Source organism: Pseudomonas sp. B10(2017) (assembly GCF_002113295.1).
Classification (GTDB): Bacteria; Pseudomonadota; Gammaproteobacteria; order Pseudomonadales; family Pseudomonadaceae; genus Aquipseudomonas; species Aquipseudomonas pudica.
Genome location: NZ_NEJU01000001.1, coordinates 449649 through 506258, shown reverse-complemented (window position 1 = coordinate 506258; position 56610 = coordinate 449649). Strand labels below are relative to the sequence as shown.

Annotated in this window: 52 protein-coding genes, 1 pseudogene and 1 riboswitch (1 of these 54 cut by a window edge); of the genes and pseudogenes, 23 read left to right on the top strand and 30 right to left on the bottom strand. The window is 64.1% G+C overall.

Features of this window, described 5'->3' with window-relative positions:
* The first annotated feature begins 28 nt into the window (after nt 1-28).
* Nucleotides 29-3811 (top strand): CheR family methyltransferase, encoded by a 3783-nt coding sequence (locus tag CAF92_RS02470; RefSeq protein ID WP_085598972.1) that lies wholly within the window; start codon nt 29-31, stop codon nt 3809-3811.
* Between the two features lie 81 nt (nt 3812-3892).
* A complete protein-coding gene (locus CAF92_RS02465; RefSeq protein WP_085598970.1) occupies nt 3893-4291 on the top strand; it encodes an NUDIX hydrolase in 399 nt (132 codons plus the stop codon).
* 227 nt (nt 4292-4518) lie between these two features.
* On the opposite strand, the gene CAF92_RS02460 is transcribed toward CAF92_RS02465, so the two are convergent.
* Nucleotides 4519-5070 carry an ATP-dependent Clp protease proteolytic subunit gene (locus tag CAF92_RS02460; RefSeq protein WP_046614163.1) on the bottom strand — a complete coding sequence of 184 codons (552 nt, stop codon included), beginning with the start codon at nt 5068-5070 and terminating at the stop codon, nt 4519-4521.
* A gap of 22 nt (nt 5071-5092) precedes the next feature.
* Complete coding sequence (locus tag CAF92_RS02455; protein WP_085598968.1) at nt 5093-5467, bottom strand: low affinity iron permease family protein; 375 nt, start codon at nt 5465-5467, stop codon at nt 5093-5095.
* A 166-nt stretch (nt 5468-5633) separates the two neighbouring features.
* On the opposite strand from CAF92_RS02455, the gene CAF92_RS02450 reads away from it, so the two are divergent.
* From CAF92_RS02450 to CAF92_RS02430, 5 genes are read left to right on the top strand one after another with little or no spacing between them, the layout of a single operon-like run.
* Nucleotides 5634-6551: a DUF72 domain-containing protein gene (locus CAF92_RS02450; protein ID WP_046614384.1), complete on the top strand. Its 918-nt coding sequence runs from the start codon at nt 5634-5636 to the stop codon at nt 6549-6551.
* Nucleotides 6548-7333 carry an endonuclease/exonuclease/phosphatase family protein gene (locus tag CAF92_RS02445; RefSeq protein ID WP_085598967.1) on the top strand — a complete coding sequence of 262 codons (786 nt, stop codon included), beginning with the start codon at nt 6548-6550 and terminating at the stop codon, nt 7331-7333. The genes CAF92_RS02450 and CAF92_RS02445 overlap by 4 nt, the downstream gene beginning before the upstream one ends.
* Nucleotides 7330-8532, top strand: coding sequence for a cardiolipin synthase ClsB (clsB, locus tag CAF92_RS02440; RefSeq protein WP_085598965.1), 1203 nt, complete (start codon nt 7330-7332; stop codon nt 8530-8532). The genes CAF92_RS02445 and clsB overlap by 4 nt, the downstream gene beginning before the upstream one ends.
* Nucleotides 8532-9479: a lysylphosphatidylglycerol synthase domain-containing protein gene (locus tag CAF92_RS02435; RefSeq protein ID WP_085598963.1), complete on the top strand. Its 948-nt coding sequence runs from the start codon at nt 8532-8534 to the stop codon at nt 9477-9479. Before clsB ends, CAF92_RS02435 begins: the two co-directional genes overlap by 1 nt.
* Nucleotides 9480-9513: 34 nt before the next feature.
* Nucleotides 9514-9942, top strand: a complete 429-nt coding sequence (locus tag CAF92_RS02430) for a hypothetical protein (protein ID WP_085598961.1) — start codon at nt 9514-9516, stop codon at nt 9940-9942.
* A 193-nt stretch (nt 9943-10135) separates the two neighbouring features.
* Here CAF92_RS02430 and CAF92_RS02425 read toward each other — a convergent pair whose 3' ends face one another.
* Together CAF92_RS02425 and CAF92_RS02420 are read right to left on the bottom strand one after the other, a co-directional pair.
* A complete protein-coding gene (locus CAF92_RS02425) occupies nt 10136-10360 on the bottom strand; it encodes a metallothionein (protein ID WP_025339091.1) in 225 nt (74 codons plus the stop codon).
* The gene (locus tag CAF92_RS02420; RefSeq protein ID WP_085598959.1) at nt 10357-10821 is read right to left on the bottom strand and encodes a phosphotransferase system, HPr-related protein; all 465 of its coding nucleotides are present in this window, start codon (nt 10819-10821) and stop codon (nt 10357-10359) included. The genes CAF92_RS02425 and CAF92_RS02420 overlap by 4 nt, the downstream gene beginning before the upstream one ends.
* A gap of 128 nt (nt 10822-10949) precedes the next feature.
* Here CAF92_RS02420 and ligD point away from each other — a divergent pair, with 128 nt between their 5' ends.
* From ligD to CAF92_RS02395, 5 genes are read left to right on the top strand one after another with little or no spacing between them, the layout of a single operon-like run.
* Entirely contained in the window at nt 10950-13442 is a 2493-nt protein-coding gene (gene ligD, locus CAF92_RS02415) for a DNA ligase D (protein ID WP_085598957.1), read from the top strand.
* 54 nt (nt 13443-13496) lie between these two features.
* Complete coding sequence (locus CAF92_RS02410) at nt 13497-14540, top strand: acyl-CoA dehydrogenase family protein (RefSeq protein ID WP_046614171.1); 1044 nt, start codon at nt 13497-13499, stop codon at nt 14538-14540.
* The gene (locus CAF92_RS02405; protein WP_046614172.1) at nt 14537-15292 is read left to right on the top strand and encodes a PIG-L deacetylase family protein; all 756 of its coding nucleotides are present in this window, start codon (nt 14537-14539) and stop codon (nt 15290-15292) included. The genes CAF92_RS02410 and CAF92_RS02405 overlap by 4 nt, the downstream gene beginning before the upstream one ends.
* An 11-nt stretch (nt 15293-15303) precedes the next feature.
* Nucleotides 15304-15903: a bifunctional 2-polyprenyl-6-hydroxyphenol methylase/3-demethylubiquinol 3-O-methyltransferase UbiG gene (locus tag CAF92_RS02400; RefSeq protein WP_085598955.1), complete on the top strand. Its 600-nt coding sequence runs from the start codon at nt 15304-15306 to the stop codon at nt 15901-15903.
* Nucleotides 15900-16559 (top strand): glycosyltransferase family 2 protein, encoded by a 660-nt coding sequence (locus CAF92_RS02395; RefSeq protein WP_085598953.1) that lies wholly within the window; start codon nt 15900-15902, stop codon nt 16557-16559. Before CAF92_RS02400 ends, CAF92_RS02395 begins: the two co-directional genes overlap by 4 nt.
* Nucleotides 16560-16692: 133 nt before the next feature.
* On the opposite strand, the gene CAF92_RS02390 is transcribed toward CAF92_RS02395, so the two are convergent.
* From CAF92_RS02390 to CAF92_RS02335, 11 genes and pseudogenes are all read right to left on the bottom strand, one after another.
* Nucleotides 16693-17514: a Ku protein gene (locus tag CAF92_RS02390; protein WP_085598951.1), complete on the bottom strand. Its 822-nt coding sequence runs from the start codon at nt 17512-17514 to the stop codon at nt 16693-16695.
* Between the two features lie 73 nt (nt 17515-17587).
* Complete coding sequence (locus CAF92_RS02385; protein ID WP_085598949.1) at nt 17588-18493, bottom strand: SDR family oxidoreductase; 906 nt, start codon at nt 18491-18493, stop codon at nt 17588-17590.
* A 412-nt stretch (nt 18494-18905) separates the two neighbouring features.
* Nucleotides 18906-19493 carry a nucleosidase gene (locus tag CAF92_RS02375; protein WP_085598945.1) on the bottom strand — a complete coding sequence of 196 codons (588 nt, stop codon included), beginning with the start codon at nt 19491-19493 and terminating at the stop codon, nt 18906-18908.
* Between the two features lie 56 nt (nt 19494-19549).
* Nucleotides 19550-20656, bottom strand: a complete 1107-nt coding sequence (locus CAF92_RS02370) for a carboxylate-amine ligase (protein WP_085598943.1) — start codon at nt 20654-20656, stop codon at nt 19550-19552.
* Nucleotides 20657-20662: 6 nt separating this feature from the next.
* Nucleotides 20663-21616: a class I SAM-dependent methyltransferase gene (locus CAF92_RS02365; protein ID WP_085598941.1), complete on the bottom strand. Its 954-nt coding sequence runs from the start codon at nt 21614-21616 to the stop codon at nt 20663-20665.
* Complete coding sequence (locus CAF92_RS02360; RefSeq protein ID WP_085598939.1) at nt 21616-22950, bottom strand: iron-containing redox enzyme family protein; 1335 nt, start codon at nt 22948-22950, stop codon at nt 21616-21618. The genes CAF92_RS02365 and CAF92_RS02360 overlap by 1 nt, the downstream gene beginning before the upstream one ends.
* A gap of 21 nt (nt 22951-22971) precedes the next feature.
* A complete protein-coding gene (locus CAF92_RS02355) occupies nt 22972-23169 on the bottom strand; it encodes a hypothetical protein (RefSeq protein WP_085598937.1) in 198 nt (65 codons plus the stop codon).
* 60 nt (nt 23170-23229) lie between these two features.
* Nucleotides 23230-23349: pseudogene (locus CAF92_RS02350) on the bottom strand (general stress protein); the annotation flags it as partial.
* 205 nt (nt 23350-23554) lie between these two features.
* Complete coding sequence (locus CAF92_RS02345) at nt 23555-24838, bottom strand: NTP/NDP exchange transporter (protein ID WP_085598935.1); 1284 nt, start codon at nt 24836-24838, stop codon at nt 23555-23557.
* 4 nt (nt 24839-24842) lie between these two features.
* Complete coding sequence (locus tag CAF92_RS02340) at nt 24843-25751, bottom strand: aldo/keto reductase (RefSeq protein ID WP_085598933.1); 909 nt, start codon at nt 25749-25751, stop codon at nt 24843-24845.
* An 89-nt stretch (nt 25752-25840) separates the two neighbouring features.
* Nucleotides 25841-26704: a Dyp-type peroxidase gene (locus CAF92_RS02335; protein WP_085598931.1), complete on the bottom strand. Its 864-nt coding sequence runs from the start codon at nt 26702-26704 to the stop codon at nt 25841-25843.
* 185 nt (nt 26705-26889) lie between these two features.
* On the opposite strand from CAF92_RS02335, the gene CAF92_RS02330 reads away from it, so the two are divergent.
* Nucleotides 26890-27783 (top strand): bile acid:sodium symporter family protein, encoded by an 894-nt coding sequence (locus tag CAF92_RS02330; protein WP_085598929.1) that lies wholly within the window; start codon nt 26890-26892, stop codon nt 27781-27783.
* Nucleotides 27784-27901: 118 nt separating this feature from the next.
* On the opposite strand, the gene CAF92_RS02325 is transcribed toward CAF92_RS02330, so the two are convergent.
* Nucleotides 27902-28369: a sterol desaturase family protein gene (locus CAF92_RS02325; RefSeq protein WP_046614187.1), complete on the bottom strand. Its 468-nt coding sequence runs from the start codon at nt 28367-28369 to the stop codon at nt 27902-27904.
* 166 nt (nt 28370-28535) lie between these two features.
* Between CAF92_RS02325 and CAF92_RS02320 the strand changes: the two genes are divergently transcribed.
* On the top strand, nt 28536-29045 hold the full coding sequence (locus CAF92_RS02320) for a GNAT family N-acetyltransferase (protein ID WP_085598927.1): 510 nt from the start codon (nt 28536-28538) through the stop codon (nt 29043-29045).
* Nucleotides 29046-29173: 128 nt separating this feature from the next.
* On the opposite strand, the gene CAF92_RS02315 is transcribed toward CAF92_RS02320, so the two are convergent.
* The gene (locus CAF92_RS02315; RefSeq protein ID WP_085598926.1) at nt 29174-30742 is read right to left on the bottom strand and encodes a sensor domain-containing diguanylate cyclase; all 1569 of its coding nucleotides are present in this window, start codon (nt 30740-30742) and stop codon (nt 29174-29176) included.
* A gap of 152 nt (nt 30743-30894) precedes the next feature.
* Here CAF92_RS02315 and CAF92_RS02310 point away from each other — a divergent pair, with 152 nt between their 5' ends.
* Together CAF92_RS02310 and CAF92_RS02305 are read left to right on the top strand one after the other, a co-directional pair.
* Nucleotides 30895-31395 carry a DUF4142 domain-containing protein gene (locus CAF92_RS02310; RefSeq protein WP_046614190.1) on the top strand — a complete coding sequence of 167 codons (501 nt, stop codon included), beginning with the start codon at nt 30895-30897 and terminating at the stop codon, nt 31393-31395.
* An 8-nt stretch (nt 31396-31403) separates the two neighbouring features.
* Nucleotides 31404-31655 (top strand): hypothetical protein, encoded by a 252-nt coding sequence (locus tag CAF92_RS02305; protein ID WP_013972652.1) that lies wholly within the window; start codon nt 31404-31406, stop codon nt 31653-31655.
* Nucleotides 31656-31763: 108 nt separating this feature from the next.
* Here the strand turns inward: CAF92_RS02305 and CAF92_RS27580 are convergent, their stop codons facing one another.
* From CAF92_RS27580 to CAF92_RS02285, 5 genes are all read right to left on the bottom strand, one after another.
* Nucleotides 31764-31934 (bottom strand): DUF6021 family protein, encoded by a 171-nt coding sequence (locus CAF92_RS27580; protein ID WP_219928554.1) that lies wholly within the window; start codon nt 31932-31934, stop codon nt 31764-31766.
* 55 nt (nt 31935-31989) lie between these two features.
* Nucleotides 31990-32976, bottom strand: a complete 987-nt coding sequence (locus CAF92_RS02300) for a DNA-binding protein (protein ID WP_085598924.1) — start codon at nt 32974-32976, stop codon at nt 31990-31992.
* Nucleotides 32977-33204: 228 nt separating this feature from the next.
* On the bottom strand, nt 33205-34446 hold the full coding sequence (gene codA / locus CAF92_RS02295; RefSeq protein ID WP_085598922.1) for a cytosine deaminase: 1242 nt from the start codon (nt 34444-34446) through the stop codon (nt 33205-33207).
* Between the two features lie 97 nt (nt 34447-34543).
* The gene (gene tenA, locus CAF92_RS02290) at nt 34544-35206 is read right to left on the bottom strand and encodes a thiaminase II (protein ID WP_084785179.1); all 663 of its coding nucleotides are present in this window, start codon (nt 35204-35206) and stop codon (nt 34544-34546) included.
* A complete protein-coding gene (locus CAF92_RS02285; protein WP_046614194.1) occupies nt 35203-35850 on the bottom strand; it encodes a TenA family protein in 648 nt (215 codons plus the stop codon). The genes tenA and CAF92_RS02285 overlap by 4 nt, the downstream gene beginning before the upstream one ends.
* A 79-nt stretch (nt 35851-35929) precedes the next feature.
* Nucleotides 35930-36044: riboswitch (TPP riboswitch) on the bottom strand.
* 242 nt (nt 36045-36286) lie between these two features.
* Here CAF92_RS02285 and CAF92_RS02280 point away from each other — a divergent pair.
* From CAF92_RS02280 to CAF92_RS02265, 4 genes are all read left to right on the top strand, one after another.
* Nucleotides 36287-39679, top strand: a complete 3393-nt coding sequence (locus CAF92_RS02280; RefSeq protein WP_085598920.1) for an Ig-like domain-containing protein — start codon at nt 36287-36289, stop codon at nt 39677-39679.
* 91 nt (nt 39680-39770) lie between these two features.
* Nucleotides 39771-40754: an SCO family protein gene (locus CAF92_RS02275; protein WP_085598918.1), complete on the top strand. Its 984-nt coding sequence runs from the start codon at nt 39771-39773 to the stop codon at nt 40752-40754.
* 80 nt (nt 40755-40834) lie between these two features.
* A complete protein-coding gene (locus CAF92_RS02270; RefSeq protein ID WP_085598916.1) occupies nt 40835-43159 on the top strand; it encodes a bifunctional diguanylate cyclase/phosphodiesterase in 2325 nt (774 codons plus the stop codon).
* Between the two features lie 119 nt (nt 43160-43278).
* Nucleotides 43279-44229, top strand: coding sequence for a site-specific integrase (locus CAF92_RS02265; RefSeq protein ID WP_085598914.1), 951 nt, complete (start codon nt 43279-43281; stop codon nt 44227-44229).
* Here CAF92_RS02265 and CAF92_RS02260 read toward each other — a convergent pair.
* From CAF92_RS02260 to CAF92_RS02250, 3 genes are all read right to left on the bottom strand, one after another.
* Complete coding sequence (locus tag CAF92_RS02260; RefSeq protein ID WP_085598912.1) at nt 44219-45214, bottom strand: SMP-30/gluconolactonase/LRE family protein; 996 nt, start codon at nt 45212-45214, stop codon at nt 44219-44221. The two genes, CAF92_RS02265 and CAF92_RS02260, sit on opposite strands and share 11 nt — an antisense overlap.
* 87 nt (nt 45215-45301) lie before the next feature.
* Nucleotides 45302-46441 (bottom strand): glycerate kinase, encoded by a 1140-nt coding sequence (locus CAF92_RS02255; protein ID WP_046614201.1) that lies wholly within the window; start codon nt 46439-46441, stop codon nt 45302-45304.
* A 222-nt stretch (nt 46442-46663) separates the two neighbouring features.
* Nucleotides 46664-47761, bottom strand: a complete 1098-nt coding sequence (locus tag CAF92_RS02250; RefSeq protein WP_025339054.1) for a sugar diacid recognition domain-containing protein — start codon at nt 47759-47761, stop codon at nt 46664-46666.
* A gap of 163 nt (nt 47762-47924) precedes the next feature.
* Between CAF92_RS02250 and CAF92_RS02245 the strand changes: the two genes are divergently transcribed.
* From CAF92_RS02245 to CAF92_RS02235, 3 genes are all read left to right on the top strand, one after another.
* On the top strand, nt 47925-49253 hold the full coding sequence (locus CAF92_RS02245; protein WP_046614202.1) for an MFS transporter: 1329 nt from the start codon (nt 47925-47927) through the stop codon (nt 49251-49253).
* Nucleotides 49254-49451: 198 nt separating this feature from the next.
* On the top strand, nt 49452-50972 hold the full coding sequence (locus CAF92_RS02240; protein ID WP_085598910.1) for an FAD-dependent oxidoreductase: 1521 nt from the start codon (nt 49452-49454) through the stop codon (nt 50970-50972).
* A gap of 71 nt (nt 50973-51043) precedes the next feature.
* Entirely contained in the window at nt 51044-52054 is a 1011-nt protein-coding gene (locus CAF92_RS02235) for an aldo/keto reductase (RefSeq protein WP_046614204.1), read from the top strand.
* Nucleotides 52055-52170: 116 nt separating this feature from the next.
* On the opposite strand, the gene CAF92_RS02230 is transcribed toward CAF92_RS02235, so the two are convergent.
* The 5 genes from CAF92_RS02230 to CAF92_RS02210 form a co-directional block, all read right to left on the bottom strand.
* Entirely contained in the window at nt 52171-53151 is a 981-nt protein-coding gene (locus CAF92_RS02230; protein WP_085598908.1) for an LLM class flavin-dependent oxidoreductase, read from the bottom strand.
* A 100-nt stretch (nt 53152-53251) separates the two neighbouring features.
* Complete coding sequence (locus CAF92_RS02225; RefSeq protein WP_085598907.1) at nt 53252-54163, bottom strand: LysR family transcriptional regulator; 912 nt, start codon at nt 54161-54163, stop codon at nt 53252-53254.
* A gap of 107 nt (nt 54164-54270) precedes the next feature.
* Nucleotides 54271-54963, bottom strand: coding sequence for a TraX family protein (locus CAF92_RS02220; RefSeq protein WP_085598905.1), 693 nt, complete (start codon nt 54961-54963; stop codon nt 54271-54273).
* A gap of 3 nt (nt 54964-54966) precedes the next feature.
* Nucleotides 54967-56043 (bottom strand): metal-dependent hydrolase, encoded by a 1077-nt coding sequence (locus CAF92_RS02215; protein WP_085598903.1) that lies wholly within the window; start codon nt 56041-56043, stop codon nt 54967-54969.
* Between the two features lie 270 nt (nt 56044-56313).
* A protein-coding gene (locus CAF92_RS02210) for an OprD family porin (RefSeq protein ID WP_085598901.1) crosses the window boundary here: on the bottom strand, nt 56314-56610 show its final stretch. The gene runs 954 nt beyond the window's last position; only the last 297 of its 1251 coding nucleotides appear in the window; the start codon falls outside the window, past its right edge; the stop codon is at nt 56314-56316.

Below are 56610 nucleotides of genomic sequence, written 5' to 3'. Positions count from 1 at the left end.
ACGTCCCGGTCTGTACAAGGCTCCGTCCATGAAGTCGTCCCTCAAGCAACCTGCCTCGCCCCAGAACCCGGCGCTCAGCCCCAGCCACCTGGATTTTCCGGTGGTGGGCATCGGTGCATCGGCAGGCGGCCTGGAAGCGATCTGTACGTTGTTCCGGCAAATGCCCAACGATTGCGGCATGGCCTTTGTCGTGGTCCTGCACCTGTCCCCCGACCACCAGAGCGTCGCCGACCGCATCATCCAGGAGACCACGCAGATGCCGGTGCGCCAGGTGACCGAGCCGGTGCCGATCGAGCGCAACCACATCTACGTGATTTCACCAGCCAATCGCTTGTCCACCAACGACGGCTACCTGCGCGTGACCCCCGCCAACCGCCGCCGTGGCGACCACGTGGCCATCGACCTGTTCTTCCGTGACCTGGCTGACGTGCACAAGGACCACGCCTTCTGCGTGGTGTTGTCCGGCACCGGTGCCGACGGCGCCGTGGGCCTTTCGCGGATCAAGGAGCAAGGCGGTGTGACCCTGGCGCAAACCCCGGACGACGCTCAATACGACAGCATGCCCCGCGCTGCCATCGAGACCGGCATGGTCGACCTGGTGCTGCCGGCGGCAGAAATGCCGCAGAAGCTGCTGGAGCTGTGGCGCAATGCCCGCCAGGTGCGGCTCCCGGAAATAGATGACGACACCCTGCCACCAGCCTTGGGCACCCGCGCAGGCGATGCCCAGGCCTGCGAGCCGATGCTCGAGGAGATCCTGCTGCAATTGCGCAGCAATACCGGCCACGACTTCCAGCACTACAAGCGCGCCACGGTGCTACGGCGCATCGAGCGCCGCCTGCATGTGACCGGCCAGGCAGACCTGGCGGCCTACCTGCATTACCTGGAACAGCACCCTGCAGAATCCAGGGCGCTGCTGGCTGACATGCTGATTGGCGTGACCAATTTCTTCCGCGATCGCGAAGCCTTCGAAGCCCTGGAGCGCCATGTGCTGCCGCAGCTGGCCTGCGAACGCGACCCGGCCGAGGGCGCGGACGAGATCCGCGTGTGGTCGGCCGGCTGCTCCACCGGCGAAGAGGCTTACAGCCTGGGCATTTTGGTTTGCGAGCAGCTGGCACTTGAGCAGCGCTCGTGCAAGGTTCAGGTGTTCGCCACCGACCTGGACGAACGCGCCATCGGCATCGCCCGCAGCGGCTCCTACCCCGAAGCGATCGTCACCGACGTGCCGCCCAGCCGGCTGCGCCAGTTCTTCATCAAGGAAGACCAGCATTACCGGGTGCGCAAGGAGGTTCGCGAAAAGGTGCTGTTCGCCCGGCATAACCTGCTGTCGGACCCACCGTTCTCGCAGATCGACCTGATTGTCTGCCGCAACCTGCTGATCTACCTGGACCGCGAGGTGCAGCGTGACATCCTGCAGATGTTCCACTTCGCCCTGCGCCCGGGTGGCTACCTGTTCCTCGGTTCGTCCGAGTCGGCCGACGTGGCCAATGAACTGTTCGCCCCGGTGGACAAGCGCAACCGCATTTTCCGCGCACTCGATGCCAGCAATACCGGCCACCGTTCCGGCCGCCAGCTGCCCGGTACTTCGGCCGCCAGCATGCCGCAGGATGTGCTGGCCAAGGCCAAGCCGGGGCGCAAGCCATCCTTCGCCGACCTGCACTACCGCGCCCTGGCGCGCCGCATGCCGCCGAGCCTGATCGTCGATATCGACGGCAATATCCTGCACATGAGCGAAGGCGTGGGGCGTTTTCTGCAACTGGCCGGTGGCGAACCGAGCCGCAGCCTGCTGAACCTGGTGCTGCCGCCCCTGCGCCTGGGCCTGCGCAGCACCTTGTTCCAGGCGCGTCAGGGGACCGAGGCGGTGACCTCGCGCCCTGTCGACCTGGCAGAAACCATGGGCAAACTGCAGGTGGAGATCACCGTGCAGCCGTACAAGGACGAACTCGGTGCCAGCGATTGCCTGCTGGTGGTGTTCGAGGAGCGCGCGCCCGACCCGTCCCTGCCGTTGCCCGGCGTCATCCGGCAGACTGACAGCATGGTCCTGCACAACCTCGAACGTGAACTGCAGCGCACTCGCCTGCAGCTGCAGGATACCATCGAGCAGTCCGAGGTCTCCAGCGAGGAGCTGACGGCTTCCAACGAAGAGATGCAGGCCATCAACGAAGAGTTGCGTTCGGCCAGCGAAGAACTGGAAACCAGCAAGGAAGAGCTGCAGTCGATCAACGAGGAACTGCTCACGGTCAACTACGAGCTGAAGAACAAGGTCGAGGAAACCGACAAGGTCAACGACTACCTCAGCAACCTGATCGCCTGCACCGAGATCGCCACGGTGTTCGTCGACCGCAACCTGCATATTCGCTGGTTCACGCCGCGCGCCGCCGACCTGTTCAATATCCTGCCAGTCGATACCGGCCGCTCCCTGCTCGACATCACCCACCGCCTGGATTACCCGGCACTGGCCGACGATGCCCGCGCGGTGGCCCAGGGCGAGGCCATCATCGAGCGTGAAATCGGTGGCCAGGGTGATCACTGGTACCTGGCGCGCCTGCTGCCCTACCGCTCCAGCGAGCAGAAAATCGACGGCACGGTGCTTACCTTCATCGACATCAGCAGCAGCCATGCCGCCGAAGAGCGCGTGCGCCTGGGCGAAGAGCGCCTGAGCAAGCAATTGGCCGAGACGCAGAGCACCAGCCACATGAAGGACGAGTTCTTCGCCGTCATGTCCCATGAACTCAAGCACCCGCTCAACCTGATCCAGCTCAATGCCGAGATCCTGCGCCGCCTGCCGTCGCTGAGGAACATCAGTGCAGCGAGCAAGGCCGTTGGTACCATCTGTGATGCGGTAACCAGCCAGGCGCGGATCATCGACGACCTGCTGGATGTGGCGCGCATTCGCACTGGCAAGCTCAAACTCAAGACCGAACCGGTGGACCTGCTCGCCCTCCTGCAGGGCATCCATGATGTGGTATCAAGCGAGCAACACCCCTGCCCGGTTCGCCTGGAGCTGCCCGCCGACAACCTGCCGATGATGATCGAGGGTGATGTTACCCGCCTGGAGCAGATCATCTGGAACCTGCTGAACAACGCGCTGAAGTTCAGCCCGGCGGGCAACGAGATACGCCTGGTGCTGAGCCACGACGAGGATAGCGCACGCCTGCAAGTGATCGACCATGGCGTGGGCCTGAGCCACGACAGCCTCGAGCATATCTTCGACCTGTTCAGACAGGCTGCGCCGCAGCAGGCCAGCCACAGCCGGGAAGGCCTGGGCATCGGCCTGTCGCTGGTACGGCAACTGGTCGAGGCCCATGGTGGTAAAGTCCGCGCGGCGTCACCGGGGCTTGGCCTGGGCTGCACCTTTACGGTCACCCTGCCCCTTTGCGATACGCAGTGCCCGCAGCGTGCACAGGGCTCGGAGCCGCTGAGCGTGGGCCGCCTGGATGGAATTCGCGTGTTGCTGGTGGATGACTCTGTAGAGGTGTTGGCGGTAATGCAGGAGCTGCTGGAAATGGAGAGTGCCAGCGTCAATGCCTTCAGCAAGCCACGTGAAGCCCTGGATGCCGCTGCGGGTGCGGAATACGACATCATCCTCTCGGATATCGGCATGCCGATAATGGACGGCCATGCGTTGATCAAGGCCCTGCGCGGCTACCCGCACCTGCGCCATACCCCGGCCATCGCCCTGACCGGCTATGGTGCCAGCGCCGACCAGCACAAGTCGCGCCAGTCAGGCTTCGACCGGCACCTGAACAAGCCGGTGGGCTATGACGAACTGGTGGAGGCCATCGAGGCCCTGAGCGGCTCGGTGCCTTACTGACCGTTGGTCGCTTTGAACGCAACGTTCATTGCGGCCGGGGGCCGAATCTACATGGAATCAAGGATTCGCCCAGGAGCCTGAATGAAACCAGTCAAGCATCGCGCAACCATCATCTGCCGGCATGGCAAACAACCCCATAAATGGTTGTGGGTGAGAAAGCCCAATGCCGCCTGGACCCTGCCCGGCGGCAAGATAGAGCCCGGCGAGACGCCGGTACAGGCAGCGGAGCGTGAATTGCTTGAAGAAACCGGGTTGCAGGCAGAATCGCTGACCCTGTTGATGCGCCATGAAGCGGCAGAGCGCATGCATTATGTGTTCGAGGCGGAATTCGCCGATGCTCCGCATCCCAAGGCGTTGCATGAAATTGCCGATTGGCGGTTCGCCCACCCGGATCAGGTGCCCATGCTCAAGTACGAGATGAAGCGGCTGATCCGTTCGTTGCTGGCCTGTGACCGGGCTACGGCAGCGTCAGTGAGGTAGACCTTCTCCACCTGTACCGGCCCTTTCGCGGGTGAACCCGCTCCCACAGGTTCGGTTGAGTGGCTGAGGAGATTGCCCAGCACTTTTGGTCTGGGCGGTCGTGCAGGCTTGTCAGTACCGGCCTCTTCGCAGCACAAGGCTGCTCCTACTGAACCTCACTAAACCGATGAGTCATGTGTCGTTCTGTGGGAGCGGGTTCACCCGCGAAGAGGCAGGCACAGGAATCGCTAGGCATGCACGCTCCACTGACATGCCTCCACCTCGATCGGCATTTCGTCTACGGCATGGATCATCCCGTTCGCCAATGCCTCCCGTGGCCCCAATATCCGCGGGTAGGCCATCAGATACCGCGGCACATCCAGCACCTCGTCCGCCCCTTCGGTCCGCTCGGCGACGATCTGTGCGTACAGCCGTAGGTCATAGTCCAGGCTCATCGCATATTCGGCCATGCGTGAGTGGTCGACCGAGCCATGCAAGGTCCAGTGGAACGGGTGGAACAGGAACTTGCTGTAACTGCATGCCGTACGCCGTTCCCCGGCCAGGAACAGGATGTTGCCCATGGATTCCACCGTGCCCAGGTTGTGGGTGTGAACCTCGACCGGTAACGCTCGCAGATAGTTGTACAAGGTAAACCCGTAGCTGCACTCGCCGCCCATGGTGGCGATGTTCAGTTGCAGTACATCGGCGCCTTGCTGCAAGGCTCGCGAACAGGTGTTGATCAGGTTGCCGCAGGTGGATGAATTGATGGGCCCGGTAAAGTGGACGATATGTCTGGCCATGCTTGCCTCCAGGGTTGGCAGGTCATTCCTTGGTTTTCTGCGCATCGTCACCCTGCCCGGCCATCTGCCGGTACTGCTTGCGCAGGGCATGAAGCTCGGCCGGATCCATGTCTTCAAGGTCCAGCAGCGCCTTGTGCGCCTGTTGGGTGGTGCGCAACAGCTCATCGATTTTGATGTGCAGTTCGTCGTTGTCGCGGTTCTGGGTGTTCTGGATCAGGAACACCATGAGGAAGGTGATGATGGTGGTCGATGTGTTGATCACCAGTTGCCAAGTGTCGTTGAAGCCGAACAACGGCCCGGTCACTGCCCAGATCAGGATAAGCAGGCAGGCGATGCCGAAGGTTTGCGGGCGGCCAGCCCAATTGGCCAGCCATTGGGCGAAACGGTCGAATTTCATCCTGGCTCCCTTCCTCGTAGCGGGTATTCGGTGGAAACGTCGCAGGCCGCAAAGTTCCGCGCGGCATCAGCCTTTTCCGTTGGTCAACCGTGCTGAACCCTGGCCGCTGTTGACCGGTCGCACTTTCAGAGTGACCGAACAAGGACCCGGCAATGAGGAAGGCAGCGTGAGCGATATCCGCATCGGCATCTCCGGCTGGCGCTACGGCCCGTGGCGCAAGGATTTCTACCCGAAGGGCCTGCCGCAGGACGAAGAACTGGCGTTCGCTTCGCGAGCGGTCAACAGCATTGAAATCAACGGCTCGTTCTATAGCCTGCAAACACCCGAACGTTACCAGGGCTGGCATGACGAAACGCCGCCCGGGTTCGTGTTCGCGGTGAAAGCCCCGCGCTACATCACCCATGTACGCCGACTGAAGGACATCGAAGAAGCCATGGCCAATTTTTTCGCATCCGGGCCGTTGCTGCTCGGCAAGAAGCTGGGGCCATTCCTGTGGCAGTTTCCACCGAACATGAAGTTCGACGAGGCCCGCTTCACAAGTTTTCTCGAATTGCTACCGCACAACCGCAAGGCAGCGCGCGAATGCGCACTAGGGTGTGCGCAGCGCCTGAGGGGCAACGGTGGTACTGACATCAAGGGCAATGCACGGCTGCGTCACGCCGTGGAAATCCGCAATGAAAGCTTTCTGTGCGAAGCCTTCATCAAGCTGCTGCGCAAGCACCGTGTGGCGCTGGTAGTGGCCGACAGCGCCGGGAAATGGCCCTATGTCGAGGACGTTACCGCCGACTTCGTGTACATGCGCCTGCATGGCGATGTCGAACTGTACAGCAGTGGCTATACCGCCCAGGCGCTGCGGCGCTGGAAGCAGCGCATCCAGCACTGGAGCCAGGGCCGCCAGGCCGACGATGCCCAGCTGGTAGTGCCAGGGCCGCCACCGCGGCGCGCCGCCCGTGACGTCTACTGCTACTTCGACAACGACCAGAAGGTCCACGCGCCTTATGATGCCCGACGCCTGTTGCAGAAGCTCTCGCTGGACCATGAGCTGATGACCGAGCCTGGCGTGGTGCCGGAGGTGACCCTGTGAACAGGACCTTGCCTGCCCCGCACTGCATCATCGACAAGATCACTGCCGTGCGTCGGCTGAATGTATTGACGCTGAACGTGCACAAGGGCTTCACCTTCTTCAACCGGCGCTTCATCCTGCCCGAGTTGCGCGAAGCCGTGCGGGCCACCGGCGCCGACCTGGTATTCCTGCAGGAAGTGCACGGCAGCCACCAGCAACATGCCCTGCGCCATCCGGCCTGGCCGGATACGCCACAGTACGAGTTCCTGGCCGACAGCATGTGGCCGCAGTTCGCCTACGGTCGCAATGCCGTATACCCCCATGGTGACCACGGTAACGCGCTGCTGTCGAAATTCCCCATCAGCCGCTTCGACAACCTGGACGTCTCGGTGCAGGGCAACGAGCAGCGCGGCCTGTTGCACTGCCAGCTGGAAGTGCCTGGCCATGACCAGGTGCATGCGGTGTGCGTGCACCTGGGTTTGCGCGAGGCCCACCGGCAACGCCAGGTGAAGCTGCTGCTGGACCTGCTCGACAGCCTGCCGCCCAAGGCACCGGTGATCGTTGCCGGCGATTTCAACGATTGGCGGCTGAAGGCCGATGCGGTGCTGTGCGAACACCTGGTGGAAGCGTTCGGCGAGCATTTCGGCACCCCGGCGCGTAGTTTCCCGGCGCGTCTGCCGCTGTTGCGCCTGGACCGCATCTACCTGCGCAACGCCATGCCCGGTACGGCTCAGGTGCTGTCGAAATACCCGTGGTCGCATCTTTCCGACCACGCCCCTCTGGCTTCGGAGATCAAACTGTGAACCGACCCTGGGTAGACGGCAACAGCGTGCAGTTGCTGATCAATGGCGAGCAATACTACCCCCGCGTGTTCGAGGCCATGGCCCAGGCGCGGGAAGAAATCCTGCTGGAGACCTTCATCATCTTCGACGACAAGGTTGGCCAGCAATTGCAGCAGGTACTGATTGATGCCGCCCGCCGCGGCGTACGCGTCGAAGTGGCCGTGGATGGCTACGGCACGGCCGACCTGCCTGAAGCATTCATTGCGGCCTTGACCGATGCCGGCGTCAGTTTCCATGCCTTCGACCCGCAGCCGCGGCTGGTGGGCATGCGCACCAACCTGTTCCGGCGCCTGCACCGCAAGATCGTGGTGATCGATGGCGAGCGGGCCTTCATTGGCGGCATCAACTACAGCGCCGACCATCTGGGCGACTTTGGCCCCATGGCCAAGCAGGACTATGCCGTGGAGGTCGTCGGCCCGGTGGTGGCACAGGTTCATGCCTCCAGCAAGCGCCTGATGTCACCGGTGCTGCAGCCGCCCAGCGCGGTAAGGCCATTGACCGAGCCTGCCGGTACCTGCACCGCCGTGCTGGTCGAGCGCGACAACAAGGTGCGCAGCACCGATATCGAGGCCCACTACCTGCAGGCGTTTCGCAGTGCCCGACGGCGCATCGTGGTGGCCAATGCTTATTTCTTCCCGGGCTACCGGCTGATGCGTGAATTGCGCAATGCGTCCCGGCGCGGCGTGGAGGTACGGCTGATCCTGCAGGGCCAGCCAGACATGCGCTGGGTACGGGCGTTGTCGCGGCTGCTGTACAACTACCTGCTGCGCGACGGTGTGGCCATTCACGAGTACTGCCAGCGGCCACTGCACGGCAAGGTGGCGCTGGTGGACGATGAGTGGGCCACGGTCGGCTCCAGCAACCTGGACCCGTTGAGCCTGTCGTTCAACCTGGAGGCCAACCTGTTCATCCGCGACCGCGACTTCAACCAGCAGCTCAACCAGCACCTGCAGATGCTGGCCAGCGAACAATGCAAGCCGGTCACCCTGGAACGCATGGTGCGCGGTTACTGGTGGCGGGCGCCGCTGATTTTCCTGTGCTTCCACGTTATTCGCCATTTCCCGCGGATTGCCGGTTGGTTTCCGGCGCACCGCCAGCACTTGCGCTCGGTGCAGCCGGAGGCCGAGGCACAGGGTGACTATCACGAGGGCAAGACCTGATGGCGCGAAAACACTGGCAAACCTGGGGCAAACGGCTGTTCACCCTGGCATTCCTGATCCTGATCCCTGCGCTGCTGTACCTGCTGGCGCGCAACCTGGACTGGAACGAAGTGCGCCAGTCGTTGCTGGCCTACAAGCCCGGTACCCTGGCCATCGGCCTGGTGCTGGCAGCGTGCAGCTACCTGACATTTGCCAGTTACGACTTGCTGGCCCGGGCCTACACCGGCCACCAACTGCCGGCTCGCCAGGTGCTGCCAGTGGCCTTCGTGTGCTATGCGTTCAACCTCAATTTCACCACTTGGGTGGGCGGCGTCGCCTTGCGCTACCGGCTGTATAGCCGCCTGGGCCTGGACACTGCAACCATCACGCGCATCCTCACCCTGGGCCTGCTGACCAACTGGATGGGCTACATGCTGCTGGCTGGCACGGTGTTCGCCTTGCGCCTGGTCGAGCTGCCCGCCAACTGGGCGGTGGGCGCCACCGGCCTGCAACTGATCGGCCTGGTATTGCTGGCGATTGCCGCAGGCTACCTGTTGGCCTGTGGTTTTGCCAAAAAGCGAACCTGGCGCTGGCGCGAGCATGAGGTAACGCTGCCGTCGCTGCGCCTTGCGCTGTGCCAGGTGGTACTGGGTGCCAGCAACTGGGCGCTGATGGCACTGCTGATCTTCTGGCTGCTGCCTGGCGAAGCGTTCTACCCGTCGATACTTGGCATCCTGCTGATCAGTTGCGTTGCCGGTGTGGTCGCGCATATCCCGGCCGGGCTGGGTGTGCTGGAAACGGTATTCCTGGCCCTGCTGCACGGGCAGCTTGCGCAAGGCACGCTGGTGGCGGCCCTGCTGGGCTACCGCACGCTGTACTACCTGGTGCCGCTATTGCTGGCGGTGCTTACCTACCTGATCCTGGAGAAACGCGCCAAGGCCATGCGCCGGCGTGACAAGCCGGCCTAGAGCTGGCAAGGGCCACTGGCCCCGGAGGTGACAAATGCGTGGTGCTGTCTTGAAGCCGATGTTGATACTGATGATGACCAGCCTGGTCAGCAGCCAGGCCCTGGCCGAAGCCTGCAACGTGCTCACCCGCTCCTCCAGCGAGGCAGTCACGCCGGTGGAGCGGCACAGCTGCTACAGCTACAGCAACCTGCCCGCCGAAGCGATCAACTGGTCATGCAGCAACGAGAGCAAGGACATGCTCAACAGTGAAAAGCACAAGGTCGCGCGTTGTGCGGATGGCAGCGTTGGCAGCTGCATCGCACCGTTGACCCAGGAGGCATTGGCCAACCCCAAGGCGGCTGGCGGTGACAAACCGGCGTTGCCCAAGGATGCGCGAGTGATCACCTACTACTACGACACCCCCAGCCTGGGCCAGGCCCGCACCGATTGCGAGCGTAACAACGGCATCTGGCAGACTCACTGATTCTGCAGGCTCGCGCGCTGCTTTTTGTGGGAGCGGCCTTGCGTCGCGAAGGGGCCGCAGCGCGGCCCCAGGATTTCAGCTTCGCACGGAAAATTGCCGGGGCCGCTTTGCGGCCCTTTCGCGACACAAGGCCGCTCCCACAGGATCATCACAGCCCTATAGACCTATGCAGAACCTATGGGACGGCGATGTTTCAGGGCGAAATCGGGTCACTCGCCGGGAAGGTCTCGTCCAGCGCATTGTCCACCGCGCTTTCCCCAGTCTTTTCGCCACAGTGGCAATCAGGCATCCGGCACGGCTCGCCATTGCGATGCCCGCTGGCACAGGCCTCGCAGCAATATACCTTGCCTTCGAGTTGCAAGGCATTGGCATCCACGGTGCAGGAACAATGAGCACAGGCACAACGTACCTCGTTCATGGCTTGCTCTCCTCGTCATCGATCACGTCATCGGTCCACGGTTCGCCATCCAGCGGCGCGGAACGGGCCAGTTCGGCTTCGTCCAGGCCTATGCCGCCGCCAATCTCATTGGCTTCGACCCGCCTCAGGGTCTTGTCTGCAGGGCCGCCGCTGCCGCCCGGTTCGTGCGGGTCGCGGGCGCCGGTTTCGTCCAGCAGGGTGTCCGGGCTCAGGTCGTCGTAGGTGACGTTGTCCTCGTGCAGGCTATCGCTCAACGCCTCGCCGCCGGTCATGCCGCTTTCTGCCACGCGTCGCGGTGGGAACTCGCGTGCCACGTCCGCGACCGGTCGCTCGTCACCCACACGCCCCTCGCGTTCATCCAGGCGCTCGTCGAAGTCCAGTTCATGCACGCTACCCATGCGGTCTTCGGTGTCGTCGATTTCAGTGGGGGTATATGGCTTCGGTTCATCTGCTCGGGCCATGTGCGTTCTCCGTCAGGTGGCTTCATTCGGTCGACTGCACGTGCTGCTGGAAGATTCAGAGTTTTTTTGAACTACCGCTCGGGCTGTTGCCTCCCAGATTAGAGACTGCGAACCGCCCGGAGCCCGTCATGGCCAAGCCCCTGCAGGAATATGCGCGCAAGCGCGACTTCAATGCCACGCCCGAGCCCAGCGGCAAGCGCAGCCGTGGCAAACGTGCCCATGCGCTGCAGTTCTGCATCCAGAAGCACGACGCCAGCCACCTGCACTACGACTTCCGCCTGGAGCTCGATGGCACGCTGAAAAGCTGGGCCATCCCCAAAGGGCCGTCGCTGGACCCCAAGGTGCGCCGCCTGGCCGTGCACGTGGAGGACCACCCGCTGGACTACGCCGACTTCGAAGGCCATATCCCCGAAGGCCACTACGGCGCAGGCGACGTGATCGTGTGGGACCGGGGCATCTGGGAGCCCGAAGGGGATGCGCATGAGGCCTATGCCAAGGGCAAGCTGCGTTTCCGCCTGCAAGGCGAAAAGCTCAGCGGTGTGTGGAACCTGTTCCGCACTCACCTGGCCGGCAAGAAGGAGCAGTGGATGCTGGTCAAGTCGCATGACGGCCAGGCGCGTAGCGAAGCCGACTACAGCATCGTCGACGCCCTGCCCGACAGCGTGCTCAGCGACCGCACGCTGGTGCCACGCAAGCCGGCAGCCAAAAAGGCCGCCGCGCCGCGTCGCAAAACTGCCAGCAAAGGCCGGAAGCTGCCTTTGCCTGCGCAGCTGCAGCCACAACTGGCGACCTTGGTCGACTCCCCGCCCAGTGGCGACTGGCGCTACGAGGTCAAATTCGACGGTTACCGCATCCTTGCCCGCATCGACGGTGATGACGTGCGCCTGTTCACCCGCAACGGCCATGACTGGAGCGGCAAGATGCCCAGGCAGGTTGCCGCCTTGCGTGCGCTGGGCATCGATTCGGGCTGGCTCGATGGCGAGGTGGTGGTTGCTGGCGAAGATGGCGCGGCGGACTTCCAGGCGCTGCAGAACGCTTTCGACACCGAGCACGACGAACACATCACCTATTACCTGTTCGACCTGCCCTTCCTGGGCGGCCAGGACTTGCGGCAGTTACCGCTGCAGGACAGACGCACCACCTTGCAGCGTTTGCTGGAACACAACGAGTCGGATGTACTCAAGTACTCCGCCGACTTTGACCAGCCCGTCGAATCCCTGCTCGACAGCGCCTGCCGGCTGCAACTCGAAGGCCTGATCGGCAAGCGTGTCGACAGCCCCTACAGCGGCCGCCGCAGCCCCGACTGGATCAAGCTCAAGTGCAAGCAGCGCCAAGAGTTCGTGATCGTCGGCTACACCGACCCCAAAGGCAGCCGCAGCGGTTTCGGCGCCCTGCTGCTGGCCTTGCACGACCACGACAGCGGCGAGTTGCGCTATGCCGGCAAGGTCGGTACCGGCTTCAGTGCCACCACTCTGGCCAGCATCCATGCCCGGCTGAAACCGTTGGAAATCGCCAGGCCGGCCCTGCCTAACCCGCCCACCGGGGCCGAAGCCCGAGGCGTGCACTGGCTTGAACCGCAACTGCTGGCCGAAGTCGCCTACGCCCAGATGACCCGTGACGGCATCGTGCGCCATTCGGTGTTCCACGGCCTGCGCGATGACAAACCGGCTACTGCCATCGACCTGGAGCGCCGCATGCCCGCCAAGACCCTGCCCAAGCGCAACCAGGCCAAGGCCCCCGAGCCCTTGGGCGAACTTCGCCTGACTCACCCCGAGCGGGTGATTGACCCCACCAGTGGCGTAACCAAACGAGAGGTCGCCGAGTACTATGCCGCAGTCAGCCAGTGGATCCTGCCCCAGCTCAAGGATCGCCCGGTGGCGCTGGTGCGCGCGCCGGACGGCCTGGCCGGGGAGCTGTTCTTCCAGAAGAACGCCGGCCAGCTGCATCTGCCCAACGTGCTCAGCTACGACAAGGCCGAGGCCGGCCAGGCGGCGATGGTCATCAACCGCGCCGACACCCTGCTGGGTGCCGTGCAGATGAACATGCTCGAGCTGCACACCTGGAACGCTACCGACAAGGACTTCGACAAGCCCGACCGCTTCGTCCTCGACCTGGACCCGGACCCGGCACTGCCGTGGAAGGCCATGCTCGAAGCCACCCAACTGGCCCTGACCTTGCTGGATGAACTGGGGCTGAAGGTGTTTATCAAGACCAGTGGCGGCAAAGGCATGCACCTGGTCGTGCCCCTGACCCGGCGGGCCAGCTGGGATGAGGTCAAGGCGTTCAGCCACGGCATCGTCGATTACCTGGCCAGGCTGTTCCCAGACAGGCTCAGTGCCGTGTCCGGGCCCAAGAACCGAATCGGGCGCATCTTCATCGACTATCTGCGTAACGGCAAGGGTGCTACCACCGCCTGCGCGTATACCCTGCGCGCCCGAGAAGGCCTGCCGGTATCCGTGCCGATCTGGCGCGAGGAACTGCCGCAGCTCAAGGGCGCCAACCAGTGGAACATCGGCAACGTGCTTGAGCGCCTGGGCGATGTGGACGACCCGTGGGCGGAGTATGGCAAGACAAGGCAATCGATCACCGTGGCCATGCGCAAGCAGCTGGGGATGGCCTGATGACGGCTTGCCTGCAGCGCTGCGCCCGCAGTGCCTCACCAAGGAGCCGAGCCCATGAGCATCGTCCAGGATTTTGACCTGACCAACCTCGATCGCCTGCTGCGTGCCTTCGGCGAGCGGCAGCAGCCGCTCAACCTGGATACCCAGTTGCCGCAACTGATCCAGGCACTGCAAGCCGACCACCTCGACCTCCTGCCCCTGCCCGGTCAGGGCAACACGCTACGGCGTTGGCAAACACTGGCCCGGGTGGCAGGCTGTGACCTGGCCTTGGCCAAGTTGTACGAGGGCCACACGGACGCGTTGGCGATCCTTGCCGAATGCGCGGCTGCACACCACGCCGCCGAGGGTATATGGGGCGTGTGGGCCGCCGAACCGCCGGATGCCCGCGCCCGCATCGTGGCCCGTGATGGCGACCAGGTCCGCCTGGAGGGGCGCAAGGCCTGGTGCTCGGGCGCACTGCAGATCGACCGGGCGCTGGTCACGGCCTGGGACCAGCACGACCAGCCCCAGCTGGTGGCCATCGAACTGTCCCATCCCAGCCAGGGCCTTGCCATAGACCGCTGGCAGGCCATTGGCATGGCCACCACCGCCAGTGTCGAAGTCGAATTCAACCAAACCCCTGGCATCGCCATTGGCCGCCCCGGGCAATACCTGTCACGCCCTGGGTTCTGGCATGGCGGTGCCGGCATTGCGGCATGCTGGTACGGCGCCGCCGAAGCCTTGGCCGACTACCTGCGTGAACACTGCCGCAACCCCCGCCCCGACCCACACGCCGATGCTCACCTGGGTGCGGTCGATGCCGCCTTGTACGGCGCCAGGGCGGCACTGCGCGAATGCGCGGCGTGGATCGACCACCAACCAGGCGCAGACGCCAGCTTCGAAGTGCGGCGCACCCGCGCCCAGGTGGAACAGGCGGTGGAACAGGTGATCCACCACGTTGGCCGGGCGCTGGGCGCTACGCCTTTCTGCCGCGACAACCACTTTGCCCGGCTGAGCGCGGACTTGCCGGTGTTCCTGCGCCAGAGCCACGCCGAGCGCGACCTGGCGGCGCTCGGTGAGCAGTTGGCACAACAGCCGGCGGGAGTCTGGCAGCTATGAGCGAGAACCTGATCCAGGCGAACAGCGGTACGCCGTGGGCGGCCTGGCAGCAGGCTGCGCACCTGGCCAGGGCCACCTGGGTCACTCCGCAGCAGCTGTGCCCGCCGGGCCGTCGCCTGGTACTGCTGGCTCCGCACCCCGATGACGAGATCCTCATGGCCGGTGGGTTGTTGGCGGGCTTCCATGGCCGGGAAGACGACCTGGTGCTGATCTCCGCCACCGATGGTGAAGCCAGCCACCCAGGCTCGACCCACTGGAGCGAGCACCGCCTGCGCCGGCAAAGGCCGCTGGAGAGCCGCCATGCGCTGCAACAGCTTGACCTCGACCTCGGCCGCCTGGACTGGCGGCGGCTTCACCTCAAGGATGGCGCGTTGCCACGTGACGAGGCGTTTCTGCTCAACCACCTGAGCCAGTTGCTTCGGCCTGACGACCTGCTGATGGCAACCTGGAGCGGCGATGGCCACTGTGACCACGAGGCAGTGGGCCGGGCTGCGGCGCAGGCAGCACGGGTGCGCAAGGTGCAATGCCTGGAGGTACCCGTGTGGGCCTGGCACTGGGCGCGACCGGACGACCCGCGCCTGCCTTGGCCAAGGGCTCACCGCATCCAGCTGGACGAGGCCAGCCTGGCCCGCAAGCGCAAGGCCCTGGCCGCCCATGTCAGCCAGCTGGAGCCGGATGGCCAGCGCCCGCCCGTACTGCCGCCGAACTTGCTGGATTGCCTGCTGCAACCTTTCGAACTGGTGTTCCTGTAAATGGAGTTGTCATGAGCCTCGACCCACAGTATTTCGCCGACCTGTACGCCAGCAGTGAAGACCCTTGGGCCTTTCGCACGCGCTGGTACGAAAAGCGCAAGCGCGAGCTGGTCATGGCCAGCCTGCCGCGCCAGTGCTACCAGCGCGTGTTCGAACCGGCTTGCGCCAATGGCGAGCTCAGCGCCTTGCTGGCCGAGCGTTGTGCCAACCTGTTGTGCCAGGACCTGGACCCTACTGCGGTAGCGCTGGCCGGTGAACGCTTGGCTGAGCTGAGCAATGTCTCGGTGGAGCTGGCGCGGCTGCCGGCGGACTGGCCGCGTGGGCATTTCGACCTGATCGTGTTGAGCGAAGTGGGTTACTACCTGGACCCGACCGACTGGTTGCAGGTGATCGAACAGTCGGTGGCCAGCCTGACCTACGACGGCGGGCTGCTGGCCTGCCACTGGAAGCATCCCATCGCCGGCTGCCCGCAGGACGGGCGTGAAGTGCACCGCATGCTGGCGCGGCACCTTCCGCTGTATCTGCAGTTCCAGCATGACGAGGCGGACTTCGTACTGGAGTACTGGTCCGCTCAGCCCAGCGTGGTCGACCTGGACGAGACCTGCCCATGATTGGGGTGGTCATTCCGGCGCACAACGAGGCCCGACACCTGGGGCGGTGTCTGCGCGCAATGCAGGCTGCCGCCCTTCAGGCTCGGCAGTCGGGGCATCGGGTCGAGGTACTGGTGGTACTGGACCGCTGCAGTGATGGCAGTGCCGCCGTGGCAAGGCGCTTCGGTGTACAGATGCTGGCGGTGGATGCCGGCAATGTAGGCTTTGCCCGCCGGGTGGGCGCGGCATACATGGCCGAGCGCGGCGCGAAATGGCTGGCGTTCACCGATGCCGACAGCCGTGTGCCGGAACATTGGCTGCTTTCTCAACTGGCCTGTGATGCCGAGGTCGTATGCGGCACGGTGCATGTCGAGCACTGGCAACCCTGGCAGACAGCCGCCTTGCGCAAGCTGTACCACAGCCGTTACCAGGCGCGTGAGGGGCATCGTCACGTGCACGGGGCCAATCTGGGGGTATGTACCGATGCCTACCACCGCGTAGGCGGCTTCCAGCCACTGGCGGCGCATGAGGATGTGCAACTGGTCAGCGCCCTGGAGGCCAGTGGTGCGCAGATCGTATGGACCGCCAGGCACAGCGTGGCTACCAGCAGCCGACGCGACAGCCGCGCCCGTGAAGGGTTTGGCGATTATCTGGTGGGGTTGCAGACACAGGTTTGATGAGGCTTTTGTTTGACTGCTGGTTCAGCAAGGTTCTGTAGGAGCAGCACAAGGCTGCTCCTGCAAATGACGCTTCAAACGAGCGATGTTCGTTCTCTGCGCGACAGCGGGGCCCCAAAGGGCTGGGCAAGGATCACGACGCCTTGCGTGTCTTCTTCGCAGGCTTCTTGCCACCTAGGCTGCGCTTGAGCAGTTCGGTGAGGTCGAGGATGTCCGCGCTTTTCCCTGCTTCCGTCGCCTCGCCCTTCTCCACTGTCTCGATCTTGCCTTTGCTGGCCTTCTCTTCCACCAGGTCCATGATGGTCTGGCGGAAGGCATCGTTATAGTCCGCCGGCTTCCAAGGGCCGCTCATGTCTTCCACCAGGCGCTTGGCCATGTCCAGTTCGCGCTTGTCCACCTTGGCCTCGGTGACGCTGCTGTCCAGTTCCAATGTTTCCAGCCCGCGCACCTCCTCCGGCCAGCGCAGGGTGATCATCACCAACGCGTCGTCCAGTGGCCGCAACAACGCCAGGTGCTGACGGGTGTGCAGCACCACCGTGGCCAGCGCCACCTTGCCGGTTTTCGCCAGGGTTTCGCGCAGCAAGGCGTATACCTTGCCGCCACGTCGGTCGGGGGTTAGGTAGTACGGCGTGTCGAAGTGCTGCAGCGGGATCTCGCCAGCTTCGACGAAGGAAAAGATATCGATCGTCTGGGTCGCCTCGGGGCGGGCCTTGCGGATTTCCTCCTCGCTGATCACCACGTAGCGGCCCTTCTCGAACTCGACGCCCTTGACGATGTTGTCCTTGTCGATTTCCTTGCCGGTGACCTTGTTCACCCGCTTGTAGCCGACCGGCTCCATGCTGCGCTTGTCGAGCCAGTCGAAATCGACCCGCTCGGTGCGCACCGCGGTATTGAGGGCCACGGGGATGTGCACGAGGCCGAAACTGATGGCGCCTTTCCAGATTGCCCTAGCCATGAAGCTGCTCCCAGGGTTGCCTGCCAATACCTGAATCGACTGCAACGGGCGGCGAAGGTTTAGCCGCCCCGCCCTACGGCAGCGGGTTGCCACCCGTCACGCCAAACACCTCGCCGGTGATGTAGCTGGATTCCTGGCTGGCCAGCAACACATAAACCGGCGCACATTCGGCGGGCTGCCCCGGTCGCTTCATCGGTGTATGCGCGCCGAAGTCGGGGATTTTCTCTGGTGGTTGACCGCCACTGGGCTGCAGCACGGTCCAGATGGGGCCAGGGGCCACGGCATTGACCCGGATACCGCGCTCGATCACCTGCTTGGCCAGGGCCTTGGTGAAGGCGACGATCGCGGCCTTGGTGGTGGCATAGTCGAGCAAGGTGGCTGAAGGCTGATAGGACTGGATCGAGGCGGTGTTGATGATGGTCGCCCCCGCCGGCATCAGCGGCACGGCCGCCTGGCACAGCCAGAACAGCGCGTAGACGTTGGTTTTCAAGGTGTGATCGAACTGCTCGTGGCTGACCTGGCTGATGTCCTTGCGCGCTTCCTGCTTGCCGGCGACGTTGACCAGGATGTCCAGGCCACCGAGCTGCTCGTGGGCCTGATCGACCAGCTCCTTGCAGAACTGCTCATCCTTAAGGTCACCGGCAATAGCCACCACCTTGCGGCCTTCTGCTTCGATCAGCTTGATGACTTCGCGGGCGTCGGGTTGTTCGATAGGCAAGTAATTGAGGGCAATGTCGGCGCCCTCTCGGGCAAAGGCAATGGCCACGGCCCGGCCGATGCCCGAATCGGCACCGGTGATCAGCGCCTTGCGCCCTGCCAGCCGGCCAAAGCCCTTGTAGGTGGTTTCGCCATGGTCTGGCTCGGGGTACATGTTGGCGTCCAGCCCCGGTGCTGGCTGGCCTTGGGCCGGGAACGGCGGGTGCGGGTACTGGGTCAGCGGGTTCTGCATGCTGAACTGGTCGTGGGGTTTGCTGGGCATGGGGCCACTCCTCTGGTGAGACCGGTATTGGCCCAATCGCGGGCTTGCACGCCCCCACAGGTATTGAAGCTGGTGGTAGTCCTGTGGGAGCGGACCTGCCCGCGAAGGCCGCTCTACCGATTTCGAGGTAAACCGCCATCGATGGTTTTTTCCAAGTGGCCCATACACCGACCAGCGGTCAATACGTCACTCAAAGCGACTAGTTCCGTACGGCATCTGCCGCATCGTTCGTTGTCATGCGCATCGCCTGGGCCTCTGCCGGCCATGCCACCAGGGTCACCATCGCCGGCCCCCGGGCCACCATAGCCACCATGACCGCCACCGCCATCACCTCCGTGACCACTGCCTCCGCTTCCCCTGAGTTCAAAGGACCGAATATCAGGCCAAGGCAAATGTCAGCGCCTGCCAGCAATCACGCCTGGCTGAACAGCACCCGCCTGAAAGCCTCGGCCGCCATGTGCACCTGCACCGCCCAGTCCTGCGCCGCGTCACTGCCGGCGTCATCGGAAATGTACTTCAGGCACACGAACGGGATGCCTTCGCCGCGTGCGATCAGGGCCAGCACGTAGGCTTCCATGTCGACCACGTCATAAGGTGCATCGCCATGGTTGATCTCGAAGCTGTCGCCACTGCCGCAGGTCTCCAGGGCCAGGCCGGGGATCTGCGCCCCATGCTCCAACACCACCGGGATGTCCGACAGAGGCGTCTGGTAGCGAGCGAAGCCCAGCGGGGTCACGTCCATGTCGCGCTGTACGAAGCGGGTGCAGCACACCACTTCGCCCTTGCCATGGCGCTGGCTGCCGGCCGAGCCGAGGTTGACGATCAGCCTGGGCCGGCGCGCGGCAATGGCCTTGGTCAGGGCGATGGCGGCATTGACCTTGCCGATACCGGTGAACACGGTGTTGACGTCAGCGAATACATCGCCGGCCTCGGCTTCGAGGGCGAAGACAAACAACGTGTCGTCCAGGGAAATGTCGGGGAATTGCTTGATCAGCATCATGGCGCTGGTGGTTCCGGGTGGCTGCGAAAGGCGCGGCCATTTTCGGCCAACCCTGGCTAATTGCAAGCCCCGGCGGCCACCACGGCCCTTAACGCCTGCGCCTTGCCCAAGCCGGCAGCACTGGCCTCGGCCAGGCATCGCAGTTGCTGGTCGGCATGGGTGCCGTCGCGCAGCAGGCGTTGTGCATGCTGGAAGGCGCGTTCGGCATCTGCGGTGTCGATCGGTACCTGCTCCAGCAACTGGGCCAACCACCCTTCGGCCGTGACGGGCTGTTGCTCATGCAGGCCAATGAACTCGCCCCGGCGCCCATGGCGCATGGCGCGCCAGTAGTTTTCCTGGGTGATCCAGCGCAGCTCGCGGTTGCAGGCTGCCGGGTCATGCCGGTACACGATGCTGTGCTCGATCAAGTGGCGAAACAGCGCGGCGATGCACAGCGCATCCTCCAGCCGCGGGCAGCCATCGCAGATGCGCAGTTCGACCGTCGGGAAGCGCCGCGAAGGCCGAATCGCCCACCAGAAGTCGCCATCTGCGGCCAGTGACCCTGTGCGTTGCAGCAAGGCGCGGTAGCGCTCGTAGGCGGCCCAGTCCGGCAAAGGCTCGGGCAAGCCCATGTGCGGCCACTCCCCGCAAATAACCCGACGATAGCTCATGTAGCCGGTGCACTGGCCTTCCCACAGCGGGGATGACGTACTCAGCACCAGCAACAAGGGCAACCAGCCCAATACACGGTTGATCACTTGCATGCGGTCGCAACCTGGCGGTACGCCTACATGTACATGCAAGCCGTTGAGCAGGCTGCGCCGCGCCACCTGCCGGTAGTCAGCGAACAGTTGCTGGTAATGCGCCGGGGTGGCAGGTTTCTGCCGCAGCCAGGCGCCGTTGGGGTGGCTTGCCGCACCGTACAGGCCCATGCCCTCTTCGGCCAGCGCGGTGCTGAGCCGCTGGCGGCTGTGCTGGAAGAACTCGCGTGCCTCGAACAGGTTGGCGAACACCGGCGAGGCCACCTCGATCTGGCTGCGGAACATTTCCTGGGCAAAATGCTGGCCCAAGGCTTCCTGGCAACGCTCGAACACAGCTGGCGAAGGCGTGGCTGGCACCTGCCCTGTGTCCAGGTTCACCAGCAGGTATTCTTCCTCGATGCCGAACGTGCAGGGTCGGGCCATGCTGCCTCAGCTGTTGCGGGTAACTGTGAGCACCACCGCGGCGATGCGCTCGACCTGCTGGTAACCGGGTTCGCTCAGTTGCTCGCCGAACACGTCCGGGTCGATTTCCCGATACACCCAGGACCATTCCGGGCCTGCCAGGCGCAGGCGGATGGCTTCGAGCAAGGCATCTCGGCCTTCGACTATCGCCACTCCGGTATACAACAGTAGCGAGCCCCCTGGGCCGAGCCGCTCGCAGGCTTGTTCGACGATCCGCAGCGAAAGCTGCGCACCGAGCGAACCGCCGCCATGCCGATAGGTACGTTCGCTGGCATCGAGCATGTATGGCGGGTTGGCAACGATAAGGTCGAACAGGCCGGTGACGCCGCCGAGCAGGTCACTAGGTTCCACGGAGACATTGCTCAGGCCCGCCAATGCCGCGTTGATCGCAGTGTAACGCAGCGCGAGCGGGTTGATATCCACGGCGCTGACCTGGGCATGGGGAACCGCCCTGGCAATCAGCAAGGCGCCGACACCCGTGCCGCAACCGATGTCCACCGCATGCTCGACGCGCTTCGGGGTACGTTGCAGGTGATCCTGGATGACCTGGGCGAAACGGTAACTGTCGGGGCCGAAAAATACGGCGTCGGATTGTTGAGTGGGGTACGCAGAGTGCACCAGCAGCAGGTCGTCAAGCGTGGACCAGCGCACGCTGCTGATCAACAAATTACCGTGCTCCTCGAGAACCTGGGCCTGCCGCATCTGATCCAGCTCATCGGCAGAAACCAATGATGAACGGAACGGACGGTTCCAGCCGAACACATCGCGCACTGTCCGGGCCTGCCTGGCATCCGGGCGCGCATTCACGCGAGCATGGGTTGCCGGGGTGACGCAGGTGAAGTGGTAGCCGTCGGCGCGCAGGCGCCTGCCCAATCGCAGCATTGCCTGGTCAGCCTGGATCTGTTGCGGATCGAGCAGCATCAGCGGGTCATCTCCTGTACAAGGCCGGTAGCACGCAGGTAGCGCCGAGTGGCCAGCAAGCCTTCCGGTGTTGCATGGCTGTTACCGGACATCGTGTCGATCAAGCTCTCGATATCGGCGTCCGGGGCAGGAGCTGCGAGCGCATCATCCGCTTGCACTTGCACCTCCCAGCTGCCAGGCAGCACGCGGCGCCCCCGGGCTTGCCAGCCTGCCGCGATCCAGTCGTGCCATAGTTGTTTTTCATAGGCAGTGAACACCCCATACATCGGTGCCGAGGGACCGTCGATGAGCGCCCACCAGCGGCTGTTGGCAGGAGCTTCACCGCGGCGGATCCAGCCCTGTGCCTGCAGGGCCTGCACAAACGCGGGCATGGCGCCGGGCTCGGCCAGCCATTGGTTGATGGTGCGCTTTTGCAAGCGGCAACGGTCGGAATGCATGAACTGGCCAAAATTGCGCTTGTGCTCCAGTGCCGACAGCAACTCGGATTCAAGATCGAAGCTGCTGATCAGGCTGGGGGTATCAAGCCCCAGGTCGTTCAAGCGGTACCCGCTGCGCACACGCTGGTAGAACTGGCCAGCGTCGTTGGCCGGGCAGAGTTGGCGCAGCGCCTGGATGGACAGATGCGCATGCCCGCTGGCCGCGTTGTCGATGGTTACGTGAAGCTGGAAATAATGGCCATCGATGCCCATTTCCGCCAGTTCGTAGGTGGTAATCAGCAGATGCAACGGTGGTTGTTCATAGCCCAGGTTGTAGCCGATCACCTCGGGAAGAAAATCATCCCCGTGGCGCCCCAATGCCAACTGCAAGGCCCCTTGCAGGTAACGCTGGTCGTCCAGCTCAGGCAAACCCAGGCAACCCAGCCGGCTCAACAGCCGTTGGTAGATCAGCACATGGTTACAGCGCGGATCACCGCCGCCCAATTCTTCCAGATAGGTGCGAATCAGGCCGTGATAACGCGGATCGCCCCAATGTCGCAAGGTACTGTGCAGCCATGCCCCGTCCACTGCCTTGGTGGGCGCCACCTGTTGCAGGAACCACAAAGCCTGGGCGCGGTTGGCAAAATAGCGCCGCGGTGCGCCTTGGCGTCGTTGCTCGAGGTAACTGGCATAGGCTTCGGCCACCCGGCTTGCATGGCAAGCGCTCCACGCCTCCAGCTGAGCAGGATCGGCAGGCAGGTCATCCGGCAAACGCTGCGCGCGTGCCAGTTGTTCGCTCAGCCACGCTGCGCTCGTGGTGTCGTGGCCCATGAGCAATTTGTGGTAACGCTCCTTCAGGCTTGGCCCATTTGCCGAAGCCGGTATCACCGCGCCGGTCTTGCGGGTCATTACCGTCATGCCGTAGTCCTTGTCCGCGTTTTATTGGCTGGGTTTCTGGCCGGGCATCGGCTCAGGGTCCGGCGCAGGTTGGGGAGCAGGTTTGTCGCCGGGTTGCTGCATCTGCAGCGAAGGTTTGCTCTGGTCGGCATCCTTTGCCGGGTGGTCGTTGTCCCGGTCGAAACAGCCACCCAGCACGCCAAGCGTGCCCACCAGCGCCATCAGAGGGATCAATCGCATGGGGTTCTCCTCTTGTGCAGAATCGCAGTGCCCGATCACCCGGGCACTGCGTAGCCTCACTTACGAACGGCCACCCTTGCGGCCCGATTCGCTGGTACGGCCACCTCCGGATTGCTGGCCGCCCTTGCGCCCAGCTTCGGAGGCTTTTTCGCGGTCATTGGCAAAGTTGCCCGGGTTCTTGTTGCCACCCTGGCTGCCTTGCTGGTTGCCGGTGCGGCTGTTCTCTTTGTTGGCCATGGTCTTAAACCTCGTATGACTTCGGAATGCACGGCATTACCTGCCGTACACCTGTTGGGAGTTCGGTCATTTCGGCGGATTCGGTTTAATGCGAAGCGTTCGGACCAGCGGCATTAAATAAGCGGCATCAGCATATTTTGCGCGCCTGTCAGTCGTGCGATGTGCTATCCAGGCGTGCCTGTCGCCTTCCCAACCAGGCTCCGGTCATCGCCCAGCCCAAGGCAATCAGCGTACCGATCAGCATCGCCAGTTGCGGGTGCTCGCCCATTACGTCCAGCACCCGTTTGAGCCAGCCACTCAATGCATCACCGCCGCGATAGACGACCGTGTCGATGAAGTTCTTGGCCTTGTACTTGTCCTCGGCGGGCAGCACGGTGAACAGCATCTCCCGCCCCGGCCGCACCAGCGCGTATTCACCGGCCCGGCGCACCACCATCACCACCACGAACACGGCGAACACCGGGGCCAGTGCCAGCCACAGGAAACCTGCGGCCATCACAAGCGGCACCGCCACCAGCAGCACGCCCACCCCCATTCGGCGGGCCAGGCGACCGGTGAGAAACACCTGGGTAAGGATGGCCAAGGCCTGTACTACGGTGTCGATCAGGCCGAACACCTGGGTTTGCCGGGTACGGTCGGTGAAGGTTTCGCTGACGATGCGCGCCTGTTCGAAATACAGGAAGGTGCTGACACTGGCGAGCAGCACCACGAACAGGGCGATGCCCAGCAGGTAGGGCGAGCGCAGTACGGCAGTGGCACCGGCAAACGGGTTGCCGCCCAGTGGCCGGGAATCTGCCCGCTCGGCTTGCGCAGGCAGTGGGTGCCGCGTTCGCCAGCGTTGCAGGTACAACGTAGCGCCGATGCTGCCCAGCAGAAACGCGGCGGCCAGCACCAGCAACCCGGCATGGCCCAGCGGCGCCACCAGCAGCGTACCCATGATGGGGCCACTGAGCCCACCCAGGCTGGCCCCGGCCGCCAGCAGGCCGAACAGGCGCTTGCCTTGCGCGGTTGAGAAAAGGTCGGCGAGCACGCTCCAGGCCAACGAGATGCTCAGCAGGTTGAACACCGACAACCAGATATAGAATGCCCGAGCCGTCCACGAAGCATCGGGATTGCGGGCAAACAGCACGGCGAACAGCAGGAGGTTGCTGGCGAAAATGCCGTAGGTCCAGGGCAGGATGCGTCGGCGCGGCACCTTGGAGGCCAGCCAGCCAAACAACGGCAGGCACGCCAGGGTGGCAATGAAGGTGCCGGTGAACAGCCATTGCAGGTTGTCCACGCCACCGGCAACGCCCATGGTTTCGCGCACCGGGCGCAGCATGAAATAGCCAGTGAACAACAGGTAGAACAACAGCAAACCGGCGGTAACCGCCGGCCATTCGCCGGGCTGGATGTTCAACCCCTGATCCAGGCGCCGCCGCCAGGCTGCCATGGGGTCAGGCAAACTGCTTGATCAGCGCCTGTTGCTGCGCCTGGGTCAGCAACGGCCCGTGCCCGGCCCTGAGCTGGTCAAGTTGGCGCTCGGGCCGGCTGGTCGCTGGGATGACCGTGGTCACCGCCGGGTGGCTGATGGCGAACTTCAGAAACAGCTGCGCCCAGCTGCCGATACCCGCCTCTGCCGCCCAGCCGGGCAAGGCCTGGTCCTTCACCCGGGCGAACAGGCGGCCATCGTCGAATGCCCGGTTGATCAGCACGGCAACGCCCTTGTCCTGGCACAGCGGCAGCAGTTCGCGGGCCGCGTCGGGGGCATTGACCGAGTAATTGATCTGGATGAAGTCCAGCGGTTCGCTGCGCACGATCCGGGCGACCTCGTCCTGGCCACTGTTCAGGTAATGAGTGATACCGACATAGCGGGTCTTGCCTTGCTGCTTCAATTCGCGGGCATAGGCCAGCTGGGTCTGCCAGTCCCGCAGGTTGTGGATCTGCAGCAAGTCGACCTTGTCGGTGCGCAGGCTCTCGAGGCTGCCGGCCCATTGCGCTTCGGCGTCTGCCCGGCTGTCGGCGGCGATCTTGGTGGCGATGAAGCATTGCCGGTGCCAGCCGCCCTCTTCCAGCAACTGGCCGAGAATGCTGTCGGCGCCGCCGTAGTTGGGCGAGGTGTCGATGACCCGGCCACCGCCTTCGAAGAACGCCTTCAGTACAAGTTTCAGCTGCTGGTACTGAGCCGAGCCGGCTTGCACTTCGAAACTGCCGGAAGTTCCTGCACCGATCACCGGCAGCGCTTCACCGGTGGTCGGCACGTTGCGGGTCAGCAAACCCTCCGGGGCAGCGGCGTGCAACCAGGGGCTGGCGGCCAGCAAGCCAAGGGTGGCACCCGCGCGTAGGACATCACGACGTGCGTACATGGAAAAGCTCCCGTCATGAAGCGGAAACTTCCAAGGCTAGCCGCTGTACCCCGCTGCGTCCGGTGTTTCTGTATCTGGATGTTTAGCGATCAAACGTGCAGCAGCAGGCTCAGGTCGATACCCGTCTCGCTCATGGGCGGGCACCAGTAGTACCCACCGCTCAGTGGCCGGCTGAAGCGGTACAGGCCGTCGATGATGCCGTCCTCCAGGCCGCTCATGCGCCGCAGCTGCACCTCGAACGCATCGAAACTATGGCCCAGGGCCACGAAGGCCAGGCCAGCGCCACGTTGGTCGGCCCAGGCCACCGAACGACGAACCATGAACGCTTCTGGTTCGAAACTTTCCTGGGCAGTGCGCTTGACGTGGGCGGACTCGGGGGCGTCCTCGAGCTCTTCGTTGTCGCTGAGGCGACGGCCGATGATGTTGTCCTGGTCGGCCTGGGGCAGCGACTTGAAGTACTCCAGGTCGTGCTTCCACAACTGGAACGCGGCAAAGCTGGACCCATCGGCGCCAATGGCCGCCTGCACGGCCTCCCGGTCCACCGGGTTTTCGGTGCCGTCCTCATAACCGGTCAGGTCATGGCCGCCACGGTGCAGGAAGCCGTCGACGCTGTCGGCCAGGCGCAAGGCCGGTGCCAATGCCTGTTCCAGGGCCTGGGCCTGCAGCAGCAGGTCACCGCGCTGGTTGCCACGCAGCCACAGCCACAGGGCGTGTTGGGTGCTGGGGTTCTCGACCGCAGCATCCAGCTGAGGGAACGCTCGCAAGCCAGGTACTTCACGGCCCAAGGCCTTGGCCAGCGGGGCGCCGACACCCAGGATCAACTGTTCGCCATCGACCTGCGGCAGCAAGGCATCGAGCGCAGCAGGCAGGGCCTCGGGCGACTGCAGGGTGAAGAACAGGTGACGGGCGTGGGCCGGCACCGGGGTGGCAAGCAGACCTTGCTGGAACGGCATGACAGGCTAATCCTCGGTAAAAAGCAGGAATGCTACTGTGCCAGCAGGCCCACTGCAACGAGGCATACAGCCTCACCGGCCGCTGCGCTTGGAAACAAACGGTTACCAAGTGATGGCGCTTTGCAATTAGCTATCAATCAGGGCCGACCTACACTGCTCGGGATCCTTCGTCCGAGTGACTGCCCATGACCGCCTCACTTTTGCTCACCGCCTTTCTGCCGCTGGCCTTGGGCATCATCATGCTCGGCCTCGGGTTATCACTGACCCTGGCCGACTTCGCCCGCGTGGTGAAGTACCCCAAACCGGTGGTGGTAGGCCTGGTTTGTCAGATCCTGCTGCTGCCGCTGGTGTGCTTCCTGATTGCCAACGGCTTCGGCCTGGAGTCGGCCCTGGCGGTGGGGCTGATGCTGCTGGCCGCCTCGCCAGGCGGCACCACGGCCAACCTGTTCAGCCACCTGGCCCATGGCGATGTGGCGTTGAATATCACCCTGACGGCGGTCAACTCGCTGATCGCGATCCTGACCATGCCACTGCTGGTGAACCTGTCGTTGAGCTGGTTCATGGCATCGGACCAGGCGATACCGCTGCAGTTTGCCAAGGTGATGCAGGTGTTCGCCATCGTTCTGCTGCCGGTGGCGCTGGGCATGCTGGTTCGCCGCTTCGCACCCGCTTTTGCCGCGCGCATGGAGAAGCCGATGAAGCTGGTGGCCGCATTGTTCCTGGCGTTCACCATCGTCCTGGCGCTGGCCAAGGATTGGCAGACCGTGGTTGCGTATGCGCCGGTAGTGGGCCTGGCGGCGCTGCTGTTCAACCTGCTGAGCCTGGGCGTGGGCTACTGGGTGCCGCGCCTGTTGAACATCCCCAAGCGCCAGGCGATTGCCATCGGCATGGAGATCGGTATCCACAACGGCACCTTGGCGATTGCCTTGGCATTGAGCCCTTCGCTGCTGAATAACGCCACCATGGCGGTACCGGCGGCGCTGTACAGCCTGATCATGTTCTTTACCGCAGCGGCGTTCGGCTGGTGGGTAAGCCGCGGGCATGTGGCGACGCAGCCCAAGGGTGAAACCGTAAATTGAAGGTACCGCTTGTGGCCCTATCGCCGACAAGCCAGCCCCCAAAGATACAGTGCTAGGCTGAGGGCTGGCGCTGTCCTTGTAAGAGCCGGCTTGCCGGCGATAGGGCCGGTACAGGTTTTTACAAATGGCTGCGCTTACGCCGCATCTGCTGCTTCAGCACTTTCAGCGGCGGAGCATAGAAAAACCCGAACGACACACTCCCCGTACGCCCCTTCACCGCATGATGCAACCGGTGCGCGCGATGCAAACGCTTGAGGTAGCGGTTGACCGGCCTTGGCTTGCGTGGCCAGTGCCGGTGAAACAACCCGTCGTGGGCCACGACATACAGCACGCCGTACCCCGCCACCCCACCACCCACCCACTGCAAGGGTGCAAGGCCACTCTTGCCCATGGCCACCAGCAGCGTGGCGATCAGCCCCAGGGCCACAAGGTACAGGTCATTGGTTTCGAGCATGCCCAGTTGCGGCTCATGGTGCGAGCGGTGCAGCCACCAGCCCCAGCCATGCATGATGTACTTGTGAGCCAGCGTGCCAACGCCCTCCATGGCCACCAGGGTGCCGAACAGTACGGCGAGATTGAACAGCATGGAACGGTCCGGGGGATGGCAAGGGAAGGCGCAAGGGTACCGATTGCCCGCGTTTTTTTCCATGCAGGCGTGACCGGATGACGAAAGGTGTAAGCTCGGTGCGCTGGCAATTGCAGCCACAGGTGCTGACGGCAGGCCAGGACGTACAACTGGAAAGGACTTCTTCATGCGCATTCGCCCTACCCTCGAGCACGACATTCCATGGCTACCGGGCGTCGAACGCTCGGCTGCCCAGGCCTTTGCCGCCCGGCCGGCGCTGGCATGGCTGGCGCAAGGAGATGTGATGGACTGCGGCGCCCATCAGGCATTTGTCGAAGCTGGCGGTAGCTGGGTGGCCGAAGAGCCGGATGGGCGCATTATGGGATTTGCCTGTGCCCGGTTCGAGGATCGTGCGCTGCATCTTCATGAAATTTCGGTGCACCGGGAGGCCCAGGGGCAAGGTATCGGGCGCAAGCTGCTGCTGCAGGTGATCGATGCGGCGCGTCAGGCCGGGGTGCGGGAGCTGACCCTGACCACCTTTGCCGATGTGCCATGGAATGCGCCGTTCTACGCGCGCATGGGTTTCGAAGTTATCGATGAGGGGCTGCTGGATGCACGCTTGCAGCAGATTCTGGCCAGCGAGCGTGCCCATGGCCTTGAGGGCCGCTGTGCGATGCGCCTTGGCTTGGATTACTAGACCCGGGGCTGCTCTGCAGCCCCATCGCCGGCAAGCCAGCTCCCACGGGGACCGCGCAGTGCAAAAGAGCTGCACATTACCTGTGGGCTGGCTTGCCGGTGATGGGGCCGGTACAGGCACCAAGGCCTTCATTCATCGACACTGACCACTGAACCTTCTGCCACACAATACCTGTCCCGCCCTTGGCGCTTGGCCTGGTACAGCGCCGCATCCGCTGCCGCCATCAGGCGCTCGGCCGTCACTCCCTCCCGCGCCAGGTCACCCACGGCAATCCCCGCACTGAACGATACCCGCCCCAGTGGGCTGCCCGCATGCTCCAGCGGCTGCCGACGCAACAGCTGTTGTACTTCCTGCACCAGCAGTTCCGCCCCGCGAGCATCGGTATCAGGCAGCAGCAGTGTGAACTCCTCGCCCCCATAGCGCACAGCCAGGTCGGCCGGCCGCTTCAGTGCTTGCTGCAGCAACTCGGCAAAGCGCCGCAGGCACTGGTCGCCCGCTGGGTGCCCGTAACGGTCGTTGTAGGCCTTGAAGTAATCCAGGTCGAGCATCACCAGCGCCAGCGGATAGCCCTGGCGTCGTGCACGGCGCAGCTCCGGCTCGAACACGGCATCCAGCCGACGGCGGTTACCCAGGCCGGTGAGGCTGTCGGTCAGTGCCAGGGCCTTCAGGGTCTGATGTGCCTGGAGCAGCGCCCGCTCGATGACGATACGCTCGCGCAACTGGCGCAGCACCAAGCCACCAAAGGCCGCCAGCCCCACCAGCAACAGCAGCAACACCGCCACCGACTTGATAGCATCGTGCCGCCAGGGCGCGACGATCGATTCCCGCGACAACCCCGCCTCCACTACCAGTGGGTAGCTGCCCAGCGCGCGATAGCCATACAACCGTGGCGTACCGTCCACCACGGCGACCGCTTCGGCCACCCCTTCGCTTGCGTGCGGCAGGTGGTTGCGGAAGATCTCGCTGCTGCTCAGGCTGCGGCCCACCACCTGCTCGACGAACGGCCGCCGTACTAGGATGGTGCCGTCACGCTTGGCCAGCACCAGCGCGCCGCGTTCGTCGATCTTGAAGTCGCCGTAGTAACGCACGAACCACTCCACCTTGATGGTGCCCAGCAACACCCCGGCGAAGCTGCCATCGGCATATTGCAGGCGCCGTGAAATGGGGATGATCAGGTCGCCAGTGGAACGGCTGCGCACCACCGAGCCGATGTGTACGCCACGGTCTGTATGGTCGCGGTGGTAGATGAAATAGTCGCGGTCGCCATTGTTGGCATTGGGCGGGACTACCGCCTGGTCGGTCACGATCCAGCTGCCATCCGGGCCATACACGAACAACCCGTGCAATTGCGGCATGATGCTTTTCTGCTGCACCAGCAAGGCATGCAGACGCGGCCGGTCGATGTGCTCGAAGCCGTCGCCCTCCAGGCGCTCGGCCAGCGCCGCGGTAATTGCATCGACCTGGCGGATGGCGTCTTCGGCATGCTGTGCCGTGGCCCGGGCCAGGTTGGTGACCATGTTCTCGGCGTTGGTGAAGGCGTGCCGGTAATCGCGCCAGATACGCCAGCCTTCAACCACGACGAAGGCCAGCATCACCACCAGCATGAACGCCAGTACCAGGCGGAACAGCGACACGGCGCGGCCCTCGCCGGTTACCGCGAAGAACCCGTCCTCATCCTGTTTCCTGGCTGCACACATTGAAATCCCTAGCCATACCGCGTTCGCCGCCTTTCACTATAGTTCAGCGCCACCTGGGCGCAGCCGGCCAGGAAAAAGATTAAACCTTTGCCCTCGGTTCACCCTCAACCGTACGCGACACTGAGGTCGCGCCACGGTTTAAGGAGTGAAGCATGAGCAATCTCTTCATCAAGCGCGTCGGTTTCTCCATGGTGTTGGGCTTGGCATCGGTACAGGCTATGGCGGCGAGTTCCGATGACTTCGTCGAAGCGGCCACCGAGGCCGGTATTGCCGAAGTGGTCACTGGCAAGCTGGCTCTGGAAAAAACTCAGAATGCCGAAATCAAGACCTTCGCCCAGCAGATGGTCACCGACCACACCCAGGCCAATCAGAAACTTGGCGACATCGCTCGCAAGCTCGATATTTCCGTACCCGATGAGGCGGCAATAACCGACAAGGTCAAGAAAATGATCCTGGAATGGCGGGAGGAGTCGTTTGACAAGTCTTACGTCAACAACCAGGTCGACGCTCACGAAAAGGCGGTGGAGTTGTTCAAGAAGGAAGCGGCATCTTCTGACAAGGCTGAATTGAAGGCCTTTGCCAGCGAAACCCTGCCCAAGCTGGAACAGCATCTGGAGCACGCCAAGGCGCTTCAGGCCAAACACGCCAAGTGAGGGCCGCCATGAGTAACGATGCATTGAAAGCCGAAGTACTGACTCGCCTGCTGCATGCTCACCCCCAAGGGCTCGGCAAGGAAGTGCTGGACAACTACCGGGGCGAGAAAGCCGTGGCCGGTATGCTCAAGACGCTGCAGGAGGCCGGTTTGATCCAGGATGGCAGCGTTGCGGTGAGCAGCGACCACCAGATCAGCGTGAACTACCCCATCAAACTCTCGGCTGCGGGCGTGGAGGCAGCCAGGCAGGCAGAGTCCTGAGTCAAGCGAGCTTAGCTTGCCTGGCCAAGGCCTCGAGACAGCCTGCCCCAAGCAGTGCCGTGTTGATCGCGAGGGCCGCTGAGCGGCCCTTTGCGACAAATGCTACCTTCACGGTGCTTTTTCGACGTCCCGCGGTGGCTTGGCAGGCCCTTGAGGGTCGACTTGCGGATCCTCCACGTCTGGCGAATCGGGGTCGAAACCCAAGTCCTGGCGTTTGTTCGCCTGCTCGGACGAATGCGGCCCTTGGGGATGTTTTCCTGGCTGTTGTGGTTCAGGCATGAGGCTTTCTCCGGTGAGTGTCTAAGGAAGAAACCACCGGCCAGGAAAAGTTTGATTAATCTGTATCCGCAGCTAGCTGGGCACGGCATTGAACCAACGCTTCATCACGTTGCTTCAGCTGCTCCTCGAGCTGCTGCAGTTGGCGAGCCTGTTCCGTGCACAAGTCGCGCCTGGCCTCCAGGTTCTGGGCCTGCACATCCAGCTGCCGACGCATTTCCTCGCTGGCACCCTGTGCCTGGGCCAGGATCGTTCGCAAACCCTGGATCTGTGCGTCGCGCTGCTCCAGCAATTCGTCCTGCGCCCTGCAGGCGCTGGCGGCCTGGCGGTGCTCGCCCAACAAGCGCTCGTTGTCGCGGTGCAGTCGGGTCAGCTCGTCCTGCTTGACGATCATGCCTTGCTGCAGCTGACGCACCTCCACCTGCAACTGTTGCAGCTGTGCTTCGTGGCGACGTTGCTCCTGTTCACGCTGTTCGCGGCTGGCGTTGCGGTAGTGTTCCAGCGCATCGCGGGCATGACGGTGCTTGTCTTCCAGTGATCTTACCTGCTCGTCCTTGTCGGCCAGGCGTACCTGCAACTCGCCCAGCGACTGGTTGAGGCTGGCACTGCGCAGCTGTTCGGCCTGCAGGGTGCTTTGGGTGGAGAGCAGCTTTTCCGATTCGGCGGCCAGTGCGGCCACATCGATCTGATGCTGTTGGTGCGCCGCTGCCAGGGCCTGCTGGGCAATCGCCAGCTGTGCCTCCAGCTGTTCGCGCTGTCGAGTGAAGGTGCTTTCGGCCTGCTCGATCTTCAGGTCGGCCTCGTCCTGCAACTGGGTTGCCAGTTGCCCGACCATCCGGCTCAGCACATCACTCAGCGCAATGCCGCCCTCGGAAGCCACGGGCTGCTGGCCGTTCAATTCTTTCAGGTAGCGGTGAATCGTGGTCTTGGAGCCGGTGTTGCCCAGCTCGATACGTATGGCATCGATGCTGGGGTTCTCGCCCCGGGCAATCAGCGCCTGACGTGCCTGCTGCACTACAACCTTGTTTATACCGCCCCGGGCCATGCTTGCTCCTACGATTTTGTACCGTGTTATGTAGTATGTATTTACATACCAATTATGGAGACAGACCATTGCCCGCGCAAACATTTCCTATAGTGGAATAATCACGGCTTATCACATGTGATTGGTTTATGAAGGCCATACAAGGGAACAAACCAGTACGCCAGACAACAAAACGCCCCGCTCGGCTTGAAGCCGGCGGGGCGTTGCAGAGGGCTGAGGCAGGCAGCGTCAGGTGTAGTGCTCGACCCTGGCAGGTGTTCTACGCATCAACACCTTGCCGTTTCGTATCGACACAAGTGCATGTCCCTGGCTGCGCACCATTTCGTAATCGTCTGGCGCCGACAGCAGCAACAGGTTCGCGGGCCGCCCCACCTCGATGCCGTAGCGCTCGCCCAGGTGCAGGGTGCGGGCGCTGTTGTCGGTAATCAGGTCCAGGCAGCGTTGCAGGTCTTCGTAGCCAAGCATGTGGCAGATGTGCAGGCCGGCCTCGAGAATACGCAGGATGTTGCCATTGCCCAGCGGGTACCAGGGGTCGACGATGGAATCCTGGCCAAAGCACACGTTCATCCCGGCCCGGTCGAGCTCGGCCACGCGAGTGACGCCGCGGCGTTTCGGGTAGTTGTCGAAACGCCCTTGCAGGTGAATGCTCTCGGTCGGGCAAGACACGAAATTGATACCCGATTGCTTTAACAGGCGAAACAGCTTGTAGCAGTAGGCATTGTCGTACGAGCCCATGGCCACGGTATGGCTGGCTGTCACCCGGGCGCCCATGTCGCGAACCCGCGCCTCTTCGGCCAGCACTTCGAGAAAGCGCGACTGCGGGTCGTCGGTCTCGTCGCAATGCACATCCACCAGGCAGCCGGTGCGCTCGGCCAGGTCCATCAGGAACTTGACCGAAGACACGCCCTGATCGCGGGTGTTCTCGAAATGCGGGATGCCGCCAATCACGTCGGCACCGATCGCCACCGCTTCGGCCATCAGCGCCCGGCCGTTGGCGTACGACTCGATACCCTCCTGGGGAAAGGCGACGATCTGCAGGTCGAGCAGGTGACGCACTTCTTCACGCACTTCGACCATGGCCTTGAGCGCGGTCAGGGTGGGGTCAGTGACATCGACATGGGTACGTACATGCTGGATGCCATGGTCCACCAGCATGCCGATGGTCTTTTTCGCGCGGTTCTTGATGTCGTCGTGGGTTGTGATTGCCTTGCGCTCGGCCCAGCGCTCGATGCCTTCGAACAGGGTGCCGCTCATGTTCCAGCGCGGCTCGCCGGCTGTCAGCGTGGCGTCCAGGTGGATGTGCGGCTCGATGAAAGGCGCCACTACCAGGTTCTGCCCGGCATCCAGGTCATCGGCAGCGCGCACCGCCACCCCTTCGGCCTGGGGCACGATGGCGGCGATGCGTTCGCCGTCGAGTTCGATGCGAAACAGGCCGGACCTGCCGCGCAGGCGTGCGTTGATGATGTTCATGATGCTTCTCCCTGGGCTTTGCGGGTGGCCCCTACCAGCATAGTGGCCCAAGCCTTGTGGTATTTGCTACTGGCCCTATCGCCGGCGCAGGCAGCAATCAGGCTCCGTCCAACCCCATCTGCCAGAAGTCCGCCTCCAGGCTGGACGCCTGGCCGAAAATCCCCACCAGCTCGGCAAACCGTTGCTCGGTCATGCTCCGCGCTGCCAGCTCGTCCAGATGCTTGCGCGCTGCGGTGGCGACACCCTGGTAGCCTTCGCCGGCATACTCGGCGATCCACTCGCGGTACGGGTGATTGCTCAGATCGCCAATGCGCTCGGACAACGCACGGCCAATCTCGGCATAGCCGATCACACAAGGCGCCAAGGCCACATGCAACTCCAGCAGGTCACCCGCGGCACCACAGTCCAGCACATAGCGGGTATAGGCAACCGTGGCCTGGTGTTCAGGCGCGGCCTCGATATCGGCCTGGGTCAGCCCCCAGCGTGCGCACAGGCGCAAGTGCAGCTCGGTTTCATCCAGAATCGCCGCCAGCCCGGCCTGCGCGGCGCGGATGTCGGCCGGGCGCCGGCTCTTGTAGGCGGCCAGCGCCCAGGCGCGGGCGAACTGGATGAGGAACAGGTAATCCTGTACCAGATAGGTGCGAAAGGCGGCTTCGCTCAACGTACCCTCGCCCATCTGGCGCACGAATTCGTGGTCGACGTAGCTGTTCCACTGCGGCGTGGCGGCAGCCTTGAGGCGGTCGAAGATATCCATGCTCATTTTTCCTCCGGGTAGACGGCATCGAAGAAGGCCAGCTCCAGCGCCACGGTGCGCAGGTAGAAGTCAGCCGCCAGCGCGGCTTCCTGCGGGCCGACCCGGTCGAGTTCGGCCTGCAGGAAGGCAACGAAGTCCTGGAATGCCGGGTTGTCGTGCAGGGTGATCCATTCGGCGTGGACGAAGTTGTCCGGCATCGGTTTTGGCGCCTTCAGCGCCCAGTCCAGGTACAGGCCTTCGGCGACGTTGAGTACTGCCAGTGCGGCCGCATAGGACCGGGTGGCCGCCGCTTCGCGCATGATCGCCTTGAAGCCTGCGGTTGGCACGGTGTCGGCCGGTTCGCTGCGTTGCGTGGGGCTCACCCCCAGGGCCTCGAAGGCGCGCAGGAAGTAGGTGTTCTCGTCACTGGAGATCATCCCGGCAAAGCGGCCGAAGCGCAGGCGCGCCTCGAACGTGTCGGCGGTGGCGATGGCCGCGCCCAGCAGGGTCAGGAAGCTGTCGAGGAAGCGGTGGTCCTGCACCAGGTAGTCGACCATGATCGGGTCCGGCAGGCTGCCATCGCACAATTGGGTGACGAAGCGGTGGCCAACGGCCGCCGACCAGGTCGGCTCGCTGCGGCGGCGCAGGGACTGGCTGAAGCGTTCGGTCATGTTGCTGTCCTTGATGGAGAGTGACAGCGAGACCGCGGTGGTTGGCATGGACTGGCCTCGCAGTGAGGCCGGCAAAAAGGCAGGTTTCAAGTCCCATCCCTTCGCCGGCATGATCCGGATCAGGTTCGAAGGGTCACCGCGCTGCAGCATCCAGCGGTTTCTCAGCCCGTTGCCGGGCTCCCCTTGGTGGCGCTCAGGTATACCCCAGGGCGCCGCTGCTGTCACCACCCAATCTGTGGGCAATGGGTGACCCACTAGTGGGTGTCCTCACCCATTTTTGACGCCGTGGCATTTAGCGCGCATCAGGCGCCACAAGGATTTGTTTCAAAACGTATTCCTCGTATTTGGGTTGGCACACCCGTTGCTCTAGCCCCGGAAACGGGCAAAAAGCCATTGATGGCCGAAGGCCATTATGTTGAGAACGAGGCACAAGGCAATGAAAACACCTGCCGTGGTCCACCCTGCCAGGCAAGCATTCCAGCTTTCCACCCTCACCACGCTGATGCTCGGCCTTGGGCTGGTCACGGCTACAGCAGCGCCCCTGGACGACAACAGCATGCCGCCACCGACCGACCCGTCGGCCTACACTGATCAGCCGGCTGCCCCCACCCAGGCCTTGCTGGACCTGTACAGCATGCCAGAGGCCAATCGAGGCGCACTCGAGCTGAACGATGGCGGGTACGGTGACCGCAACACGGTAAGCGCCAACAACGTGTTGCCTCCGGCCCTGCAAACCGGGAAAAAATACCCCACCAACGGCAAGCCGAGCCCGCTGTTCGGCGCATTGCCGTTTACCCAGCAGTTACTGCTGTTCGAGGAGTTCGGCACGGAAAGGCTCGACCCCACGCTGCCGCCGCCCGCCCTGACCTTCCCGGTGCCCACCCTGGGCGCAGCACCGGCGCAGGACCCCAACGTGGTGGCCCGCAGCGGCCCCAGTGGTACAGCCCTGGAAGCGTTCCTCAAACAGCCGGGCCTGTACCCGTTCCCGACCCAGTATTCCAACGTGCTCGACCGCAACCCGTGGAAGGCGCAGATCGAGATGTTCCTCAACCGCCAACCGGTAGGTTCACCTGCGGAAGGCCGGCCACCAGGAAAAGGCTGGTCGCACCAGCGCTGGAACGAGTTCTACCCGCAGGCGGGGTTCAAGACCGCTCAGGCCGGTGCGCGCATCAACCTCGGCCTGCGTGACCGCAAGCAACTGCACAACTATGCAGTTGGCGAGTTCGCCCCGGGCGGCCTGTACTACCAGACCTCCGATATCCCGAACACACTGGGCACCACCAAGGGCATCGACACCCGCTTCCACCCGAAGATGCCGCTGCAAAACCACAAGTCGCTATGGACCTTCGACGGCACCTTCCCGCCCAAGCTGCTGATGGTGCGCTATGGCCAACCGATCCTGATGCGCCATTACAATGCGTTGCCGATCGACCCCTCGGCCAACGCCGGGTTTGGCCTGCACACCCTTTCGACCCATGAGCACAACGGCCACTCCCCGGCCGAGAGCGATGGCTATGCAAATGCCTACTTCTTCCCGGGGCAGTACTACGATTACCGCTGGCCAGTGCAACTGGCAGGCTATGACACCATCAACACCCGTGCCGAAGACCCACGCGCTGCGTTCCCTTGCTCGGCGGGCGAAACCTTGTTCGTCAACGATGCCAACCCCGGCCTGAAAACCTGCCAGAACGGCAGCATCAAGATTCGTGGTGACTGGCGGGAAACCATGAGCACCCACTGGTTCCACGACCACATGATGGATTTCACGGCGCAGAACGTCTACAAAGGCAACGCCGTGATGATGAACTACTACAGCGCCCTGGACCGCGGCAACGAGGCCCTGCAGGATGGCGTCAACCTGCGTTTCCCCAGTGGCTCGGGCATGCCGTGGGGGAACCGCGACTACGACGTCAACCTGGTGATCGCCGACAAGGCCTGGGATGCCAACGGCCAGCTGTGGTTCAACCCGTTCAACACCGATGGCTTCCTCGGCGACCAGATCCTGGTCAACTGGCAGTACCGGCCAACGCTCAAGGTACGCGCGCGCAGCTATCGTTTCCGTATCCTCAATGGCTCGGTGTCGCGCTACCTGAAGCTTGCCGTAGTGCGCGAAATCGCCGGCAACAGCGGCGAGTTCAAAGGCCCCACCGGCTCCAACCTGTCGTATGCGCGGGTACCGTTCCACATGATCGCCAACGACGGCAACATCATGGAACACACCGTGCCGTTCGACGGCACCATGGACCTCAACGGTGACGGCAACCTGCAGGACAACAACGGCGTCCTGCCGCTGCAGGGCATCGCCGAGCGCTACGACATCATCATCAACTTCGCCAAACACGGCATCAAGGTCGGCGACAAGCTGTACCTGGTCAACCTGGAGGAGCATCAGAGCGGCAAGGGGCCGGAAGGTGCCATCGCCCTGGCCGATGTGCTGTCGGAAAATTACAAGGCGGTGATCAAGCAGACCAGCAACGGGCCCGAGTGGGACAACGGCGACCCGGCGATCGGCAAGTTCATGCAGTTCGTGGTTCAGCCCTACAGCGGCCAGGACCTGAGCATGGACCCGGTTGCCTATGAACCGGCCAAACCGGGCAAGGCCGAAGGCCTGAAAATGCTGCCGCTGCCGATAGACCGTAATTCGGCCACCGACCAGGCCAAGCTCAAGGATGCCCGCCATCGCGAGTTCATCTTCGGCCGTTCGGACGGTACCGACACCCAGCCCTGGACCATCAAGACCGATGGCGGTTTTGGCTACTCCATGGACCCACGGCGCATCAACGCGGCGCCACAGTTGGCCCAGCAGTCCACCGACGGCGGTTTCAGCGGCGACGGCACCCTGGAAGTGTGGAAAATCATCAACGGCGGCAATGGCTGGAGCCACCCGGTGCATGTGCACTTCGAGGAAGGCGTGATCCTCAGCCGTGATGGCAAGGCCCCGCCAGAATGGGAAAAATGGGCGCGCAAGGATGTGTATCGCATCGGGCCGGATATCGATTCGTCGGAAGAAGTGGAAGTAGCCCTGCGCTTCCGCGAGTTTGCCGGGACCTACATGGAACACTGCCACAACACCCAGCATGAAGACTCGTCGATGCTGCTGCGCTGGGACCTGGAACACCCAGGCCAGTTCCAGGTGATGCCGACCCCGCTGCCGGGTTGGGATGGCGTGGAGTACGTGGCTTCGGTTGGGCTGCCGACCTTCCGCACCAAAGGCCCTGGTGACGGCGACCCGGCCAACAAACCGCCGGTCGCGGCCAACGACAGCGCGGCTACCACCGCCGGCAAACAGATCACCCTGAACGTGCTGGCCAACGACACCGACCCGGAAAACAACCTGCCGTTGAGCGTAGTCGGCCTCAGCCAGCCGGACTCCGGCCAGGGCACTACCAGTACCGACGGCAGCACGGTCACCTACGTCCCACCGGCCACGGTAAACACAGCGTTCACCACCAGCTTCAACTACACGGCGCGTGATGCCAAGGGCGCTGAATCGGTGGCCCCGGCCACGGTCAGCATTGCGGTGAGCCCGGCAGCGGCGGTCGACCAGATCCAGGTCACCAGTGCGACGGTGCAGGTGCGCAGCGGCAACCGCTTCACCTGGGACATTTCGGGCACCACCACGGTGGCCACCGGCAACAGCATTACCGTGACTGCGGCAACCACCAGTGGCCCGCTGCTGCTGGGTACGGCCACGCTCAGTGCCACTACCAGCGGTGCCCGCTGGCGGTTGTCAACCACCACCACCGGCAGCGGCCCGGCAACACCGGCGACCGTGACTGTGAAATCAGCGCTGGGGCAGAGCGTGACGGCGCCGGTCAGCATCAGGTAACCGAAAAGCGGGCCACTATGCGGCCCATCGCTGGCTTGCCGGCGTTGGGCTGCATGGCAGCCCCGCTATCGTAATCGACGAGGACCGCATCATGTCCGGCTCATGGCGTTTCCTGCTGGTGCTCTCGCTGTTCGCCGTCAGTATCCCGTTCTGGCCGCTGCAACCGCAGCAACCCGTGGCCGACGAAGCTGCAACGCCCTGGGGCGCCGACTACTTCCCCAACATCCCGCTGCTCACCCAGGACGGTGAAAAAGTGCATTTCTTCGACGACCTGATCAAGGACAAGGTGGTCGCCATCAACTTCATTTTCACCGGCTGCTCCGATTCCTGCCCGGTGGAAACTGCTCGCCTGCGCCAGGTACAGAAAATCCTCGGTGACCGGGTTGGCAAGGACATCTTCCTCTACTCCATCAGCATCGACCCCTACAACGACACCCCCGCCACCCTCAAGCGCTACGCCGAAAAGTTCGGTATCGGCCCCGGCTGGACGCTGCTCACCGGCGAACCAGCCGATATCGAACAATTGCGCCGCAGCCTGGGGCTGTACATCGATGGCCTTGAAAACGGCCGTTCCAAGGACCACAACCTGAGCCTGATCATCGGCAACCAGGCCACCGGCCGCTGGATGAAGGCATCGCCCTTCGAAAGCCCGTACATCCTCGCCGACCGCCTGGGCAACAGCCTGCACAACTGGAAACAGGCCAGCGCCATGGCCAACGACTACGCCCAGGCTCCCGCTGTGCGCGCCCCCAGCAGTGGCGAGCAGCTGTTCCGTACCCGCTGCTCGTCCTGCCACACCTTGGGCAACGCCGAGCCAGGGCAGCCTGGCATCGGCCCAGACCTGCTGGGCGTGACCCGCCAACGTGATGCCAACTGGCTGACCCGCTGGCTGAAGGAGCCTGACCAGATGCTGGCCCAGAAAGACCCCCTGGCCATGCTGCTGTACGAACAGTACAACCGCGTGGCCATGCCCAACATGCGCCTGGGCGATGCCGAAGTCAGCGCGCTGATGAGCTACATGGAGGAAGAAACCGCGCGCCTCCAGACGCCCCTTGCCGATAAGGGCAATCCTTAAGGCAATTGGCCATTAGTCATTAGGCTGTCATCTTACTGTCGTATTTTTCGACCATCACCCAGGGTCGGGAACTATCAGCAGTGATTCGCCGTTCGCTTTCATCCGCCAGCCTTCTGCGGCTGCTGATCCTGATGCTCTGTGCCGCCACCCTGGCCTTTCTCTGGGGGCTGCACGTTTCGCAGAGGGCCGCCGCCCGCCAGGACGCGCTGTCAGCCAAGGCCGCCGAGCACCTGAACCTGGCCAGTATCGTCAGCGAAAGCCTGCGCCAGCTGGTGGATCGCGCCCAGGCCGTGGGCCGGGTCACCCAGGACGACATGAAGGTGCTGCGCCAGGGCAGCGCAAGCCTGGCGCGAATGCTTGCCGAAGACCCGGTTTTCAAGCGCATGAGCCTGTACGACCGGCGCGGCCGGCTGTTATCGGCCAGCCATGCCGACGAGGCCGACGAGCTGCCCGAAGACTGGTTGCGCCAGTTGCAGCGGCACGTTGCCCGCTACGGTTTCAAACCGTTCCTGCCCAGCGTGCAGCCCCCAGGCCAACCGGTCACCGAGCCCAACTGGCGCCTGCCCTTCCTGCTGCCGCTGACCAACCTGCCCGGCCGCGAGATCGACAGTATCCTGGTGGTGCAGCTGGACATCGGCTACCTGGCCGTGCTGCTGCAGCACATCGACCTGGGCACCAGCGGGCTGGTGCGCCTATTGCAGGATGACGGCCTGGAGCGGTTGCGCATCGATCGCAGCGGCGTGGTGGTAGCCGATGACGCACTACTGCCAGGGCTGCCGGACAACGGCAGTGAAGCGGGCATGCTGACCCAGTACGCGGCCGGCGCCCCGTACCAGAGCCTGTACCGGCGCCTGCCCGGGCGGGGTTTCAGCGTGGTGGTCAGCCAGCGCCAGGAGGAAATCCTCGCGCCCTCCACGCTGGCCTATTCCCGGCAGTTCTGGCTGAACCTGAGCATGACCCTGATGATCCTCGCCAGCCTGCTATGGACCTTGCGACTGTTGCGCAAACGCCAGGAGGCCTTCAGCGCGCTGGAACAGGCCCAGCAGGTCAACCAGCAGTTGATCGGCCGCCTCGAGGACGAACACCGGCGCAGCAGCCACGCTGCGGCCACCGACCACCTCAGCGGCCTGCACAACCGCCGCCAGTTCGTCGAGGTGGCCGGCCAGGTGCTCACCCGGCAACGCGGCAAGCGCCGGCTGATGGCGATCCTGTTCATCGACATGGACCGCTTCAAGTCGATCAACGACTCGCTCGGGCACAAGATCGGCGACTTGCTGCTGCAGGCCGTGGCCGGGCGTATCCAGCGCCTGCTGGAGCCCGGCGACGAGGCCTCGCGCTTTGGTGGCGACGAGTTCGTGGTGCTGCTGGCCGGCGAGCGCAGCGAGGAACAGATCAATGCCTGGGTCCGCGTACTGGTGCAGAGGCTGTCGGCCACCTACGCGCTGGACGGCCAGGAGGTCAACACCAGCCCCAGCGTGGGCGTGAGTATCTGCCCGCGCGATGGCCAGGACATCGACAGCCTGATCCGCAGTGCCGATGCCGCGATGTACTCGGCCAAGCAGGCCGGGCGAGCCCAGTACCGCTTCTTCGACCCGTCGCTGAACCTGGCCGACATCCACGCCTTCACCCTCGAACAGGCCTTCGGCAGCGCCCTGGCCGAGCGCCAGTTCGTGCTGCACTACCAGCCACAGATCCGCCTCGACACCCAGCAGGTGCTGGGCTACGAAGCGCTGGTGCGCTGGGACCACCCCGAGTTCGGCCTGCTGTACCCGGACCGGTTCATCGGCCTTGCCGAACGCAGTGGCTTCATTGTCGAGCTGGGCTGGGAGGTGTTGCGCCTGGCCTGCGAGGCGTTGTCGGGTTGGGGGGCTCAGGGCCGGGACACGCGGCTGGCGGTCAATGTCTCCGCCCTGCAACTGCGCCAGCCGGATTTCGCTGCACGGCTATTGAGCAAACTGCAGCAGTACGCCATCGCTCCGCAGCGGCTGGAGCTGGAAATCACCGAAACCACCATCCTAGAGCCCGAAGGCACGGCGGTGGCGCACCTGCACACCCTGCGCAACGCCGGTTTGGGGGTCAGCCTGGACGATTTCGGGCGCGGCTACGCCGGCTTCGCCCACCTGCACTCGCTGCCGCTGAGCAAACTGAAGATCGACCGCTCGCTGATTGCGCCGCTGTCCAACAGCCACGACGACAGCCCCATCGTGTCGTCCACCATCATCCTTGCCAAACGTCTGGGCCTGGAGGTGGTAGCCGAGGGCGTGGAAACCCGCGAACAAGTGGTGTGCCTGAAGCTTGCTGGCTGCGATATCGCCCAGGGCTATCACTTCAGCCGGCCGCTGTCGTCGGCGCAGCTGCGCGACTACCCGCTGTTCAACGGTATCGAGGACAAGGCCTGCGTGTAACAGAAGCTCTGGCCGGGAGCAGCGAATGAGTGATGGGTCGTTGGTACGCCAGCATCACAGCCGGGACAGGCAATTCATTTCGGTTTATCGTGTGCCCATCCTCCACTTGCACCTGCACCATGACTGACATCGAGCGCTACGTCCGCGCCGCTACCCGTGACAACACCCGGCGCAGCTACCAGGCCGCCATCGAGCATTTCGAAACCCACTGGGGCGGTTTTCTGCCGGCCACGGCCGAGAGCATCGCCCGATACCTGGCCGACCACGCCGACCAGCATGCCGTGAGCACCCTGCGCCAGCGCCTGGCGGCGCTCAGCCAATGGCACGTCGCCCAAGGTTTCCCCGACCCGACCAAGGCGCCGTTGGTGCGCCAGGTGCTGCGCGGCATCCGCACCTTGCACCCGACGCCGCCCAGGCAGGCCGCGCCGCTGTTGCTGCAGCACCTGCAAAGCGCAGTGGAATGTTTTGAAGAAGAAGCCCGCCAGGCCCGGGAGCAGCATGACCTGGCCACCCTGCGCCGGGCGCGTCGCGACGCTGCGCTACTGTTGCTGGGCTTCTGGCGCGGTTTCCGTGGGGATGAACTGGCACGCCTGCGCGTAGAGCACATCCAGGCCGAGGCCGGTGTCGGCATCACCCTGTTCCTGCCGCGCAGCAAAGGCGACCGCGAAGCCCTTGGCGTGCAACACCGCACCCCGGCCCTCAAGGCGTTGTGCCCGGTCACGGCCTACCTGCAATGGCTGGAAGTCGCCGGCATCGCCCATGGGCCAGTGTTCCGCAAGCTCGACCGCTGGGGCAACCTCGGCGACACCGCGCTCAACAGCAACAGCCTGGTCGGCCTGCTGCGGCGCATGCTGGAACGCGCCGGGGTACCGGCGGCGCTGTATACCGGCCACTCGCTGCGCCGTGGCTTCGCCACCTGGGCCACGGCCAATGGTTGGGAGTTGAAGGCGCTGATGAGCTATGTGGGCTGGAAAGACGCCAAGTCGGCATTGCGCTACATCGACGCGGCGCAGCGCTTTGGCGAACTGGCCGTGCTACCGGCCAGCCAGGCACAAAAGCTCATTCCTTGAAGGTATGGCGGGCTATACCGCCAATTTCGGGGCTGATGGCATACAGGTCGCCCGCATCAGGGTAATGGTGCAGGTCTTCGGCACTCATGCCGAAGCGCGCGGTGCTGATGAACAAGGTATTCATCCCCTCCCCCCCGAAACAGCAACTGGTGGGGCAAGGCACCGGCATCAGCACCTGATCGGTGAGGTGGCCATGGCGGTCATAGCGCAGCAGGCAACTGCCATGGTACTGGCACACCCACAGGCCGCCTTCGCGGTCCAGCGCAAGGCCGTCCGGCCGCCCCAGTTCGGCGGGGGTTTCGGCAAACAGGGTGACCGCGCCAAGCCGGCCTTCGGCCAGGTAACTGGCGCGATAGATCGAGCGCGCCGCCGAATCGACGAAGTACACCGTGTGGCCGTCCTGCGACCAGGCCAGGCCGGTGGGCAACGCCATGTCGTCGTGGATCACCTGATCATTCAAGTTTCCGTCAAAGCGGAACAGCGCCCCGGTGTTGCCGCTCAGGGCATCGTCCATCAGACCGGTCACGAAGCGGCCCTGGGGGTCGCAGGCGCCGTCGTTGAAACGGTAGGTCGACCGCGGGTGAACCGACACCGAATGCCGACGCACCTTGCGCAGCGGTACGTCGAAGATGGCCACGCTGGCATCCTCGGTGAAAATCAGGTTGCCTTGGTTGGTCAACGCCAGCGCGCCGATGCGTGCCGCGGACTCGTACAGGCACTCGGCTTGACCATCGGGCCTGAGGCGGTTGATGCGCCCGCCAGAGATATCGACGAAGTACAACGCACCGCTGCGTTCATCCCAGACCAGGCTTTCGCCCAGGTCGGCGCGGGTGCTGGCGACGTTGACTGGCAGGTAGCTGCATGGCTGGAGGTGGTTACGCAGCTCGCCCGCCTGCGCAAGCGTCAAGGAACAGGCCAGTCCCAGGCCCTGTGCGGCATCGGTGAACACCGCTACGTTGTCTTGGAATGGCTCTGTGACGGGCATTTGCTGGCTACCTTCGATTCTCCTTCCTACGATAACAACAAAAAAATCAATGACCAAGCGCGGGGTGCGGCTGACTGCAGCGGTCAATCAAGTTCGCGTTGCGCGGCGCCACAACCGCCCGATATCACAAGCACGCGCCCGCAACAGTTCAGCGGCATCGGCACATGCCTGCTCCAGGCTCATCGGCCCGCTGGCCAGGGCAAAGGCAGCATCGACACCGTGGGCATACAGCTGTTGGTAGCCTTCACCCAAGGTCCCGGCCAGCACCACCACCGGCACCCCGTGGCGCTTGGCAACCCGGGCCACGCCCATCGGTGTCTTGCCGCGCAAGGTCTGGGCGTCAAAGCGCCCTTCGCCGGTCACCACCAGGGCTGCGCCCTGCACCAAGGCATCCAGGCCGGCCAACTCAGCCACCACTTCCACCCCGGGGCGGAATTGCGCGCCCATGAATGCCCGCGCCGCGAACCCCATGCCGCCGGCAGCGCCACAACCAGGGTAGTCCCGTACATCTTCACCCAGCAGCTGCGCACAATGGTCGGCAAAATGACTCAGGGCGTGGTCCAGCGCCTGCACCTGCTGTGGGTTGGCGCCTTTCTGCGGGCCGAAGATCGCCGAGGCACCATTGGCGCCACACAGCGGGTTGTCGACGTCTGCTGCAACTTCGAACTGCACCTCAGCCAGGCGCGGGTCGAGGTCGCTGGCATCGATGCGGGCCAGTTTGGCCAAGGCCAGGCCGCCCTCCTCCAGCACTTGCCCGTCGGCGTCCAGCAGGCGCAGGCCTAGCGCCCGCAACATGCCACTGCCCCCGTCGTTGGTGGCACTGCCGCCGATGGCCAGCACTACCCGTTGCGCGCCGGCGGCCAGGGCGGCGGCAATCAGCTCGCCGGTGCCCCAGGTGCTGCTGCGGCAGGCATCGCGCTGGCCAGGCGGCACCAGCTGCAGGCCACTGGCCTGGGCCATTTCGATAATGGCCGTGCGGCTTTGCGGAAGCCAGCCCCAGCCCGCCTCCACGCTTTGCCCCAAGGGCCCGCGCACGGCCTGACGACGCAGTTCGCCGTGGCTGGCGGCGAGAATCGCATCCATGGTGCCTTCGCCACCGTCAGCCATCGGGCACTCGACCAGCTCGGCCTCGGGCCATGCCTCGCCCAGACCCGCTGCGATGGCGCGGGCGACACCGGCAGCGTCGAGGCTGTCCTTGAACGAGTCGGGGGCAATGACGATCTTCATGGGGGTTCTCCTGTCCTGATGAGCGGCATGCTGACAGGTGGCTGCCAAGGAGGCCTCGGTCAAATGCACAAAACGCCGGGCGGGTTGTTTGGGCAGTTGCCTTTCGCCTGTACTGGCCCTATCGCCGGCAAGCCAGCTCCCACAGGTTCAACACAGGCCTAAGAGCAGCAAGTATCCTGTGGGAGCTGGCTTGCCGGCGATTGGGCCGGTGCAGGCTGCCCTTCAGTCGGCAGGCAGCAGCTGCAACCCCAGGTACAAGCTAAGCATCCCTTCCATGCGCAGTGGGTCGACCTCGCCCAACTCGGCAATCCGCTCCAGGCGGTAGCGCAAGCTGTTGCGGTGGATGCCCAGGGCATCGGCACAGGCCTGGCTCTGGCCGTCATGGGCACACCAGGCGCGCAGGGTGGTGAGCAACTGCCCACTGCTGTCCTTGCTGCGAATACGCTGCAACGGCTCCAACAGTTCATCCAGCGCATCATCGTTGCGATGCCGCCACAGCAATGCCGGCAACCGGTAGCGCTGCAGGCTGAGCAGGCGCTCGCCGGGCAGTACCTCGCGCCCATAGGCCAACAGGTCGCGCACCCGGCGATAACCCCGGCGCAGTTGCTCCAGGCTTTGCGCGGCACTGCCCAGGGCCAGCCGCTCCACCTCCCAGCCATGACGCTGCAGGCGTTCCAGCAGACGAGGCTCGTCCAGCACCACGCCAGCCGGGCGACACCACAGCAACGACTGGCGGGCCGGGCTTACGCACCAACTGTCCGGGTAGCGGCTCATCAACCATGCCGCCAGGGTTTCGGCAGCTGGCCCCGAGGCCAGTTCGAACAGGCACGGTACCCGTGGCAACTGGGGTTTCAAGCCCAGTTGCCGGGCCTCGTCGAGCAACCGCGGAGAATCGCCGCTGCCGCCCAGCAGCAGGGCCAGCAAATCGTCACAGCGCTGCCGTCGCCATTGCTGGTCGGCCTGCAAATGGCGCTGGGCCAGCAGCATTTCGGCGGTCATGCGCACCAGCTCACCATAGGTACGCACTTGCTGCGGGTCACCGGTCAGGCCAAGTACGCCCATCAATCGGCCATCGAGCATCAGCGGCAGGTTCACCCCGGGCTGCACGCCCTTCAGGCATTTGGCCGCGTCGGTATCCAGCTCGACGATACGGCCGTTGGCCAACACCAGTTGCGCGCCCTCGTGGCGGGTGTTGATACGCTCCGGTTCGCCACTGCCGAGGATCAACCCCTGGCTGTCCATGACATTGACGTTGCATGGCAGAATGGCCATCGCCCGGTCAACGATATCCTGTGCCAGGTCATGGTCGAGTTCGAACATTGAGCGGTCCTTTGGAGATCAGGGTTTTGGGCTCGGGCACAGCAGCCCGGTGCAAGTGCTGTGCAAAAGCACAAAGACAGGCACGCCGCAGTCCCCGAGACTCGTCAGGGCGAGCGCCGGAACAGGCGACGCGGCGACAACCATAACAACAGAGAACCCGATCATGGCATACAGCCCCGCCCCTGACCAAGGCACGGACACCCACCGCAACGCGCTGTACCGGCGCATCACCCTGCGGCTGATTCCGTTCATTTTCATCTGCTACCTGTTCAACTACCTGGACCGCGTCAACGTCGGCTTTGCCAAGCTGCAGATGCTCGACGCCCTGAAATTCAGCGAAACGGTGTACGGCCTTGGCGCCGGCATCTTCTTCATCGGCTATGTGCTCTGCGGCCTGCCGAGCAACCTGGCGCTCAACCGCTTCGGCCCGCGGCGCTGGATCGCGCTGATGATGATCGCCTGGGGCAGCCTCTCCACCTGCCTGCTGTTCGTCACCACACCCACCGAGTTCTACGCCCTGCGCCTGCTGACCGGCGCCGCCGAAGCCGGCTTCTTCCCGGGCGTGGTGCTGTACCTTTCGCGCTGGTTCCCGGCGGCCCGTCGCGGTCGCATCATGGCCCTGTTCATGTCGGCGATCCCGGTTTCGGGCCTGCTCGGCGGGCCGTTCTCCGGCTGGATCCTGCAACACTTCGCCGCTGGCCAGCATGGCCTGGCCGGCTGGCAATGGATGTTCCTGATCCAGGGCCTGCCAACCGTTGCACTGGGTGTACTGGCGGTGTTCCTGCTCAGTGACGGCTACCAGAAAGCCGCTTGGCTGAGCCCGACCGAACGCCAGCTGATCGCCGCCGACCTCGAGGCCGATGCCGCCAGCAAGCCGAGCACTACCGGCGACAGCGTGCTCGCCGTGCTGACCAACCCGCTGATCTGGACCTTCGGCTTTGTCTATTTCTGCATCCAGAGCGGTGTGTACGCGATCAACTTCTGGCTGCCGTCGATCATCAAGAACATGGGCTTCGACAACCCGTTGCTGATCGGCTGGCTCAGCGCCATCCCGTACCTGCTGGCCGGCGTATTCATGATCCTCTGCGGGCGCTCGGCCGACTTGCGCAACGAGCGCCGCTGGCATCTTGTGGTGCCGATGCTGATGGGCGCCATCGGCCTGCTGATCGCGGTGAACTTCGCCGGCAACCCGGCCATCGCCATCCTCGGCCTGTCGATCGCCACCATGGGCGCGCTCACCGGCCTGCCCATGTTCTGGCCGATGCCCACCGCGCTGCTCAGCGCCAGCGCGGCTGTTGCAGGCCTTGCGATCATCAACTCGGTGGGCCAGATGGCCGGTTTCCTCAGCCCGTACCTGGTCGGTTTCATCAAGGACCAGACCGGCTCGACCGATGCCGCACTGTATTCGCTGGCGGCGTTGATCGTGTTCGGTAGCCTGGTGGCCTTGCGGGTTACCCGGTCCGGTGCGCTGAGTACTGCAAGGGCCAGTTGAACCTCTTCGCGGGCTCGCCCGCTCCCACAGGATCACCACAAGCTCGAACGCTGTGGTATCCCTGTGGGAGCGGGCAAGCCCGCGAAGAGGCCAGCCCAGGCCACGTAAAATCCACACCCTCCACCGATCGTCAGCTCAACGCATCCCCTCCCCGACCCAGGCGTCAAATGGTTCCAAAGGCCCCTTTGGAGAACCCCCATGACCCAGCACGCCGTTGCCCGCCTGGCCCAACTCGACGAATACCGCCCCCTGCGCGTCCAGGCCGGCAGCGAGGAAATCATCCTCATCCGCCAGGGCGACCAGGTGCACGCCTACCAGGGCAACTGCCCCCACGAAGGTGCGCCACTCAATGAAGGCGTGGTGTGCGGCGGCCTGCTGGTGTGCCCTTGGCACAAGGCCGCGTTCGCGGTGGACGAGGGCGCGGTCTGCGAGCCGCCGGCCCTGGCCGACCTGCGCCGCTACAAAACCTGGGTCAAGGGCGACGAGGTCTGGGTCGACGACCAGCCCCTGCCCAGAACCGAGCCGCCCCGCCACAGTGATGCCCGCTGTTTCGTGGTGGTCGGCGCCGGTGCCGCGGGCAGCGCCGCAGTTTCCACCCTGCTGGCCCATGGCTTTGCCGGCCGCCTGGTCTGGATCGATCAGGAGCACCAACCAGCCTACGATCGTACTTCCCTCAGCAAGTTCGTGATCGCCGGGCAGATGCCGCCCGATGAAGTACCGGCCCTGCTCGAGGCCGATGCCCTGCGCAAGGGCCACCTTGAACGCAAGCATGGCAAGGTGCGCACCCTGAACACCCAGAAACGCCAGGTTACCTTGGCCGACGGCCAGCAGATCGACTATGACGCCTGCCTGCTGGCCACCGGCGGCAAGGCGCTGCGGCCCGATATCCCGGGTGTTGACCTGCCCGGGGTATTTACCCTGCGCTCAAGGGAGGATGCCGCGCACTTGCTGGACGCTGCCGAGCCCGGCCAGCCGGCAGTGATCGTCGGCGACGGTTTCATTGGCCTGGAGGCCGCCTCGGCCTTGCGCAAATATGGCGTGCAGGTGCACCTGGTCACCCGCCATGAGGTCCCCCTGGCCCGGCAGTTGGGCGAGCGCATTGGCCGTAGCATCCGCGAGCTGCACGAACGCAAGGGGGTCACCTTTCATGGCCCCACCGAGGTCGAGCGGATCGAGGGCCAGGGCAAGGTCGAGGCCGTGCTGCTGGCCAACGGTGAACGGCTACAGACGCCATTGGTGCTGCTGGGCACCGGGGTCAGACCGGCGACCGCTTTCATACAAGGGGTGCTGCTGACCGAAGACAAGTCGGTGCAAGTGGACGCTGAAATGCGCGCTGCAGATGGCCTGTGGGCCGCAGGGGATATCGCCACCTTCCCGCTCAGCGGGCGCCCGGTGCGTATCGAACACTGGCGCCTGGCCCAGCAACATGGAGTGATCGCCGCCGCCAACATGCTTGGCGAGCAGCGCCGCTACGCCGACGTACCGTTCTTCTGGACCTACCAGCATGGCCGCACATACGAAGTACTGGGCCACGCGAGGGACTGGAACCGTATCGAGTTCGTCGGCGAGCCGGAAAAAGGCGACTTCATCGCCTTGCAATGCGTGGATGAGCGGGTCGAGGCGGTCATTGCCAAGGGCTATTCCGATGCCATGGCGACGCTGTCGCAACGCCTTAAGCGCCCGCTGAGCTTGCAGGAGGCCTTGGCGCTGATCGGTTGAGGCTGCCTTTCATTGCGCCCCGGTTGTGTGTAAAACGGATAGATCAGCCGACCGCACAAGGACCCAAGCGCATGATCTACCGCCCCCTCGGCCACAGTGGCCTGCAGGTTTCCGCCCTTACCCTGGGCAGCATGATGTTCGGCGAGCAGACCAGCACCGAGGACGCCCTGCGCATCATCGACAAGGCCAGGGACCAGGGCATCAACTTCATCGACACCGCAGACGTGTACAACGCCGGGCGCGCGGAGGAAATCGTCGGCGAAGCGGTGGCCCGCCATCGCCAGGACTGGATCGTGGCCAGCAAGGTTGGCTTTGGCCCGGCCGATGGCCTGCCCAACCGCAGCGGGCTATCGCGCAAGCACATCTTCAATGCCCTGGAAGCCACGCTGACGCGCATGGACATGGACTACCTGGACATCTACTACCTGCACCGCGAAGACCACAAAGTGCCGCTGGAAGAGAGCGTGCAGGCCATCGGCGACCTGCTGCGCCAGGGCAAGATCCGCTACTGGGGCGTGTCCAACTTCCGTGGCTGGCGCATCGCCGAGGCATGCCACATTGCCGAGCGGCTGGGCGTGCCCAGGCCGGTGGTGAGCCAGCCGCTGTACAACATCGTCAACCGCCAGGCCGAACCGGAGCAGCTGACTGCTGCGGCAGCCCATGGCCTGGGCGTGGTGCCGTTCAGCCCGCTCGCGCGGGGCGTGCTCAGCGGCAAGTATGCGCCGGGAGCGGTGCCGGATGCCGGTAGCCGTGCCGGGCGCCAGGACAAGCGCATCATGGAGGTGGAATGGCGCCAGGAGTCGCTGGCCATCGCCCGGCAGATCCAGGCCTATGTGGAGGCCAAGGGCGTGGGTATCGTCGAGTTCGCGATTGCCTGGGTGCTGAACAACCGGCTGGTCAGTTCGGCAATTGTCGGGCCGCGGACGGAAGAACAGTGGGATACCTATGGCGGCGCGCTGGCGGTGAAGATTACCGCCGAGGATGAAGCGTTCATTGATTCATTGGTGACGCCGGGGCATGCGTCGACGCCGGGGTTCAACGATGTGGCGCATTATGTAAGTGGGCGGTTGGCCCGCAGCTGATCCGTCTCCTGTTCTGACCTCTTCGCGGGTAAACCCGCTCCCACAGGATCACCTGTGCCTTCAGGGCCTGTGCAACCCCTGTGGGAGCGGGTTTACCCGCGAAGAGGCCGGTAGCTTTAACCCAGCTGCGCCAGGGCTTGCGCGGCATAAGCATGCGAACGCTGCCGCGCCAGCGGGTCGTGGATGCGGCAGTCGATCATCAGTTCATCCGCCCCGGTCTGCTCGATCAGGGTGCGCAACCCTTCCCTTACCCGCTCCGGCCCGCCGGCCACGGTGCAGGCCATCACCTGTTCAAGTACCGCGCGCTCATGGTCCGGCAGGCTTTCGACATACCCCTCCTGCGGTTTGGGCAACAAGCCGAAGCGCCCGACATGCAGGTCCAGCATCCATTTGCGATGGGAGCTGGCCAGGTAATCCGCCTCGGCATCGCTATCGGCGGCGAACAGGTTCATGCCCACCATCACATACGGCTTGGCCAGTTGTGCCGAAGGCTGGAAGTTGGCCCGGTAATGGGCGATGGCCTGCAGCAGGTAGCGCGGGGCAAAGTGTGAGGCAAAGGCATAGGGCAGGCCCAGTTTCGCTGCCAGGTCGGCGCCGAACAGGCTGGAGCCGAGGATCCACACCGGGATGTCATGCTTGCCCGGCACGCCGCGTACGCGGCGCTTGCCGTTGTCGGCCAGGTAGTCACGCAGCTCGGCGATGTCCTGGCTGAAGTCGCGCTCTGGCGCGGCACCACGCAAGGCACGCACGGTCGGCCCGGAGCTGCCCGGCGCCCGGCCGAGCCCAAGGTCGATGCGGCCAGGGTGCAGGGTGTCGAGCGTGCCGAACTGCTCGGCCACCACCAACGGCGCGTGGTTGGGCAGCATGATGCCACCGGCACCGACGCGAATATGCCGGGTGGCGTTGGCGATTTCGTTGATGACCAGTGATGTTGCGGCCGAGCCGATGCCCGGCATATCGTGGTGTTCGGCGATCCAGTAGCGGCTGTATTGCTGTTGCTCGACATGGCGCGCCAGTTGGCGGGACTCTTCGATCGCGTCGGCGAAGGTCTTGCCTTCGCCGATCATGACCAGGTCCAGTACGGACAGTGCAGTCATGGGGTCTCCACAGGGATTATCAGTGACTGCCAGTTTCCTTGCTGCGCCGACAGCGATAAACCCGGTTTCAGGCCCGGCATAGGGGCCTCCCATTCCCCAATCAGTATTCCCAGGGCACGCCCGGTTCCCAGCTGGCTACCAGCAGGTCGATGAAGCCGCGTACCCGTGGCGACAGGTGGCGCTTGCTTGGGTAGACGATGCGAATCGGGTCCGCCGGCGGCCGATAGGCTTGCAGCACCTCCACCAAGGTGCCACTGCGCAGGTCGTCGCCAGTGATGTAGGTGGGCAGGTGAATCAGCCCGAAACCCGCACGGGCGCCATCGAGCATCGCCTCGGAGCTGTCGATGTTCAGCCGCCCGGGGTCTTCGCACAGGTGCAGCCCCGCTTCGGTATGGAAGCGCCACGGCATGGCCTTTTCGCCGGCCAGGAAGGCGATCCTGTCATGGCCGTAGAGGTCGCCGGGCACCTGCGGTACGCCGCGTGCGCCCAGGTATGCGGGCGAGGCGCAGGTGACGAACTGCTGCCAGGCCACCGTGCGCGTCAACAGTTGCGAGTCTTCCTTCGGTGCGCCGATACGCACCGCAACGTCGATACCCTCCTCGACCAGGTCGACGAAACGGTCGGTGAAGCGGATATCCGCGCGCAGTTCAGGCCACTGCTTCAGGTACCGGTCGAGAATCGGCAGCACATGGCGCTGGCCGAACGACAGGGGGGCTGTCAGACGCAGGGTGCCGGTGGGCTTGCCGCGGCGCTGGGCCATGGTGCTTTCCACCTCGTCCAGGTCATCCAGAATCTGCCGCCAGCGCTCGTAGGCCACCAGGCCCTCGTCGGTCAGGCTCAGCTTGCGCGTGGTGCGGTTGAGCAGGCGCACGGCCATGCGTGCCTCCAGGCGAGCGATGCTCTTGCCCACCGCCGAGCGCGTCAGGCCCAAGGTGGCGGCGGCGGCGGTAAAGCTGCCGGCCTTCGCGGCGCTGACGAAGGCGGCGATGTCGCCGAAGCGGTTGGGTTCCATGGGTGGTTCCTGAGTCTGGTGCGGCCGGTTTAGATGGGTATGGATTTGTGAAATGCAACCAGGACTATCGAGGCTGCACGCTCCTGCAAGTGTGGCTGCCAGAGCGATCAAGCGAAGACCTTGATCACCAGTAGATGCACCGGATAGAACAGGTAGCCCCAACGTCCCACTTCAGGCACCCGCCAATCATCATGACGCAGCAGCAGCAATCCGACCGGAATGGCCAAGGCTGCAGCAATCAGCGTCAGCACGGTAATGGGCGCCAACAGATGTTCCCGCAACCAACTGTTGGTCAGGTTCCCCCCCATCGCCAACAGGCAAGGCAACACCCAGGCCGGCCCTCCTTTGCGGCGGGCCATCAACCAGGCGCCCGGCAGCATCACCCCCGGCAGCCCGTACATCAGCTGATCACTGAGCAACCACCCTGCAAGCAGGCCGGCAACGCCAAGCACGCGCGCCGACCTCGACGGATGATGCACGCCCCAAGCAACCAGCAACCCCAGCACCAGGGTCGGCATCACGCTGAACGTTGGCGAACCACTGTCCAGCCAACGGTAGGCAGGCTCCGACAGCACCGCGAACACCAGCATCAACCCCAGATAGCGCAGGTTGCCGCGGGTGTACAGCGCCCCGCCCCTGGCGCGCCCGACATTCACCGCAATCGCCAGGCAGAACAGCGGAAACGCCAACCGGCCCACTACGAACAGGCCATCGGCACCCGGCCACAGGAAACGCAGGTGGTCGGCGACCATGGTCAGCATCGCCGTCCACTTGACCATGTCCAGCCCGGCTGATCGCATGCCTCAGCGCCCGGGTTCGACTGTGGCGGGCCCCAGGTAGCGATCGGTCCAGGCAGCCAGCGGCAAAGGTGGCTGCTGTTCGACGATCCGTCGCCAGATCAGCACCAGGTCGTCGCCGTTGAATGCCGCCCCTGGCCCGGCACCCTTCCACATCGACGGCACATCGGCAATCCAGTCCCCCTGGCTGTCACGGTGGGCCATTTTGAAGCGGAACGTGTAGTTCCCCGGAATGCCCATGCGCAGGTCGCTGACCACCAGCACATCGCCGACCTGGTCGTAGCGCAGCCAGTCATCGGTGAACCAACGCAAGCGCTGATGCAACGGGTTCCCGGCCAGCGCTTGCGCGAGTTGCAGATTACGCGGCAAACGCTGCATTTCTGGCGCTTGCTGGTCGAACGTACTGCTGATGCCTTCGTAGTAATCGCCCTCCGGGGTCTTGGCCAGCACCCGCCAGACCAGGCTGTTGAAGGCTATCGGCACGGCACGTACCTGGCTGACGGCGATACCTTGGCGGTCGAGGGCGGCCTGGAAACGCTGCTCGGCCGCCATGCGTCCGGCCAGGCCGAAACCCAGGTAGCAGGCGCTGAATACCAGGGCCAAGGTCAACAGCTGCGTAGCCTTGCTGGTCAGCCCTTTGATGATTGCGTAGATCACTGCGGCCAGCAGCGGCACGGTGTAGACCGGGTCGATGATGAACACCGCTGCCCAGCTTTCCGGGGTAGCCTGCAAGGGCCAGAACAACTGCGTGCCATAGACCGTGAAAGCGTCGAGCAACGGGTGGGTGACCAGCACCAGCCAGAACGCCAGGAACAGCCTGGGCAGGGTATAGCCTTTGTCTGGCCAGCACCTGTTGACCAGCCAGGCCAGCAGCAAGGCCAGCCCGGTGAGCACGAACAGGGAATGAGAAAAGCCGCGGTGGTAAGTCATCTGCGACACCGGGTCGGCGTAGCGGATGATCACGTCCAGGTCGGGAAGCGTGCCCAGCGCCGCGCCGTACAGCAGTGAGCGGCGGCCCTGGATGCGGCCGAGTACGGTACCTTGCAGGGCCGCGCCGAGTACGGCTTGGGTGATGGAGTCCAAGGGAGGCATTCCTGAAAAGGTGGTTTCCAGAAGCTACCTTCATCCTGCCCTGAAGCGCAATTCCCTTGGTTATGGGCGTTCATTCTGGGAGGTTGCCCAGCCCTTTTGGGCTGCGCTGTCGCGTAGATAACTGACATTGCAAGCAATCCGCGTACCCCGTGGGAGCGGCTTTAGCCGCGAAGAATCCAACGCGGTGCATGGCACCGGCTGCGCCGGTGTTCGCGGCTAAAGCCGCTCCCACAGAGGTCCCGCAGGCATGCTGTGGATGCGTCAGAACAACTGCCAGGTATAGACCAGCGTCAAACGGTTCTCGTCGATGTCGCTGCGGTAGTTGGACCGGGCCATGGCATTGCGCACCCTGATCCCCAGCCCCTTCAGCACCCCGCCCTGCACGGCGTAACCGATGTCCAGGTCGCGCTCGCGGTCGCGCCCTTCGTAACCCAGCCCAGTGTCGACATTGTTACCGGTTATGTAGCGTACGGTCGCGGTCAGCCCCGGTACGCCCATGGCCGCGAAGTTGTAGTCGTAGCGCACCTGGTACGAGCGTTCGTCGGTGTAGGCGAACTC

Bases quoted from the DNA above. Each gene is read 5' to 3' on its own strand.
- CAF92_RS02395 (WP_085598953.1), top strand. From the start codon at position 15,900: ATGATTGGGGTGGTCATTCCGGCGCACAACGAGGCCCGACACCTGGGG.
- CAF92_RS02280 (WP_085598920.1), top strand. From the start codon at position 36,287: ATGAAAACACCTGCCGTGGTCCACCCTGCCAGGCAAGCATTCCAGCTT.
- CAF92_RS02335 (WP_085598931.1), bottom strand. From the start codon at position 26,704: ATGCCGTTCCAGCAAGGTCTGCTTGCCACCCCGGTGCCGGCCCACGCC.
- CAF92_RS02455 (WP_085598968.1), bottom strand. From the start codon at position 5,467: ATGAAATTCGACCGTTTCGCCCAATGGCTGGCCAATTGGGCTGGCCGC.
- CAF92_RS02220 (WP_085598905.1), bottom strand. From the start codon at position 54,963: ATGCGATCAGCCGGGCTGGACATGGTCAAGTGGACGGCGATGCTGACC.
- CAF92_RS02385 (WP_085598949.1), bottom strand. From the start codon at position 18,493: ATGCCCAGCAAACCCCACGACCAGTTCAGCATGCAGAACCCGCTGACC.
- CAF92_RS02225 (WP_085598907.1), bottom strand. From the start codon at position 54,163: ATGGAACCCAACCGCTTCGGCGACATCGCCGCCTTCGTCAGCGCCGCG.
- CAF92_RS02250 (WP_025339054.1), bottom strand. From the start codon at position 47,761: ATGTTCGAACTCGACCATGACCTGGCACAGGATATCGTTGACCGGGCG.
- CAF92_RS02355 (WP_085598937.1), bottom strand. From the start codon at position 23,169: ATGCGATTGATCCCTCTGATGGCGCTGGTGGGCACGCTTGGCGTGCTG.
- CAF92_RS02360 (WP_085598939.1), bottom strand. From the start codon at position 22,950: ATGACGGTAATGACCCGCAAGACCGGCGCGGTGATACCGGCTTCGGCA.
- CAF92_RS02365 (WP_085598941.1), bottom strand. From the start codon at position 21,616: ATGCTGCTCGATCCGCAACAGATCCAGGCTGACCAGGCAATGCTGCGA.
- CAF92_RS02285 (WP_046614194.1), bottom strand. From the start codon at position 35,850: ATGACCGAACGCTTCAGCCAGTCCCTGCGCCGCCGCAGCGAGCCGACC.
- CAF92_RS02410 (WP_046614171.1), top strand. From the start codon at position 13,497: ATGAGCATCGTCCAGGATTTTGACCTGACCAACCTCGATCGCCTGCTG.
- CAF92_RS02435 (WP_085598963.1), top strand. From the start codon at position 8,532: ATGGCGCGAAAACACTGGCAAACCTGGGGCAAACGGCTGTTCACCCTG.
- CAF92_RS02370 (WP_085598943.1), bottom strand. From the start codon at position 20,656: ATGGCCCGACCCTGCACGTTCGGCATCGAGGAAGAATACCTGCTGGTG.
- CAF92_RS02320 (WP_085598927.1), top strand. From the start codon at position 28,536: ATGCGCATTCGCCCTACCCTCGAGCACGACATTCCATGGCTACCGGGC.
- CAF92_RS02400 (WP_085598955.1), top strand. From the start codon at position 15,304: ATGAGCCTCGACCCACAGTATTTCGCCGACCTGTACGCCAGCAGTGAA.
- CAF92_RS02405 (WP_046614172.1), top strand. From the start codon at position 14,537: ATGAGCGAGAACCTGATCCAGGCGAACAGCGGTACGCCGTGGGCGGCC.
- CAF92_RS02300 (WP_085598924.1), bottom strand. From the start codon at position 32,976: ATGGCCCGGGGCGGTATAAACAAGGTTGTAGTGCAGCAGGCACGTCAG.
- CAF92_RS02230 (WP_085598908.1), bottom strand. From the start codon at position 53,151: ATGACTGCACTGTCCGTACTGGACCTGGTCATGATCGGCGAAGGCAAG.
- CAF92_RS27580 (WP_219928554.1), bottom strand. From the start codon at position 31,934: ATGCCTGAACCACAACAGCCAGGAAAACATCCCCAAGGGCCGCATTCG.
- CAF92_RS02430 (WP_085598961.1), top strand. From the start codon at position 9,514: ATGCGTGGTGCTGTCTTGAAGCCGATGTTGATACTGATGATGACCAGC.
- CAF92_RS02460 (WP_046614163.1), bottom strand. From the start codon at position 5,070: ATGGCCAGACATATCGTCCACTTTACCGGGCCCATCAATTCATCCACC.
- CAF92_RS02465 (WP_085598970.1), top strand. From the start codon at position 3,893: ATGAAACCAGTCAAGCATCGCGCAACCATCATCTGCCGGCATGGCAAA.
- CAF92_RS02390 (WP_085598951.1), bottom strand. From the start codon at position 17,514: ATGGCTAGGGCAATCTGGAAAGGCGCCATCAGTTTCGGCCTCGTGCAC.
- CAF92_RS02260 (WP_085598912.1), bottom strand. From the start codon at position 45,214: ATGCCCGTCACAGAGCCATTCCAAGACAACGTAGCGGTGTTCACCGAT.
- CAF92_RS02245 (WP_046614202.1), top strand. From the start codon at position 47,925: ATGGCATACAGCCCCGCCCCTGACCAAGGCACGGACACCCACCGCAAC.
- ligD (WP_085598957.1), top strand. From the start codon at position 10,950: ATGGCCAAGCCCCTGCAGGAATATGCGCGCAAGCGCGACTTCAATGCC.
- CAF92_RS02470 (WP_085598972.1), top strand. From the start codon at position 29: ATGAAGTCGTCCCTCAAGCAACCTGCCTCGCCCCAGAACCCGGCGCTC.
- CAF92_RS02325 (WP_046614187.1), bottom strand. From the start codon at position 28,369: ATGCTGTTCAATCTCGCCGTACTGTTCGGCACCCTGGTGGCCATGGAG.
- CAF92_RS02315 (WP_085598926.1), bottom strand. From the start codon at position 30,742: ATGTGTGCAGCCAGGAAACAGGATGAGGACGGGTTCTTCGCGGTAACC.
- CAF92_RS02375 (WP_085598945.1), bottom strand. From the start codon at position 19,493: ATGATGCTGATCAAGCAATTCCCCGACATTTCCCTGGACGACACGTTG.
- CAF92_RS02345 (WP_085598935.1), bottom strand. From the start codon at position 24,838: ATGGCAGCCTGGCGGCGGCGCCTGGATCAGGGGTTGAACATCCAGCCC.
- CAF92_RS02310 (WP_046614190.1), top strand. From the start codon at position 30,895: ATGAGCAATCTCTTCATCAAGCGCGTCGGTTTCTCCATGGTGTTGGGC.
- CAF92_RS02235 (WP_046614204.1), top strand. From the start codon at position 51,044: ATGATCTACCGCCCCCTCGGCCACAGTGGCCTGCAGGTTTCCGCCCTT.
- codA (WP_085598922.1), bottom strand. From the start codon at position 34,446: ATGAACATCATCAACGCACGCCTGCGCGGCAGGTCCGGCCTGTTTCGC.
- CAF92_RS02265 (WP_085598914.1), top strand. From the start codon at position 43,279: ATGACTGACATCGAGCGCTACGTCCGCGCCGCTACCCGTGACAACACC.
- CAF92_RS02305 (WP_013972652.1), top strand. From the start codon at position 31,404: ATGAGTAACGATGCATTGAAAGCCGAAGTACTGACTCGCCTGCTGCAT.
- CAF92_RS02340 (WP_085598933.1), bottom strand. From the start codon at position 25,751: ATGTACGCACGTCGTGATGTCCTACGCGCGGGTGCCACCCTTGGCTTG.
- CAF92_RS02275 (WP_085598918.1), top strand. From the start codon at position 39,771: ATGTCCGGCTCATGGCGTTTCCTGCTGGTGCTCTCGCTGTTCGCCGTC.
- CAF92_RS02255 (WP_046614201.1), bottom strand. From the start codon at position 46,441: ATGAAGATCGTCATTGCCCCCGACTCGTTCAAGGACAGCCTCGACGCT.
- CAF92_RS02240 (WP_085598910.1), top strand. From the start codon at position 49,452: ATGACCCAGCACGCCGTTGCCCGCCTGGCCCAACTCGACGAATACCGC.
- CAF92_RS02420 (WP_085598959.1), bottom strand. From the start codon at position 10,821: ATGGCCCGAGCAGATGAACCGAAGCCATATACCCCCACTGAAATCGAC.
- CAF92_RS02425 (WP_025339091.1), bottom strand. From the start codon at position 10,360: ATGAACGAGGTACGTTGTGCCTGTGCTCATTGTTCCTGCACCGTGGAT.
- tenA (WP_084785179.1), bottom strand. From the start codon at position 35,206: ATGAGCATGGATATCTTCGACCGCCTCAAGGCTGCCGCCACGCCGCAG.
- CAF92_RS02330 (WP_085598929.1), top strand. From the start codon at position 26,890: ATGACCGCCTCACTTTTGCTCACCGCCTTTCTGCCGCTGGCCTTGGGC.